The sequence below is a fragment of the Microbacterium sp. C23T genome, assembly GCF_053345975.1.
Window position 1 is genome coordinate 112,924 of the sequence record NZ_JBKFBD010000001.1, and the last position, 54,916, is coordinate 167,839.

Annotated in this window: 55 protein-coding genes and 1 pseudogene (2 of these 56 running past the window's edge); 27 read left to right on the plus strand and 29 right to left on the minus strand. The window is 69.4% G+C overall.

From position 1 onward, the window contains the following. On the minus strand, positions 1–540 hold the 5' portion of the coding sequence (locus ACLBXX_RS00520) for a hypothetical protein (RefSeq protein ID WP_447656368.1). 672 nt of this gene lie to the left of the window's left edge; 540 of the gene's 1,212 nt are visible here — the first part of the coding sequence; the start codon lies at positions 538–540; its stop codon lies beyond the left edge, outside the window. After that, positions 537–1,235 (minus strand): hypothetical protein, encoded by a 699-nt coding sequence (locus ACLBXX_RS00525; protein WP_447656369.1) that lies wholly within the window; start codon positions 1,233–1,235, stop codon positions 537–539. Before ACLBXX_RS00525 ends, ACLBXX_RS00520 begins: the two co-directional genes overlap by 4 nt. 636 nt (positions 1,236–1,871) lie before the next feature. Here ACLBXX_RS00525 and ACLBXX_RS00530 point away from each other — a divergent pair. Beyond that, positions 1,872–2,468 (plus strand): hypothetical protein, encoded by a 597-nt coding sequence (locus tag ACLBXX_RS00530; RefSeq protein WP_447656370.1) that lies wholly within the window; start codon positions 1,872–1,874, stop codon positions 2,466–2,468. Between the two features lie 77 nt (positions 2,469–2,545). Here ACLBXX_RS00530 and ACLBXX_RS00535 read toward each other — a convergent pair whose 3' ends face one another. Then, complete coding sequence (locus ACLBXX_RS00535) at positions 2,546–2,731, minus strand: hypothetical protein (protein WP_447656371.1); 186 nt, start codon at positions 2,729–2,731, stop codon at positions 2,546–2,548. 185 nt (positions 2,732–2,916) lie between these two features. Here ACLBXX_RS00535 and ACLBXX_RS00540 point away from each other — a divergent pair, with 185 nt between their 5' ends. The 5 genes from ACLBXX_RS00540 to ACLBXX_RS00560 all read left to right on the plus strand — a co-directional run bounded on the left by ACLBXX_RS00540 (position 2,917) and on the right by ACLBXX_RS00560 (position 7,814). After that, a complete protein-coding gene (locus tag ACLBXX_RS00540; RefSeq protein WP_447656372.1) occupies positions 2,917–3,186 on the plus strand; it encodes a hypothetical protein in 270 nt (89 codons plus the stop codon). A gap of 231 nt (positions 3,187–3,417) precedes the next feature. Further along, on the plus strand, positions 3,418–4,491 hold the full coding sequence (locus ACLBXX_RS00545; RefSeq protein WP_447656373.1) for a hypothetical protein: 1,074 nt from the start codon (positions 3,418–3,420) through the stop codon (positions 4,489–4,491). 253 nt (positions 4,492–4,744) lie between these two features. Next, on the plus strand, positions 4,745–6,118 hold the full coding sequence (locus ACLBXX_RS00550) for an AAA family ATPase (RefSeq protein WP_447656374.1): 1,374 nt from the start codon (positions 4,745–4,747) through the stop codon (positions 6,116–6,118). A gap of 23 nt (positions 6,119–6,141) precedes the next feature. Then, on the plus strand, positions 6,142–6,579 hold the full coding sequence (locus tag ACLBXX_RS00555) for a hypothetical protein (RefSeq protein ID WP_447656375.1): 438 nt from the start codon (positions 6,142–6,144) through the stop codon (positions 6,577–6,579). Positions 6,580–6,782: 203 nt separating this feature from the next. Then, positions 6,783–7,814 carry a hypothetical protein gene (locus tag ACLBXX_RS00560; RefSeq protein WP_447656376.1) on the plus strand — a complete coding sequence of 344 codons (1,032 nt, stop codon included), beginning with the start codon at positions 6,783–6,785 and terminating at the stop codon, positions 7,812–7,814. A 1,298-nt stretch (positions 7,815–9,112) separates the two neighbouring features. Here ACLBXX_RS00560 and ACLBXX_RS00565 read toward each other — a convergent pair. The 6 genes and pseudogenes from ACLBXX_RS00565 to ACLBXX_RS00590 form a co-directional block, all read right to left on the minus strand. After that, positions 9,113–12,271: pseudogene (locus tag ACLBXX_RS00565) on the minus strand (efflux RND transporter permease subunit); the annotation flags it as partial. A gap of 91 nt (positions 12,272–12,362) precedes the next feature. After that, positions 12,363–12,734, minus strand: coding sequence for a fluoride efflux transporter CrcB (crcB, locus tag ACLBXX_RS00570; RefSeq protein ID WP_447656377.1), 372 nt, complete (start codon positions 12,732–12,734; stop codon positions 12,363–12,365). Continuing rightward, a complete protein-coding gene (locus ACLBXX_RS00575) occupies positions 12,731–13,144 on the minus strand; it encodes a fluoride efflux transporter FluC (protein WP_447656378.1) in 414 nt (137 codons plus the stop codon). The genes crcB and ACLBXX_RS00575 overlap by 4 nt, the downstream gene beginning before the upstream one ends. A gap of 9 nt (positions 13,145–13,153) precedes the next feature. After that, the gene (locus ACLBXX_RS00580) at positions 13,154–14,170 is read right to left on the minus strand and encodes a DNA topoisomerase IB (RefSeq protein ID WP_447656379.1); all 1,017 of its coding nucleotides are present in this window, start codon (positions 14,168–14,170) and stop codon (positions 13,154–13,156) included. A gap of 72 nt (positions 14,171–14,242) precedes the next feature. Then, the gene (locus ACLBXX_RS00585) at positions 14,243–14,509 is read right to left on the minus strand and encodes a DUF7218 family protein (RefSeq protein WP_447656380.1); all 267 of its coding nucleotides are present in this window, start codon (positions 14,507–14,509) and stop codon (positions 14,243–14,245) included. 36 nt (positions 14,510–14,545) lie between these two features. After that, positions 14,546–15,430 (minus strand): SDR family oxidoreductase, encoded by an 885-nt coding sequence (locus ACLBXX_RS00590; RefSeq protein WP_447656381.1) that lies wholly within the window; start codon positions 15,428–15,430, stop codon positions 14,546–14,548. A 214-nt stretch (positions 15,431–15,644) separates the two neighbouring features. Here ACLBXX_RS00590 and ACLBXX_RS00595 point away from each other — a divergent pair, with 214 nt between their 5' ends. Continuing rightward, positions 15,645–15,809 carry a hypothetical protein gene (locus ACLBXX_RS00595; protein ID WP_181911764.1) on the plus strand — a complete coding sequence of 55 codons (165 nt, stop codon included), beginning with the start codon at positions 15,645–15,647 and terminating at the stop codon, positions 15,807–15,809. Positions 15,810–15,898: 89 nt separating this feature from the next. Here ACLBXX_RS00595 and ACLBXX_RS00600 read toward each other — a convergent pair whose 3' ends face one another. After that, positions 15,899–16,678: a MerR family transcriptional regulator gene (locus ACLBXX_RS00600; protein ID WP_447656382.1), complete on the minus strand. Its 780-nt coding sequence runs from the start codon at positions 16,676–16,678 to the stop codon at positions 15,899–15,901. Between the two features lie 148 nt (positions 16,679–16,826). Between ACLBXX_RS00600 and ACLBXX_RS00605 the strand changes: the two genes are divergently transcribed. Together ACLBXX_RS00605 and ACLBXX_RS00610 are read left to right on the plus strand one after the other, a co-directional pair. Beyond that, positions 16,827–17,783, plus strand: a complete 957-nt coding sequence (locus tag ACLBXX_RS00605) for a DUF4097 family beta strand repeat-containing protein (RefSeq protein WP_447656383.1) — start codon at positions 16,827–16,829, stop codon at positions 17,781–17,783. Positions 17,784–17,787: 4 nt separating this feature from the next. Beyond that, entirely contained in the window at positions 17,788–18,396 is a 609-nt protein-coding gene (locus tag ACLBXX_RS00610) for a PadR family transcriptional regulator (RefSeq protein ID WP_447656384.1), read from the plus strand. Between the two features lie 79 nt (positions 18,397–18,475). Here the strand turns inward: ACLBXX_RS00610 and ACLBXX_RS00615 are convergent, their stop codons facing one another. Next, the gene (locus tag ACLBXX_RS00615; protein ID WP_447656385.1) at positions 18,476–19,015 is read right to left on the minus strand and encodes a universal stress protein; all 540 of its coding nucleotides are present in this window, start codon (positions 19,013–19,015) and stop codon (positions 18,476–18,478) included. A gap of 168 nt (positions 19,016–19,183) precedes the next feature. On the opposite strand from ACLBXX_RS00615, the gene ACLBXX_RS00620 reads away from it, so the two are divergent. After that, entirely contained in the window at positions 19,184–19,381 is a 198-nt protein-coding gene (locus tag ACLBXX_RS00620) for a DUF3073 domain-containing protein (RefSeq protein ID WP_141895483.1), read from the plus strand. A 96-nt stretch (positions 19,382–19,477) separates the two neighbouring features. Here the strand turns inward: ACLBXX_RS00620 and ACLBXX_RS00625 are convergent, their stop codons facing one another. The 4 genes from ACLBXX_RS00625 to purM form a co-directional block, all read right to left on the minus strand. After that, the gene (locus ACLBXX_RS00625) at positions 19,478–20,716 is read right to left on the minus strand and encodes an MFS transporter (protein ID WP_447656386.1); all 1,239 of its coding nucleotides are present in this window, start codon (positions 20,714–20,716) and stop codon (positions 19,478–19,480) included. Positions 20,717–20,770: 54 nt separating this feature from the next. After that, positions 20,771–20,998, minus strand: a complete 228-nt coding sequence (locus ACLBXX_RS00630; RefSeq protein ID WP_447656387.1) for a hypothetical protein — start codon at positions 20,996–20,998, stop codon at positions 20,771–20,773. A gap of 175 nt (positions 20,999–21,173) precedes the next feature. Further along, positions 21,174–22,634: an amidophosphoribosyltransferase gene (gene purF, locus ACLBXX_RS00635; RefSeq protein ID WP_447656388.1), complete on the minus strand. Its 1,461-nt coding sequence runs from the start codon at positions 22,632–22,634 to the stop codon at positions 21,174–21,176. A 33-nt stretch (positions 22,635–22,667) separates the two neighbouring features. Continuing rightward, positions 22,668–23,819 (minus strand): phosphoribosylformylglycinamidine cyclo-ligase, encoded by a 1,152-nt coding sequence (gene purM, locus ACLBXX_RS00640; RefSeq protein ID WP_447656389.1) that lies wholly within the window; start codon positions 23,817–23,819, stop codon positions 22,668–22,670. Positions 23,820–23,980: 161 nt separating this feature from the next. On the opposite strand from purM, the gene ACLBXX_RS00645 reads away from it, so the two are divergent. Continuing rightward, positions 23,981–24,592 carry a zinc-binding alcohol dehydrogenase gene (locus ACLBXX_RS00645; RefSeq protein WP_447656390.1) on the plus strand — a complete coding sequence of 204 codons (612 nt, stop codon included), beginning with the start codon at positions 23,981–23,983 and terminating at the stop codon, positions 24,590–24,592. 9 nt (positions 24,593–24,601) lie between these two features. Here the strand turns inward: ACLBXX_RS00645 and ACLBXX_RS00650 are convergent, their stop codons facing one another. After that, complete coding sequence (locus ACLBXX_RS00650) at positions 24,602–24,955, minus strand: potassium transporter Trk (protein WP_447656391.1); 354 nt, start codon at positions 24,953–24,955, stop codon at positions 24,602–24,604. Positions 24,956–25,055: 100 nt separating this feature from the next. Continuing rightward, the gene (locus ACLBXX_RS00655) at positions 25,056–28,568 is read right to left on the minus strand and encodes an HtaA domain-containing protein (RefSeq protein ID WP_447656392.1); all 3,513 of its coding nucleotides are present in this window, start codon (positions 28,566–28,568) and stop codon (positions 25,056–25,058) included. Positions 28,569–28,712: 144 nt separating this feature from the next. On the opposite strand from ACLBXX_RS00655, the gene ACLBXX_RS00660 reads away from it, so the two are divergent. The 3 genes from ACLBXX_RS00660 to ACLBXX_RS00670 all read left to right on the plus strand — a co-directional run bounded on the left by ACLBXX_RS00660 (position 28,713) and on the right by ACLBXX_RS00670 (position 31,797). Continuing rightward, a complete protein-coding gene (locus tag ACLBXX_RS00660) occupies positions 28,713–29,864 on the plus strand; it encodes a heme/hemin ABC transporter substrate-binding protein (RefSeq protein WP_447656393.1) in 1,152 nt (383 codons plus the stop codon). 101 nt (positions 29,865–29,965) lie between these two features. Further along, complete coding sequence (locus ACLBXX_RS00665; protein WP_447656452.1) at positions 29,966–30,979, plus strand: FecCD family ABC transporter permease; 1,014 nt, start codon at positions 29,966–29,968, stop codon at positions 30,977–30,979. Beyond that, positions 30,976–31,797: a heme ABC transporter ATP-binding protein gene (locus tag ACLBXX_RS00670; protein WP_447656394.1), complete on the plus strand. Its 822-nt coding sequence runs from the start codon at positions 30,976–30,978 to the stop codon at positions 31,795–31,797. Before ACLBXX_RS00665 ends, ACLBXX_RS00670 begins: the two co-directional genes overlap by 4 nt. 6 nt (positions 31,798–31,803) lie before the next feature. On the opposite strand, the gene ACLBXX_RS00675 is transcribed toward ACLBXX_RS00670, so the two are convergent. Then, positions 31,804–32,172, minus strand: coding sequence for a sterol carrier family protein (locus tag ACLBXX_RS00675; RefSeq protein ID WP_447656395.1), 369 nt, complete (start codon positions 32,170–32,172; stop codon positions 31,804–31,806). Positions 32,173–32,335: 163 nt separating this feature from the next. Here ACLBXX_RS00675 and purD point away from each other — a divergent pair, with 163 nt between their 5' ends. From purD to ACLBXX_RS00700, 5 genes are all read left to right on the plus strand, one after another. Next, positions 32,336–33,610, plus strand: a complete 1,275-nt coding sequence (purD, locus tag ACLBXX_RS00680) for a phosphoribosylamine--glycine ligase (protein ID WP_447656396.1) — start codon at positions 32,336–32,338, stop codon at positions 33,608–33,610. 3 nt (positions 33,611–33,613) lie between these two features. Next, positions 33,614–34,000, plus strand: coding sequence for a hypothetical protein (locus ACLBXX_RS00685; protein WP_447656397.1), 387 nt, complete (start codon positions 33,614–33,616; stop codon positions 33,998–34,000). Positions 34,001–34,206: 206 nt separating this feature from the next. Beyond that, a complete protein-coding gene (locus ACLBXX_RS00690; protein ID WP_447656398.1) occupies positions 34,207–34,908 on the plus strand; it encodes a DUF2306 domain-containing protein in 702 nt (233 codons plus the stop codon). Between the two features lie 4 nt (positions 34,909–34,912). After that, on the plus strand, positions 34,913–36,100 hold the full coding sequence (locus ACLBXX_RS00695; RefSeq protein ID WP_447656399.1) for a sensor histidine kinase: 1,188 nt from the start codon (positions 34,913–34,915) through the stop codon (positions 36,098–36,100). Next, complete coding sequence (locus ACLBXX_RS00700; RefSeq protein WP_447656400.1) at positions 36,097–36,750, plus strand: response regulator; 654 nt, start codon at positions 36,097–36,099, stop codon at positions 36,748–36,750. Before ACLBXX_RS00695 ends, ACLBXX_RS00700 begins: the two co-directional genes overlap by 4 nt. Before the next feature lie 118 nt (positions 36,751–36,868). Here ACLBXX_RS00700 and ACLBXX_RS00705 read toward each other — a convergent pair whose 3' ends face one another. The 3 genes from ACLBXX_RS00705 to ACLBXX_RS00715 all read right to left on the minus strand — a co-directional run bounded on the left by ACLBXX_RS00705 (position 36,869) and on the right by ACLBXX_RS00715 (position 39,284). Then, positions 36,869–37,027: a hypothetical protein gene (locus ACLBXX_RS00705; protein WP_308866175.1), complete on the minus strand. Its 159-nt coding sequence runs from the start codon at positions 37,025–37,027 to the stop codon at positions 36,869–36,871. A gap of 62 nt (positions 37,028–37,089) precedes the next feature. Beyond that, on the minus strand, positions 37,090–38,592 hold the full coding sequence (locus tag ACLBXX_RS00710; protein ID WP_447656453.1) for a DHA2 family efflux MFS transporter permease subunit: 1,503 nt from the start codon (positions 38,590–38,592) through the stop codon (positions 37,090–37,092). 71 nt (positions 38,593–38,663) lie between these two features. Next, a complete protein-coding gene (locus ACLBXX_RS00715; protein WP_447656401.1) occupies positions 38,664–39,284 on the minus strand; it encodes a PadR family transcriptional regulator in 621 nt (206 codons plus the stop codon). Between the two features lie 99 nt (positions 39,285–39,383). Here ACLBXX_RS00715 and ACLBXX_RS00720 point away from each other — a divergent pair, with 99 nt between their 5' ends. Beyond that, complete coding sequence (locus ACLBXX_RS00720; RefSeq protein WP_447656402.1) at positions 39,384–39,737, plus strand: hypothetical protein; 354 nt, start codon at positions 39,384–39,386, stop codon at positions 39,735–39,737. 73 nt (positions 39,738–39,810) lie between these two features. Next, positions 39,811–40,773, plus strand: a complete 963-nt coding sequence (locus tag ACLBXX_RS00725) for a phosphoribosylaminoimidazolesuccinocarboxamide synthase (protein WP_447656454.1) — start codon at positions 39,811–39,813, stop codon at positions 40,771–40,773. Positions 40,774–40,795: 22 nt separating this feature from the next. Here the strand turns inward: ACLBXX_RS00725 and ACLBXX_RS00730 are convergent, their stop codons facing one another. Both ACLBXX_RS00730 and ACLBXX_RS00735 read right to left on the minus strand, forming a co-directional pair. Then, the gene (locus ACLBXX_RS00730; protein ID WP_447656403.1) at positions 40,796–42,373 is read right to left on the minus strand and encodes a hypothetical protein; all 1,578 of its coding nucleotides are present in this window, start codon (positions 42,371–42,373) and stop codon (positions 40,796–40,798) included. Then, a complete protein-coding gene (locus ACLBXX_RS00735; protein WP_447656404.1) occupies positions 42,355–43,155 on the minus strand; it encodes an ABC transporter ATP-binding protein in 801 nt (266 codons plus the stop codon). The genes ACLBXX_RS00730 and ACLBXX_RS00735 overlap by 19 nt, the downstream gene beginning before the upstream one ends. A 122-nt stretch (positions 43,156–43,277) precedes the next feature. Between ACLBXX_RS00735 and ACLBXX_RS00740 the strand changes: the two genes are divergently transcribed. Together ACLBXX_RS00740 and ACLBXX_RS00745 are read left to right on the plus strand one after the other, a co-directional pair. Further along, positions 43,278–44,624: a uracil-xanthine permease family protein gene (locus ACLBXX_RS00740; protein ID WP_447656405.1), complete on the plus strand. Its 1,347-nt coding sequence runs from the start codon at positions 43,278–43,280 to the stop codon at positions 44,622–44,624. A 197-nt stretch (positions 44,625–44,821) separates the two neighbouring features. Further along, entirely contained in the window at positions 44,822–45,661 is an 840-nt protein-coding gene (locus tag ACLBXX_RS00745) for a VOC family protein (protein ID WP_447656455.1), read from the plus strand. Positions 45,662–45,698: 37 nt separating this feature from the next. On the opposite strand, the gene ACLBXX_RS00750 is transcribed toward ACLBXX_RS00745, so the two are convergent. The 5 genes from ACLBXX_RS00750 to ACLBXX_RS00770 all read right to left on the minus strand — a co-directional run bounded on the left by ACLBXX_RS00750 (position 45,699) and on the right by ACLBXX_RS00770 (position 51,682). Then, the gene (locus tag ACLBXX_RS00750) at positions 45,699–46,739 is read right to left on the minus strand and encodes a LacI family DNA-binding transcriptional regulator (protein ID WP_447656406.1); all 1,041 of its coding nucleotides are present in this window, start codon (positions 46,737–46,739) and stop codon (positions 45,699–45,701) included. A 54-nt stretch (positions 46,740–46,793) separates the two neighbouring features. Next, positions 46,794–48,272: a glycoside hydrolase family 1 protein gene (locus tag ACLBXX_RS00755; RefSeq protein WP_447656407.1), complete on the minus strand. Its 1,479-nt coding sequence runs from the start codon at positions 48,270–48,272 to the stop codon at positions 46,794–46,796. A 67-nt stretch (positions 48,273–48,339) separates the two neighbouring features. Beyond that, positions 48,340–49,248 (minus strand): carbohydrate ABC transporter permease, encoded by a 909-nt coding sequence (locus ACLBXX_RS00760; protein WP_056365228.1) that lies wholly within the window; start codon positions 49,246–49,248, stop codon positions 48,340–48,342. Further along, positions 49,245–50,276 carry a carbohydrate ABC transporter permease gene (locus ACLBXX_RS00765; protein WP_310287091.1) on the minus strand — a complete coding sequence of 344 codons (1,032 nt, stop codon included), beginning with the start codon at positions 50,274–50,276 and terminating at the stop codon, positions 49,245–49,247. The genes ACLBXX_RS00760 and ACLBXX_RS00765 overlap by 4 nt, the downstream gene beginning before the upstream one ends. Positions 50,277–50,410: 134 nt before the next feature. Continuing rightward, positions 50,411–51,682 carry an ABC transporter substrate-binding protein gene (locus ACLBXX_RS00770; RefSeq protein ID WP_375870138.1) on the minus strand — a complete coding sequence of 424 codons (1,272 nt, stop codon included), beginning with the start codon at positions 51,680–51,682 and terminating at the stop codon, positions 50,411–50,413. Positions 51,683–51,956: 274 nt separating this feature from the next. On the opposite strand from ACLBXX_RS00770, the gene purS reads away from it, so the two are divergent. Both purS and purQ read left to right on the plus strand, forming a co-directional pair. Beyond that, entirely contained in the window at positions 51,957–52,205 is a 249-nt protein-coding gene (gene purS / locus ACLBXX_RS00775; protein ID WP_310287085.1) for a phosphoribosylformylglycinamidine synthase subunit PurS, read from the plus strand. After that, positions 52,202–52,909, plus strand: coding sequence for a phosphoribosylformylglycinamidine synthase subunit PurQ (purQ, locus tag ACLBXX_RS00780; RefSeq protein ID WP_310287083.1), 708 nt, complete (start codon positions 52,202–52,204; stop codon positions 52,907–52,909). The genes purS and purQ overlap by 4 nt, the downstream gene beginning before the upstream one ends. A 19-nt stretch (positions 52,910–52,928) precedes the next feature. Here purQ and ACLBXX_RS00785 read toward each other — a convergent pair whose 3' ends face one another. Continuing rightward, on the minus strand, positions 52,929–53,363 hold the full coding sequence (locus ACLBXX_RS00785) for a DUF1761 domain-containing protein (protein WP_447656408.1): 435 nt from the start codon (positions 53,361–53,363) through the stop codon (positions 52,929–52,931). A 108-nt stretch (positions 53,364–53,471) separates the two neighbouring features. On the opposite strand from ACLBXX_RS00785, the gene ACLBXX_RS00790 reads away from it, so the two are divergent. Both ACLBXX_RS00790 and ACLBXX_RS00795 read left to right on the plus strand, forming a co-directional pair. Beyond that, positions 53,472–54,404: a 2-hydroxyacid dehydrogenase gene (locus tag ACLBXX_RS00790; protein ID WP_447656409.1), complete on the plus strand. Its 933-nt coding sequence runs from the start codon at positions 53,472–53,474 to the stop codon at positions 54,402–54,404. 138 nt (positions 54,405–54,542) lie between these two features. Then, positions 54,543–54,916 carry the 5' portion of a pyridoxamine 5'-phosphate oxidase family protein gene (locus ACLBXX_RS00795; RefSeq protein ID WP_447656410.1) on the plus strand. The gene runs 226 nt beyond the window's last position, so 374 of the gene's 600 nt are visible here — the first part of the coding sequence; the start codon lies at positions 54,543–54,545; the stop codon falls past the right edge of the window.

The following is a 54,916-nucleotide window of genomic DNA, read 5'->3' on the forward strand; positions in this document are numbered from 1 at the left end:
ATCGAGTCCCACGGCGCTTCCGGGCGGGGGATCGATCGGTTGCCAGCTCAGGACGGCGGCCTTCGCCAGCTGGTAGTAGGAGGTCATCATCCCAGCCGCAACGGCGATGACAGCGTAGTTCTCGACTGCGCGAGTCCACGCGAGACTACGCGGTTCAGCGATGGTTCCTACCAGGATGCGCTCCAGTGCTTTCGCATCTTGACCCGTCTCGCGGAGGTGGCGATCGAGGAGCATCTCGATCGACGCAGCCTGACGAGCAAGTATCTCGAGGTAGTGGCCATCCTCAGCCCAGCCCGGAGAAACGCGCTCGATGACCGCTCGGGATCGCGCGAACCTCTCGCGTTCGGACTGGAGGTCGTATGTGAACGGTCCTGCACGCAGGCGATCTCCTTCGCGGACACACCCCTTCTCGCGATCAGTCGCCGCGGCCAACGCATCTACATAGCCGTCACGCGTCGGCGGCGCCTTCGCCCATTGTTCCTGCCTTTCACGCAGTAGGTCGCGCGCATAACTGAGGGCAGGCGGATGCTCAAGCGTCATTTCAATTCACCGAGCACAACGTTTCCGCCGCTCCAGGCCTGCTCGAGTTGACCGCCCCAGTCCGAATTGGCCTTGAAGATTCCTTGCACCACCCCAACGCTGTCATCTTTCGTCTCTGCGAGGACTGTCGCGATCGGGGCCAAGATGGCGCTCGCCGCGCCCAATGCCTCATCCGCCAGCGTTTTCCCCGGGTTTGTGATCAGCGCTGTCAACTTCGACATCACCGCGCCCTGATTGGCGGTGAGGTCCTCGTGCACCTTTCGCATGGTCGCGCCGACATGCTGGATACCCCGGTCGGCCTCGGAAACTAAAATGAAGACCGCCAAGCCCCCGATGATCGTTCGTGGATAGAACAACGGGGCGCCTTCGCCTAGCGTGAAGGAGATTGTGGATCCGGGTGCCACGTTGTGGATTAGTTGTTGCGGTAGTTCGGCGGGTGGCATCACAGTCGGGGGCTTACCACTCAGGTCGACAGCCGCGGTAATGAAGTAGATCTGGTGCCGTTTACGCAGCCAACCCCAGATCCCGTCCCAGTTCCCCGATACCGTGAGGGACTTCAAGGACAAACCGCGCGGATAGTACGACTTCGGAAACTCGATCTCTTCTCCCTCAAAACCCAACGAACGTTCGGAAACTTCGCCAGTGAAGCCAATCCGCTGCGCGCTGCCGAAACCGAACGAGTTCTCGACCGTCATGATGCCCCCAAGTTGCATTTCGATCCTCGCTGATGCGCGAGAAGCTACTCCCTCTCCGATTGTTTGGCTAGGTACGGGCCGAGAGCGGCGCACTCCTGGCCAGCGCCATCCGCGCTGCGGGCACCCCTGTCACTTCCGCAGCAATGACCGCAGGTGTGCATTGCTGGCGGGCAGAAGGCGGAGAGCGTGCGTGTCCTGTTGGCGTGCGGGCGGGATCGTCATGCACTGCCTCGAGTGCAGGTTGGGACAGGCGGTGCGCGAATAGATACGTCGCGTGCGACCCCGAGGACGTCCGCTAGGCCTCCCTATTCAGTGAATCGCGTCTGTGGTTGCTGGCCGGCGACGAGCGCGCCCTGGGCATCCTCAAGCGGGCGGTGAACGTAAGTGGGGCCGTCGGCGTGCTTGTGGGTGATTTCTGCATTCGATTCAGGCGCCGCCGATGGTTATGCCTCCCGGATGCGCGCACGCACAGAGCGCGGATACCCCTACCGTCCGCGCACCGCTGGTGCGTGTTGCCGACGCGAATGGGTCGGCAGCCTTCTGCCCGTGGTGTTGTTCCGCCACGATGGATTGACCATCGTGAGGAGGCAGATGCGATCCATCAACCCGATCCCAAACGACCCTTGGCCACAGGGCATGAGCATCACAATCGAAGATCGCGCTGACCCGCTCCTCGAACTGCTGTGGATACGCGAGGCGTACGGTCTGCCGGTCGAAGGTGACGATCTACCGCCCGTGCTCATGAGCCCTCCCACCGAGCAATTCACTCCGCCGTCGGCGGGCGACGGCGAAGCGTGGGCGTCCGCGTGGCCGTCGCTGTGGACGTCGACGGTTGAGCATGCCGGGAAGGAGTTCGATCCTGCGTTGCACGAACGGCTGAGTCACACGGCGAATGGCTCGCGCGAACGACTTGAACTGTTGCAGGAGATCGTCGGCCCCACCTGGCGAGACCGACTCGGCCCGGACGCACTCGATCGTGAGTCCTATCGGGAATGGAACGACGCAACCTTCCGGGCAAAGCTCGCCTCGCGGCCAGCTGGGATAGAAGGCAACGCCTTGCGACGTGATCTCGACGCCGTCGTCGCAGCGTGGCGAGCCGGGATGACCAAAATCATCACCATCCCCTGCCGAGGCGAATACAACCGCCGAGTCGGCGACAATGCGCTGCTCATCACCGAAGAAACCATGACCACCAGCGAGTCGTTCCGTCGCGCCCTTGCAGCGTTTACGTAGCCCCGCCCGGTGGAACACACCAGGCACCAGGCGACACCCCTAGTCAGACGACTGGCGTACCGCCGTCATGCGCGCTGCTACGTCCTCGCCCTCGGCACATTGGCCAGCACGTCGGCTGCTTGCGCCTCGGTCAGCTCCCAGCGCGAGTTCTTCTCGTGGTCGGGGTACGTCGCGCGCAGGTAGTTACGCACTACAAGACCGGGGCGCGCTTCTCGGTGATAGCCGAGGAGTCGGGCCAGTTCGACGGGCGTGTACGGCTCCATGGCGAGAGAATACGCCAGCCCACCGCGCCTCCCGGCGTCGGGTCACCAACGTCCAAGACTCGATCCCTATGCGCGCGGCGCCCGATGGCGGGCCGTGACGTGCGTCGTCAGTCCTCGAGCAAGTACCCGGCGACATCGGCAGGGCGTTCCGCCCCCGCCACGAAGTTGGACGCTAAAATCGGGCCATGCCGGACACCCTGCAACGCACGCAGCTGATCGGGACCAACGATTCTGGCGACTACGAATATCTAGAAACGTACGTCGAGTTCGATGGCGAGAATTATCACGAGTGGATCGTGGAGGAGTTGCCTGAGGCGCGATTCAGACTATGGCGAATTCATGGCTATCCCGAGCGTGGCATTGTGAGCTATCTCCCCGGCGATGAGTGTGGTTTGGCCGAACTCGTCCGGGCCGGCTTCGCGGACGTTCCACGAGTGAGCCGGAGCGTCGGGTAAGGACCCGAATGCTCCACCCTCGCTGAGCAGCATGGGGATGCCCTTGGTCATCCCCCTTCGGGCGGGATGGAGGCCGGACGGTAGAGTGCACTCTCTATGGTGCGTCCGAGCGCCGCCCGATTCGCACCAATTGTCGGCAGTGGGGCCGGTGATACCAACGTCGGTGCGGAGTGCCATGGGCAACTACGATGGCCTCGGCCTCGTGTCGGCGGCGCGCTCTAGTGTGAACTCGTGAACTCGTCTTCCCGTCTTCGCGAGTTGCTGACTCATGCACTCGATCAGTTTGACGCTCCGGGCACCTCTGTCGCAACGAGCGTCCGGCGCGCCAGCCGCGTCGCTTCCTTGCGTAAGGACTACGCGAACCAGCTTTGGCTGCAATGGGAGTTGACGGACCTGTCGGCAGGCAAAACGCAGAAATGGCAGGATCCAACGATCGCACGGATCAAGGCGGAGCTGGACTCACTGCTCGGCGCTGAAGTTGGGCGCGAGGAGGGTTTCCGGGCGTTCCTCCAATTTGAGCGCAACCGCACAATGGAGATCGACGGCGAGGCAAAGGTTTACGGCGCATCCATCGGTCAACTCGAGGAGCAACTGCGAACCATTCAGGCGGCGCACGACGACTACACAATTCCGGATGGACTCAACTCCGGCGACCTCTACTACGCGCAGCAATACGCGGACGGCGGCAAGGCCAAGCTCCTTCCCCATATCGGCATGCTGCAGAAGGTCCTGGATCGGGTGCGAATCTCCGTCCACGCATTCCTTGTCGCCACCGAGGCCGAGCTCGAGAAAGGCCAAGTACAAGCCGGCCTATTCGTTCGCGCACAGGACTACGTCAACGGTGCACTCGCGCAATATGCTCCCAAGGCTCTCGACCAGTTCGTGGCCGCGCAAGATCGGCTGTTCGACGGGCAGCGAGAAGATCTCGCTCACGCGCTGACGTCCTGTCGCCGGATGCTCAAGTCGCTCGCCGACGCGCTGTACCCTGCGACGGATGAAGTCGTCACTGGGCTCGACGGCAGCCAGCGCAAGATGTCCGACGACCAGTACCGCAACCGACTTCTAGAGTATGTGCGTCAGGTCCTCGGCAAGCACGGGCAGGGCGCCGTCATTCAAGGAACACTCGACGGGTTGGGCGGGCGCCTCAAGTCGTTGGACTCGTTGGCGAGCAAGGGAGTGCATGACGACGTATCGGCCGCAGAAGCGGAGACGTGCGTGATCTGGACCTACCTTCTCGCCGCCGATCTACTCCGACTCGCCGACGGGACCTCTGCCCTGCTGGCGAACGATGGACAGGCGGCATAGCACCCATCCTTAAGGCATGCATCAACACGACTAGGGGCGCTCGCTGCGAGTGCTGCGCACCGCCCCTGCCCCGTGCTCCTCGATTCATGAAGGACCAGATGCCGAAGGGACGGCGCCACGTGACCGCCCGCGCGGCCGAGCTGGGTGTAACCCGGGCGCATCTGGGGCGTCGCGCCTGCGCAGCACAGGGTTACGTAACCAAATAGAGTTTGCTCGACGAGGGAGCGGCGAGGCGATGACGAGTTTGACGAGAATGAGGCTGCGCAACTTTAAGAGTTGGCAGGACACCGGGGAAGTCCGGCTTGCGCCGATCACCGCCTTTTTTGGGTCCAACTCCTCTGGGAAAACGAGTCTGCTTCAAAGCCTCCTGTTGCTGCGGCAAACGACTGAGTCTCCTGATCGCAGCCGCGTACTCGACCTCGGCGGTCCATCCACACTTGTCGACCTCGGGACCGCCCAAGACATCCAGTACAGACACGACCAAGAGAACCGCGTTGGTATCGAAGTCGGGTGGATTGAAGACTCTGCGATCCAGGTCACAGACCCGGTGCTACGTGCCCGAAAACTCAGATCAACAATCATCGACAGCGACCGAATGGGCATCGGCACGTCGTTACACATTGACAGGAGTGGCATTCGCGTCGAGCGAACCGACTACTCGCTCGGCGACGCAACATTCACGATGGTACGCCGCGAAGGCGAAACGTCTTACGATCTGACATCCAATAAGTACACGTTCGTGCGCGCGCCCGGACGAGCATGGCCTCTTCCTCACCCCGCCCGGTTCTACGGGTTTCCGGATCAGGTTCGAGCCTACTTTCAGAACGCGAGCTTCCTCAGCGATCTCGAACTGAAGCTGGAACAGCGATTTGGGCGCATTAGGTATCTCGGGCCACTTCGAGATGACCCTAGACGCCAATACATCTTCGCTGGCGGTGTACCTGGTGACGTTGGTCGGCGAGGAGAACTATCGATCGATGCGTTGATCGCTTCACGGTTGGCTGGAACAAAGGTCTCGCGTGGCCGTACCTCGCGTAACTATCGATTGCCTGCGATAGCCACGGAGCAACTGGTTGCGGAGTGGTTGAAGGAACTGGGGCTGATTGATCGCTTCACTGTTGAGGCGCTCGATGACCGAGAGACAGTGTTCCGCGTGAGCGTCCAGCGACGATCAATGTCGACACCGGTCCTGCTGACCGATGTGGGATTCGGGGTGAGTCAGGTACTTCCGGTGTTGGTGCTCCTGGCGTATGCGCAGCCAGGCGACACTGTTGTGCTTGAGCAGCCGGAGATTCACTTGCATCCAGCGGTACAGGCGGGGTTGGCAGACATAATCATCGAGACTGCGCTCGCGCGTGGCGTACAGATCATCCTCGAGAGCCACAGTGAGCATCTGCTCGCACGATTGCAACGCCGGATTGCGGAGCGAACCCTAGATCGCGGACTCACTCTCGACGTTGCTGATGTAGCCCTCTACTTCTGCGAGGTGGCACAGGACTCCAGCCAGATTCGCGAGCTCGAACTGGACCTCTTCGGCAGTATCGCCAACTGGCCCAAGGACTTCTTCGGTGACCCGACGCAGGAGGCACTGGCCATGCTTGAAGCGCGGGCGGCGCGCCAAGAGTGAGAAACGTCGTAGATACCAACGTCTTGATCGCGGCCAACGGACGGCTTACGCATGCGGATGCACATCTGAGCGCGGCGGCAGCTCGCTACCTGGTGGAATTGATTGGCGGAACCGACGTCATTCTCGAGGACACGATCGGCAACGTGTTGAACGAGTACAAGAACTACATGCAGTTCAGCGGCCAACCTGGCGTCGGGGACTACTTCTTCCGCTGGTATTTGCAGAACAGATGGGACGGACGACGAGTGGGCCGAGTGGAACTCGACCCTGCTCAACCGCTCACGCAATATCTGCCCGCGTCACTCCACTCCTTCGATCCTTCGGACCACAAGTGGATAGCCGTGTATATCCAGGGGTCGGCGGATGTGATCGTCAACGCGACGGACAGCGACTGGGCTGAATCGCGTGAACTGCTGTTGGAACACTCAATCAAGGTGCGCGAACTTAGCGATGAGAACTAAGGGCTGTCATCTTCCGCGCGAACCGATCGGACGCGAGATGGACTGCGTCGAAGGCGGACCTGCATAACATGGTTACCGCGAGCTGGCCGGGCGGCACGCCGCCCCCCGGCCTGGTTGCACGCTTCATTCGTCGCTCGCTGAGAGCGCGAAAGCCGGTCCGTCAGAGCACGCTTCCGAGTCATCGTCCAAGCTACTCTCGCCCTGTGACCCGACTTGTCGCCACCTACCGATTGCCGGTGTCGTTGCTTCTTGACAGCGATTGCTTCGGACGCGAGTACTCCGTGCGAATCGCAGGAGTGGACCTTCGTCTCCACACGCCGGGGGTGGTCCCGGTTGGGGACCGATGGGACGTTCGGAAGCCCGATATCGCGGGAGTCCCGGAGCCGCCAGATGACGACTTCGCATGGGGCAACGTCACTGGATGGCGCACCGACCCGCCAACCGTTGAGGCGGCATGGGTAAGCGGAATCGCGCTCGACATGGATCTCCCAGATGACTCGCTCGAACGCGAGGTCATCAACCCCAACGGGGCTTGGCGGCCCGCTGGTGCGACGGTGGACAAGCTGTTCGCCGGCATCGGTGGATGGTCCGATGCGGTGTTCGCGTGGGTTGGCAGTCTGGTCAATCAGCACACATTTTCCGGGGATCGTCTGTTTGGTGCCGGGTGGGTAGGTGACGGGCTTACGGTCCGTGCAGTCGATGGTGACGGCGAATCACCACGCGACATGCGATCGAACAACATGGTGGTCACGATCCGGGTGTCGACATCCATCGAGCGACCAACTTTCGAGTGGGTGCTGAATGCGGTCGACCACAATCAGGAGCCTCCTCTGGCCCACATGTTCCTCCGGGAGGCCGCCGGTGAGTATCGGCGGGGTCAATTGCGCAGAGCGGTGATCGAGGCGGGCTCGGCCGCAGAACTAGCCTTGAGTAGATGGCATGCCGCCAATCCCAGCGGGTGGAAGAAGAAGTTGAACGGGGATGTGACGCTCGGCGCGGCGGTGAAGTTCACCAAGGCGCCGGTCCCTGCCGACGCTGCCACGGCGCTCGTGGGCGTTCGCAATGATGCGATTCATCGCGCACAGACTCCGAGCGGTGAGCAGGTGATTCGCGCGATCGAAATCGCAGCGGAGATCGTGGAGGCGTGCGAGCCATTGGGGGCGCCGCAATCGCCCATCGATGCGGCCCGCGACCTGAGACATCGAAGCCCGTGGGAGGCAAACAGACATACGTAGGCCGACACCGCCGATCCTGGTTGCTCATCACGACCACTGCCAGCGCACCCGATCGCGACGAAACCTATGGCGCCTCTTGGCGCTCGGCGCCGCGAGTGCTCGAAGTGAAGTCCGGTTGTTCCCACCCGCAACCCTGTCAGCCTGTCACCGACCCGACCTCCACGGGCGTTCATGCAGAAGTCGCTGCTCGCTTCAGGGTCCTCCAGCGCGCAGACCAGTCGAGGACTCGGGGCACGGACAGGAACTGCGCCGGGCAAGCTCGTATACCCGGCCCGGTGAAAATGCACGTGTGGCCGCGCTATTCGCGCGGCCACACGGGATGGTCGCAGCCGTAATCGTGTTGCGACGCGAGGGATGTCTCAGTGACCGTCGTGCGGACGATCCTCGCCATTCGCGGGCTCGCCAGAACCCTCGTCGTGGGAAACTGCTTCGTCTTCGGGCGCGCCGTTACCCTCGTCCGCCGCCGGCCCCGCCTCATCAGCCGCGCCCTCAGCGTGATCGGCCTCGGGCGACGCATCGCCGTCGTCCGCGGAATCGCCGGCGGGGGCCGGGAGATCCTCCGGCTGGTCAGCGGGCTCACCCGCATGCTCGGACTCACGGGGCGCGACTGCGTCCGCAAGGTCGCTCGCGACGTCGGTCTCGGATCCCCCTTCGACGTCGGACTCGCCAGCCTGGCCCGGCTCCGCGTCGGCGACCGGCTCTGAGTCCTCCGTGGTCTCCCCGTGCTCCCGGTCGTCGGTCGGGGCCGACATCGATTCGGGTTCCGCGGGCTCGGCCGCGGGCTCATTGTCGACTGCGGCATCCGCGTCAGTCTCCGGCACGCTGTCAACGGCGGCGTCCGCCTCAATCGATGCGACTTCGTCCGACACCTCGGCGTCCGACCCCGAACCAGCCTCGGCGTCCGACCCCGAACCAGCCTCGGGTTCGGACACCGCAGGCTCCGCACTCGTGAGCTCAGCGGCATCCGCCTCGGGCTCCCCCGCGTCCTCCGACACAGGTTCCGCCGCCTCGACTGAATCGTCCGCCGATTGCGTCAGGGCCTCAGCCTCGACGGGCGCCGGGGTCGAGTCCGACACCTCGACGTCGGGTCCTTCTTCGATCACAGGCACAGCGACCTCGGAGGTCTCGGCCGCTGCCGAACCTCCGGTCTCACGCTGCCGCCGCTGCCGGCGGGTCTCGAACGCCGCAGCGCCCGCAGCACCCGCGGCCCCGGCAGCACCCGAACCCGCAACGTCACCCGAAGCCACGGCACCAGCCGCTCCGGCCGCACCCGCACCAACGCCGGCGCCCACGAGCACGCCCGCGGCCGCAGCATCCGTCCCGCCATCCGGCCCATCGCCCTCAGGAGCCGGGCCACCGCCGTCACCCTCGTCGCGACGGCGTCGGCGCTCAGCGCGCCGCTCCTTCGCACCCTCGACGAGGTTGTACAGCGTCGGGAGCACGAGCAGCGTCAGCACGGTCGACGACACGAGGCCGCCGATCACGACGATCGCGAGGGGCTGCGAGATGAAGCCGCCCTGGCCGGTGATGCCGAGCGCCATGGGCGTGAGCGCGAAGATCGTCGCGAGCGCCGTCATGAGGATCGGGCGGAGGCGTCGCGAGCCACCTGCCACCGTCGCGTCGTGCGCGGTGAGACCCTTCTCGCGGTACTGGTTCACGAGGTCGACGAGCACGATCGCGTTCGTGACGACGATGCCGATGAGCATCAGCACACCGATGAGCGACGCGACGCCGAGCGGCACGCCCGTGATGATCTGCAACAGGATCGCACCGGTCGCCGCGAACGGAACCGATACGAGCAGCAGCAGCGGCTGGCGCAGCGACTTGAAGGTCGCGACCATCACGATGTAGACGATCAGGATCGCCGCGAGCAGGGCGAGGCCGAGCTGCGAGAACGCATCCTGCTGCTGGGTCACCACACCGCCGAGCGTGGCATCCGCCGACGACGGCAGGTCGGCGTCGGCGAGCGCCGTCGTCACCGAGGCCGTCGCGGTCTGCAGGTTGTCGGTCGACGGGGTCACCGTGACGGTCGACGTGCGCTGGCCGCCCTCGGTGGTGATCGAGGTCGGGCCTTCGCTCTCCTCGACGGTCGCCACCTCTTCGAGGGCGATCGGGCCGGTGGCGCTGGGCACCTGCAGCTGGCGCAGGTCGTCGAGCGACGCCGGCGTCTCGGACGCCGCGAGGTACACCGTGAGCGAGGTGTCGTCGATCTCGACCGTGCCGATCGACTGCGGCTGCATCGTGTTCGACACCAGCGCGCCGACCGCGACCTCCGAGAGGCCGAGCTCCGCGGCCTTGTCGCGGTCCACCGTCACGGCGATGTACGGCAGCGAGGCCGACAGGTTGCTCGAGACCTGGCCCACTCCGTCGGCGCCCTCGACGGCCGAGATGACAGCATCCGTCGCGTCCTGAAGGGTCGACGAGTCGGGAGCCGTGACGTCGATCGCGATGTCGGTCGAGCCGAAGCCGCCGCCACCCGCGGCGACCGTGATCTCGCCGGCGTCGTCGAGGTCGGCGACCGCGGCCTGCACCTCTTCGCGGAGCGCGACCTGGTCGACGCCCGGGTCGGTGGTGATCGAGTAGGTGATGCCGCTGCCGCCGCCCGAGAAGGCGTCGCGCAGGGCGGAGCCGCTCGAGCCGATCGACACCTGCACGGTCTCGATGCCGTCGATGTCGAGGAGCACCTCCTCGACCTGCTCCGCCGCGGCGCTCTCGGCCTCGAGCGAGGGGGCCGGGCCGATGTCCTGCGTCATCGTGAACGTGTTCTGGCCCGAGTCGCCGAGGAAGTTCGTCTTCATGAACGGCGCGGCGGCGATCGTGCCGACGAGCACCAGCACGGCGAGGGCGAGGGTGATCCACGAGTGCTTGAGCGTCCAGCGGAGGATCGGCAGATACGACTTCTGCAGGCGGCTCGGCGGCGCGGCCGGGTCTTCCGGGTCGACCGCGACACCCTGGGCGTCGAGGATCGGCTTGCCGGGCTTGAGGAACCAGTACGCGAGCACCGGCACGATCGTGAGCGCCACGAAGAGCGACGCGGTCATGGCGATCGTCACGGTCATCGCGAACGGACGGAACAGCTCGCCCGTGACATCGCCGACGAACGCGATCGGCAGGAACACCGCGACCGTCACGATCGTCGACGCCGTGATGGCCGAGGCGACTTCCCGCACGGCCCGGCGGATCGAATCGCCCTTGTCGGCATCGCCGACGTAATGCCTCTTGATGTTCTCGATGACGACGATGGAGTCGTCGACCACACGCCCGATCGCGATCGTGATCGCGCCGAGGGTCAGGATGTTGAGCGAATAGCCGAACGCCTGCAGGCCGATGAACGTGATGAGGATGCTCGTCGGGATCGAGATCGCCGCGACGAGCGTCGAGCGCACCGACAGCAGGAAGACGAAGATCACCAGCACCGCGAACAGGAGGCCGAGCAGGCCCTCCTTCGCGAGGGTGTCGATCGACTCCTGGATGTAGGGCGCCTGGTCGAACACGACAGTGAACTCGGCGCCATCGAGCGAGTCCTCGAGGTCGGGCAGCACCGCGAGCACGCCGCGCGACACATCGACCGTGTTGGCGGCGGGCAGCTTCGTCACGGCGATCGTGAGCGCCGGCTCGCCGTTGACGCGCGAGACGGTCGTGACGGGGTCGGCCTCTTCTGCCACGGTCGAGACGTCGCCGATGGTCTTCGGGCCCGCGACGAACTGATCGGCCGTCGACGGCACGAGCGGCAGCGCCGCGATCTCGTCGACCGACGAGATCTTCGAGCCGGTCTGCACCGTGAGCGTCTCGTCGCCCTCGGTGATCTCGCCGCCCGGGAACAGCACGCCGTTCTGGTCGAGCGCATCGCGGATCGCCTGCTGCGTGTAGCCCGCCGCCGAGAGCGCGGCCTGGTCTGGCGTTATCGTGACGCGCTGACCCACGCCGCCGACGATCTGCGCGGCGTTGACGCCCGCGACATCTTCGAGATCCGGGATGACGGATGCCTCGAGCTGAGCCTGGATCGTCGCCTCGTCGTCGTAGCCGGTCACGGCCAGCTGAATGACGGGGAAGTCGTCGATGCTCGCCGAGATGACGTTCGGCTCGACCCCGGTCGGCAGCTGCGACTTGATGCGGTTGATCGCCTGCGTCATCTTCTGCTCGGCGGTCGCGAGGTCGGTGCCGTAGGTGAACGACGCCTGCACGATCGAGGCGTTCGTGGTGCTCGTCGCACTCGTCGACTCGAGCCCCGGAACGCCCTGGATGGCGGTCTCGATGGGCACCGACACGTCGTTGCTCACGACCTCGGGCGACGCGCCCGGGTACGTCGAGACGACGATGAGCGCGGGGAACTCGATCGAGGGGATCAGTTCCTGCTTGAGGTTCGTGAGCGCGAGGCCGCCGAAGATGGCGGCGACGATCGTGATCAGCGCGATGAGCGCGCGGTTCTTGAGACTCAGAACGGCGAGGTTCGACACACGGAGGCCTTCGCTGGTGAGGTGATGCAGGGGGAGGGGCGGAGCCCGCACGATACGGAGATGTATCGCGTTTCAGTATTTCATGCGGCTCTCATGAAACCGCTCCCCCGAGGACGAGGCCGAGTCCTGCCGCGACCGCGGCGAGCGCGAGCGTGCCGAAGAGGTTGAGGGCCGCATGCCGCCAGCGCTTGCGCTGGGCGAGCAGCACGGTCTCTACCGAGACGGTGCTGAAAGTCGTGTAGCCGCCGAGCAGACCGAGACCGAGCACCAGCGACAGCTCGGGCGCGATGGCCGTGCCGAGCCCTGTGACCACGCCGAGCACGAAAGAACCCGAGACGTTCACAACGAGGATTCCGATCGGAAACCGCTCGCCGCCCGACGGCGTGAGCCACCGGTCGACGACGTACCGCAGCCCGGCGCCGACGCCGCCCGCGAGCGCGGCGACCAGCAGCCACGGGCTCACTCGGCGTCCTCCGGGTACTCGATCTCGCCCGGCCGGTCGGCGATCCGGCGTCCGGTGAACAGTCCGACGATCGCGCCGACGACACCTGCGATGACGGATGCTGCCGCCAGCCCCGCCGCCAGCCACGGCGTCGCGACCCACAGGGCCGTGGCCACCGCGAACGCGCTGTAGGTGGTGAAGCCGCCCATGATCCCCGTGCCGAGGAACGAGCGGAGCATCGGCCGCCGGTCGTCGAGCCAGCCGACGATGACCCCGAGCACGAGGGAGCCGACCACGTTGATCCCGAGCGTCACCCACGGCACCGCCGTCGGATCGGTCACCGGGTCGAGCACGAGCGCGCGGGCAAGGACGCCGATCGCCCCGCCGGCCACCGTCACCCCGAGGATCCGTGGATCGACGGGCTGCGGCATCCCTTCACGCTACTCCGCGAGCTCGGCGTCCTCCGTGATCTCGGGCTCGCCGCCGCGACGCGCGGGCTTCAGCAGAAGCGCGCGGATCGCGGACTCACCCGTCTTGGAGAGGTCGAGGAGGTGTCCGTCGCCGTAGCGGGCGAACACACGCGGATCGATGTACGAGCCGCGCGCGACCGACGGGGTGTTGCCGAGCGCTTCGGCCGTCGCGCGCACGGCCAGCACCTCGGCGCGCTTGCGGTCGGTCTTGGTGTCGACGGTGCCGATGCGTGCGAGCGCCTCGGCGGCGAGGATCGTGCCGCGGAGCGTCCGGAAGTCCTTGGCGGTGAACTTGCCGCCGGTCAGCGACCGCACGTACGCATTCACCTCGGCAGGAGTCAGCGGCACACGCCTGCTCCCGCGCTGCCATGCGAGCAGCGGCGAGCGCGGGCGCCCCGTCGCGAGCAGCTCGATCACCGCGGCGAGCTCGGCGTCATCGAGCTCCAGCAGCTGGTTCTTTCCACTCTTGCCGGGAAAGGCGAAGGTGATGACGGATGCCGCCACCGCGGCATCCCGTCGCTGCAGGGTCGTGAGGCCGCGGCTGCCGTGCGCGGCGAGGTAGCGCTCCGAGCCGATGCGCGGAGCGGCCTCGTCGAGGAGCCGGAACGCGACGGCGAGCACGCGTTCACGGTCGAGGGCATCGCGGCGCAGCGACGTCGTCACCCGCGCACGGGCGCGAGGCAGCGCCTCGGCGAGGGCCAGCGCCCGCGCGAACTTGCCGCGGTCCCGGCCGGCGGTCCAGTCGGGGTGGTACAGGTACTGCCTGCGGCCGGCCTCGTCGATGCCCACCGCCTGGATGTGCCCGTCCGGACGCGTGCTGATCCACACGTCCTGCCAGGCGGGCGGGATCACCAGCGCCTGGATGCGGGCGAGGTGGCGGGGACCGGGAGGTCGCCCCTTGGCGTCGACGTACCGGAACCCGGACCCGGCGCGCAGCCGACGGAAGCCGGGGTCCTCGTAGGGCCGGACGCGCGCGAGTTTCGGCATCCGTTCACGCTACCGAGGTCGTGGGGTCGGCCGACGGGCTCGGGTTACCCGCCGGCCGGGTCTCCCCCCGCGTCAGTGGTTGCGGATCATCGAGATGAGCTCGGACTTCTTCTTGCCCGCGTACCCCTTCAGGCCCAGCTCCTTCGCGCGCTTGCGCAACTCGGGCACCGTGCGGTCGTCGTAGTCCTCGGCGTTCCCGCCGCGCTTGCCGACCGTCTTGCGGCCCTGCGCCGCCGCGGCATTCGAGATGCGCGCGGCCTTCTCCTTCGAGGCGCCGTCCTTGCGGAGCTCCTCGTACATCTCGCGGTCTTTGAGACTCGATCCGCGCTGTCCTGGCATGGCTTCCTCCTTCGTCCACCGCCGCGGGGGCGGGTTTCACAGGCCCTTGCCTCCGGTCACGGGCAGGATCGCGCCCGACGTGAACGACGCGTCGTCGCTCGCGAGGTACACGTAGGCGCCGGCGAGCTCTGCGGGTTGACCCGCACGGCCGAGCGGCGTGTCCTGTCCGAACGTCGCGAGGCGCTCAGCATCCCATCCCGTCGCGGGAATGAGCGGGGTCCAGATGGGTCCCGGGGCGACGCCGTTCACGCGGATGCCCTTCGGGCCGAGCTCTTCGGCGAGCGCCTTGACGAACGCGACCTGGGCGGCCTTGGTCATGGCGTAGTCGATGAGCCCCGGCGACGGGTTGAACGCCTGGATCGAGGTCGTGACGATGATCGACGACCCGGGCTTCAGGTGCGGGATCGCGGCGCGCGCGGTGAACATCTGCGCGTACAGGTTGGTGCGGAAGACGCGGTCCAGCTCTTCGGTCTCGAGGTTCTCGAGGCCGTCGCGATCCTTCTGGTACGCGGCGTTGAGGACGAGCACGTCCAGGCCGCCGAACTCGGCGACGGCACGCTCGACGATCTCGGCGCAGAAGTCCTCGTCACGCAGGTCGCCCTCGAGCGGCAGCGCCCGCGCGCCGCTCTCGGTGATCCAGCGGGCGGCGTCTTCTGCGTCCTGCTGCTCTTCCGGCATGTGGGTCAGCGCGACATCCGCGCCTTCGCGCGCGAACGCGATGGCGACGGCCCGGCCGATGCCGGAGTCGCCGCCCGTGATGAGAGCCCGGCGCTCCGGGAGGCGCAGCGCGCCCTGATACGAGCGTTCGCCGTGATCGGGTTCGGGACGCGTGTCGTCGGTGAGGCCCGGCTGCTCCTGGTGCTGCGTCGGGAAGCCGTCCTCGTGGTGAGCGGTCGTCGGATCGGTCGCGGATGTGCTCATACCCGCGAAGCTACGGTCGGGCCACCGGGGTCGCACAGGGGTTGACTTCCCCGCGGTGCGGCCCTAGGCACAGGCGCCGTGGGCCCGGCGTATCACCGGAAAACCGGCGTCGTCAACCCCCTACGGACGGGGCCCCACCGGTGCCACTGTCGAGATGTGCCCACGAGGCACGCGATGCATCACATGCATCGACGACGAAGAAGGAGAAGCTCCTATGAACCTCGCCCTGATCATCATCATCGTCGTCGCGATCATCCTTGCGATCGTCGGCGGCCTCAACTCGGCGCTGAGCTGGCTGCTGTGGGTGGCCATCATCGTCGGCGTCATCGCCCTGATCGCCTTCCTGTTCCGGGTCATCAGCGGCGGACGAGGCACCTGACCCCTGCACCACAGGATCAGTTGACGGACGGATGCCGCGGCCACTGGTGGCCGCGGCATCCGTCTGTCTTCTCGGCTTCGAGTGCCGGACTACAGGTTCGCGGCCGCGTAGACGCGGAGCGCGTCGCGAACGAACTCGGCGCCGTGCGTGCCGCCCTGGCTCGTCGCGTAGTTCGCGCCGAACCGCGGGTCGGCGACGTACATCTCGCCGAGGCCGATCACGTAGGCCTTCGCGTCGCCGCCAGGCGCCGCCGCGGGCGTACCGGGAATGCCGGTCAGCCACTCGACGTGCCGCTTCGCGACCGCCTGAGCCTCGTCGCTGTCGGGAGCGATCCCGGATTCCGCGGCCGCGATCCAGTCACGGCCGAGGTCCGAGACCTGCTGCTGCCACGCGGACTTCTCGTCGGCGCTCATCGAGCGCCACCAGCGGTCGCTGTCGGCATACGCCTTCTTGCCCCAGCGCTGTTCGACCTCGTCCTTGTACTGCGTGTGGTCGAAGCCGTCGAACATGTTCTCTGCCATCAGTCGTTCACCTCCTCTCACTGCACTGATCGTGTTCTCGACCGACGCGATCTGCCGCGCCAGCCGGTCCTGCTCCTGCCGGAGCCATGCCAGGTGCGCCTCGAGGGCGGGCACCTCGCCGGTCTCTCGCTCCATCACCGCCGCGATCTGCGGCAGTCCGAGTCCGAGCTCGCGCAGGAGCAGGATGCGCTGCAGCCGCACGAGCGCGGCCTGGCCGTAGTACCGGTAGCCGTTGTGGCCGATGCTCGACGGCGCGAGCAGGCCGATGTCGTCGTAGTGACGCAGCGTCCGGCTGGTGGTGCCGGCGAGCTTCGCGATCTGCTGGATCGACCACTCCTGCTCTGTCATGTCTTCACGCTAAACGTTGACGCTGCGTCAAGGTCAAGCAAATTCGAGCAAGATTCTTGACAAAGACGCGATATATCGTGTTACGCTCGTCTCACGCGATATATCGCGATACGGATCACCCCCTAGAGATACCGCAGGAGAAGCAGTCATGACCCTGGAGAAGTGGATCATCCACCCGGGCGAGACGCGCGTCATCGACATCGAGGACGTGCGCACGCTCAAGATCGGCCTCGTCGGCGGGCAGGTCGACGTGATCGCCCACGACGAGCCCGGCATCCGCATCGAAGTGCACGAGGTCACCGTCAAGGACCTCCGCATCGAGGTCGCCGACGACCACGTCGAGATCGACCACCCGCAGCTGCGCTGGGACAACTTCCTCGAGGTGTTCCGCAACTTCGGCACCTCCGGCCCCAAGGCCGAGATCAGCGTCGCGGTCCCCCGCGAGATCGCCCTCACCCTCGGCGTCGTCAGCGCCAGCGCCCTCGTCTCGGGCCTGCAGAACAACGCCTCGCTCAACACCGTGTCGGGCGACATCATCGTCGACGGCCTCACCGGCGACCTGTCGGTCAACGCCGTATCGGGCGACGTGCAGGTGCGCGAGCTCGTCGGCTCGCTCAACGCCAACAGCGTCTCGGGCGACGTGGCCGCCACCGGAACCCTCCGCAAGGCCACCATCGACACGGTTTCGGGCTCGGTCCTCGTGGACTCGGCCGGCGACATCCTGTCGGTCGGCCTCAACACCGTCAGCGGCACCTCGACCGTGCGCCTCGACGAGGGCCACCCGGCCAACTACGTCATCCGCAGCGTCAGCGGCAAGGTCCAGGTCGACGGCGTCGTGCGCTCCGGCAACGGCACCGGCCCGACCACCAACTACGCCGGCTCCGTAGGCGAGCTCTCGGGCAGCTTCGCCGACGTGCGCGCCCACAGCGTCTCGGGCGACATCACCGTGCTGCGCCGCGCCGCTTCTCCGGTGACGGATGCCGCGCCCCACGCGTCCGTCGACGCACCCGCGTCGGCTCCGGCTTCGGCCGGCGGCGACCAGGCGCCCGGCGGTCAGCCGGCGGGTTCGCAGCCGGCTGCGGGCGTCGATGAAGAGGAGTGGTGAGACCATGGCCCCGGTCTTCTCGCACGGCGACCTGCGCCTGTATCTGCTGAACCTGCTCGATGAAGGGCCGCGCCACGGCTACGACATCATGCAGGCCCTGTCGGACCGCACCGGGGGCACCTACACCCCGAGCGCCGGCACCATCTATCCGCGTCTGGCGAAGCTCGAAGAGGAGGGCCTCGTGACCAAGACCGTCGACGGCCGCAAGACCGTCTACGCGATCACAGAGGCCGGCCACGCCGAGGTGCAGTCGCGCGCCGGCGAGCTCGAGGGCATCGAGGCCGGCCTCGCCGACTCGGTGCGGCTCATCGCCGACGAGGTGCGCGGGAGCGTCCGCGAGGCGATGAAGAGCCTCCGCGCCGACCTCGCCGCCGCGTCCCGCGACGAGCGCGAGTCCACGCCGCAGCCCTCCCGCGAGGACGACCCCCGCGTCCGCAGCCGCGAACAGGTGCAGCGCGTCGACGCCCTCGTGAACGAGTTCCGCGCCAACGTCCGCGGCGATGTCCGCGTCCACGTCGCCCGCGGCGGCGAGCTCGCCGCGTCGATCGTCGACCAGCTCGCGAGCGAGCTCGACCGCGTGGCCCGCGACGTGACACGCGCGCTGCGCGGCTGAGCCGCAGCATCCCTCAGTCGAACGCCCTGGGTTTCCTCGGAAGCCCAGGGCGTTTCGTCTTCGGGCGCTAGAGTCCCGGTCAGGCGGGCCAGATCTCCTCGTCGTCGGGGACGGGCTCGCCGAGCGGGACGATCAGGATCGGGCGGTGCTGGCGGTGCGCGAGGCGCGCGCCCACCGAGCCGGTGAAGAACTCGCGGACCGACTCGCCGAAGCCGCGCTTGCGGGTGCCGACGACGAGCAGGCGCGCGTCGATCTCGTCGGCGAAGTGCTTGATAGCCATCGCGGGGTCGCCGACGAGCTGGCGCACCGTCCATTCCGGCCCGGATTCGCCGAGAACGGATGCTGCGGCATCCTGCACCTTCGCGAGCTCACCCTCGCCGGCCGCGATGTTGATGTCGATGGGCGCTGAGTGGACGTACCCGTCGGGGTCCTCGTAGGTGACGAAGCGCGTGACGTCGACGTGCACGACCACGAGCGGCGCCTGGAAGAGCTTCGCGTAGCGCGCCGCCTCCTTCAGGACGCGCGGCGACTGGTCGGGGATCACACCCGCGATCACCGCCCCGTGCAGGCTCGCATCGGTCGTCGCAGCGCCTTCCGGCTCGGATGCCTCGTCGGTCATATGTCCGCACTCCTCGTCCACCGGTGGCGTCGGAACCGCCGGGGTACGGGGGCTCCGTGTTATCCTGAATGCTACTCTTACCGGTTCGAAGCCGGATTCGTGAATGCCCGGGTTTGCGAGGCCGAGAGCCTGCAAAATAGCCCGCGATCCTAAATGAGGGGGTCTCGCATGGGGCGTGGCCGTCAGAAGGCGAAGCACACCAAGATCGCCCGAGAGCTGAAGTACGACACGTACAGCGTGAACTACTCGGCGCTCGAGCGCGAGCTCGGTCACCACAGTGAAGACGAGTACGTCGACAAGTGGGCCGACCAGTACAACGACGAAGACGAGGACGAGACCTCGCCGCTCTCGTCGTCGCAGGCGTAACACCTCTCACGTCGGTCGCCTCCGCGGTGGCCTGACCGGTGATCGTCGACCCCGGAGACCGCCCGGCCCGCGCCGCCCTCGCGTCCCCGGGATGCCTCACCAGGCGCCGTGGCGCCTGGCCCAGTCGTCCTCGACGGTGTGGGGGCGGGCCGCGACGACCCCTGCGGGGATCGCTGCCGCGACGACGATCGCCAGCACGATGAGCGGACCCGTCCAGGAGTCCGTCGCCTCGTGGAGCAGGCCGATGCCGAAGGGGAACAGCGCCGCGATCGCGTAGCCGCCGCTCTGCGCGAACCCGCTCAGGGCGACCGAGCCCTCGTGCGTGCGCGTGCGCAGGCCGAGGAGCACGAGGATCATCGGGAACAGCAGGGGCGCGAGCCCAAGCAGCACCACCCAGAGCCACGGCGCGGCCGTCGGCACGAAGAGGAACCCGGCGATGCCGGCGAACCCGCACGCGACCGCGACCCCGAACAGCAGTCGGGTGGCGTTCCAGCGCGTGACCAGCAGCGGCACGACGAGGGATGCCGGCAGGCCCATGAATCCGAAGAGCGACAGCAGCGCACCGGCCGTCGCCGGAGTGACGCCCGAGATGTCGACCAGCAGCTGAGGCATCCACGCGAACGACGTGTAGGCGATGGTGCTCGAGACCGCGAACGAGACCAGTAGCGCCCACGCGAGCGGGATCCGCCACATGCGGCCGAACGCCTGCGGGCTCGGCTCCTCGAAGTCCTCGTCGTCCTTCTCGGCCTGCTCAGCGCGGTGGCGCACCGCGAGACCGATCCACGGGATCATCGCCACGAGGGCGAAGACGGCCCACAAACCCAGCGAAAGGTGCCAGTCCGCAGCATCCGCCATCGGAACGGCGATGAGGGGCGGCAGGAAGGTCGACACGGCCATCGTGGTCGAGAAGATCGTCGTCATCAGGCCGATGCGGTCGGGGAAGTATCGCTTCACGAGCGGCGGCAGCAGGATGTTACCCGTGCCGACCGCGGCGAACACCAGCGCGGTGCCGGCGAGCAGCAGGCCCCAGCTCGGCGCGAAGCTGCGGGCGACGAGCCCGAGCGTCACGACCGCCATCGCCGCGACCGCGAGGCGTTCGAGCCCGAACCGGCGCTCGAGCGCGGGCGTCAGCAACCCGAAGATCGCGAAGCACACCGGCGGCGCCGTGCCGATGAGCCCGATGACCGCCGGCGGGACGGCGAAGTCCGCGGCGATGTGATCGTAGAGGGGCGACAGCGAGGCGACCGCAGAGCGCAGCGAGAACGCGAACAGCACGATCCCGACGAGCGCGAGGGTCCTCCCCTGCCAGAGCGGGCGGGCAGGAGACGACTTCACTCCCCAAGCCTACGGGCGTGCACGGATGCCTCGGCCCGCACGCCTTCACACCCGTCAGGGTTCGTCGGGCATCACGTCAGTCGTGCGCTCCTGCGACCCAGGCCGGCGGGCGTGTATCGCGTCCGCCGTGCGCCGCACGAGGCGGGCGAGGCCGTGGTTGAACGCGGCGAGCCCCATGACGACGGCGAACCCGAGTCCGACCACCAGCCCGACGACCGCGCCGGCGATGACCGGCAGCATGAGGACCCACACGAGGAAGCCGACGGGGTCGTCACCCAACACGGCGCCAGCCTACGAGGCTCTTCGTCGCCGCGGCCAGCGCCTCGCGAAAGTCGGAGATGCCTCGAAACTCGGACGTTTCGGGGCGAAGCGTCCGATTCTCGGCGGATCTCCGAGTTACGCGCGCGGCGCTCGGAAGCGCGGAGGACGGATGCCTCGGCCCGGGGCGGGCGGGAGGTCAGGACTCCTGCGAGCCCTCGACCCAGGCGAGGTACTCGTCGGTGACGGTGCCCGTGATGTAGCGGCCGTCGAAGCAGCTCATGTCGAGATCCTCAACGTCGGAGCCCTCGAGGATCGCGGCCTTGAGGTCTTCGACCTCCTGGTAGACGACGAAGTCGGCGCCGAGCTCCTCCGCGATCTGCGGGATCGTCCGGCCGTGGGCCACCAGCTCGTGACGCGACGGCATGTTGATGCCGTAGACGTGCGGGTAACGCACGGGCGGCGCGGCCGAGGCGAACGTGACGCTCTTGGCCCCGGCATCCCGTGCCATCTGGATGATCTCCTTCGACGTCGTGCCGCGCACGATGGAGTCGTCGATGAGGAGCACGTTCTTGCCCTTGAACTCGCTCGACATGGCGTTGAGCTTCTGGCGCACGCTGCGCTTGCGCGCGGCCTGGCCCGGCATGATGAACGTGCGGCCGACGTAGCGGTTCTTGTAGAAGCCCTCGCGGTACTCGACGCCGAGCTTGCGGGCGACCTGCATGGCCGCCGGGCGCGACGAGTCGGGGATCGGCATGACGACGTCGATCGCTTCCTTCGGCGTGTACTTCGCGATGGTGTCGGCGAGCCGGTCGCCCATGCGAAGACGCGCCTCGTAGACCGAGATGCCGTTCATGACCGAGTCGGGGCGCGCGAGGTAGACGTACTCGAACGAGCACGGCACGAGCTGCGGGTCGGTCGCGCACTGCTGCGTGTGGAGGTTGCCCTCGAGGTCGATGAAGACGGCCTCGCCGGGGTCTACGTCGCGCACGACCTCGAACTCGCCGTTCTCGAGCACGAGCGACTCGCTCGTGACGACCCACTCGTAGTGGCCGTCCTCGTTCTTGCGCGTGCCGAGGATGAGCGGACGGATGCCGAACGGGTCGCGGAACGCCAGCAGACCGTAGCCCGCGATCAGCGCGATGGCCGCGTACGAGCCCTCGACGCGCTCGTGCACGCGGCTGACGGCGTGGAACACCTGCGCCGGGTCGAGCTCGAGGCCCGAGATAGAAGACTGCAGCTCGTTCGCAAGGACGTTGACCAGCAGCTCGGTGTCGGACGACGTGTTGAGGTGGCGGCGGTCCTTGTGGAACAGCTCCTCGGTGAGCTCACGCGTGTTCGTGAGGTTGCCGTTGTGCACCAGCACGATGCCGTACGGGGCGTTCACGTAGAAGGGCTGCGCCTCTTCCTCGTTCGACGCCGTGCCCTTGGTCGCGTAGCGGACGTGGCCGAGGCCGATCTCGCCGAGGAGCGCGCGCATGTCGCGCGTGCGGAACGACTCGCGCACCTGCCCCTTGACCTTGTGCATGTGCACGACACCGTTGCGCTCGGCGGTCGAGATGCCCGTGGAGTCCTGACCCCGGTGCTGGAGGAGGAGGAGGGAGTCGTAGATCTCCTGGTTGACGGACCCGCGGCCCACCATTCCGACGATTCCGCACATGGGTGTTGCTAGCTCCTGCTGTTCGTGCCCGGCTCAGCGAGCCGTGTGGTCTGCATATGCGCCGACGAGGCGCACTGCGCCGCCGTCGACGCCCTTGGCGCCCTGCTCCCAGTGGCCGTCGGCCGGGCGGTCGCCGGTGTGCACGACACCCACCTGCCACGTCGCGATGCCTTCGCGGGAGAGAACGGATGCTGCGGCCTCGGCCTGGTCGGCCGACACGACCGCGAGGAACCCGATGCCGAGATTCCAGGTGCCCTCGGTCGCCTCGAGCTCGAGGTTGCCGAGGTCGGCGAGGACGCGGAAGACCGGCGAGGGCGACCACGTCGAGCGGTCGACCTCGACCCACGTGCCCTGCGGGAGCACGCGCGCGAGGTTCGCGGCGATGCCGCCGCCGGTGACGTGACTGAGGGAGTGCACCGCGTTGCCGGTCGCCTCGATGAGGCGCAGCAGCGGCAGCGTGTAGAGGCGGGTCGGCTCGAGCAGGGCCTCACCCCACGTCGTGCCGAAGTCGGCGGCGTTGTCGCCGTACTGGATGCCGGAGCCCGCCACGATGTGGCGCACCAGCGAGTAGCCGTTGGAGTGCAGGCCGGAGCTCGCGAGCGCCAGGACCACGTCGCCCTCGCGCACCCGCTCGGCGCCCAGCACGCGGTCGGCCTCGACGACGCCGGTCGCGGCACCCGCGACGTCGTAGTCGTTGACGCCCAGAAGGCCGGGGTGCTCGGCGGTCTCGCCGCCGACCAGGGCCGTGCCGGTGGCCTCGCAGCCCTCGGCGATGCCGCGGACGATGTCGGCGATGCGCTGGGGGAAGACCTTGCCGCACGCGATGTAGTCGGTCATGAACAGCGGCTTCGCGCCGACCACGACGATGTCGTCGACGACCATGCCGACGAGGTCCTGCCCGATCGTGTCGTGCTTGTCGATGGCCTGCGCGATCGCGACCTTCGTGCCGACGCCGTCGGTGCTGGTGGCCAGCAGCGGCTTGTCATAGGCCTTGAAGGCGGCCGCGTCGAAGAGTCCGGCGAAGCCGCCGACGCCACCGAGCACCTCCGGGCCGTGGGTGCGCCGCACCGCCGACTTCATCAGCTCGACGGCGAGGTCGCCGGCGGCGGTGTCGACGCCGGCAGCCGCGTACGGGTTCACGGGCTCTTCGGGGCGGGAGGGGGCATCGCGTTCGGATGAGGCCACGGCTACCAGCCTACCGGCGACCCACCTGGACGGATGCCGGGGGCCGCCGCTGTTACGCCCGGGTCTCGCGGAGTCTCTCGCGCGGGCCGGGTCGCAGCATCCGTCTCCTCTTCTGTTCTTCGCCCCGCCTCGACGTCGACGCCCGGATCTACAATGGCGGCATGGGCGGCGCCGGTGCTCCGGAGTGGCTGATCCGCGAAGACGCCGGTCAGCCGGTTCTCCTCGCCCTCTACCTGCGCCAGGTACTCGGCATCCGGTCTCCGGAGGAGCTGCCGCACCTCCGCGGCATCCCTCCGCGTGCGAACGACCGGTCCGAAGAGGCCCAGGCGCTATTGGAACGGCAGTGGCGTGAGTTCTGGGCGATGACCGTCGAGCCGCAGGCGCATCCTTCGCCGGTCCCCCTCGATCTCGTCGACGGCTTCGACACCGCGCTCGCCCTTCCCACCGAGGGCTGCGACGAGCTGCGCGCGGCCTTCCAACCGCATGCGATCGAGGCGGTGGCGTTCGCGCAGTCGGCGAACGCGCGGTACCGGAAAGAGGCCTCGCACAGCACGGGCACGGCGTACCGCGCCTACGCGGGGGCGATCGCCGAGCACGAGCGCCAGGTCGGCCGGCGGGCGCACTCGTTCGAGCTCAACGTGCAGGTGCTGCCGCTGAATCAGCGCGGGGTGTGGTGGATCGGCTCGCTCACGATCGCCGTCACCGACGGACTGCGGGGCGATGTCGCGGCGTTCGATGCCGCCATCCACCCGATCATCGCCGAGCTGGCGTAGCGCTCGGGCTCAGCGGGCCGGGCCGTGGCCGTTGGTGCCCGGCTCCGGGTCGACGTGCACCTGCTCGTGGTCGACAGTGACCTGCTGCGTGTGACGCCGTGACCGGCGGTCGAGGATGAGCGCGAGGATGCCGCCCAGCGCGAGGCCGATCGGGGCGCAGATGAGCGCCAGGAAGCCGAACACCTGACCCTGCGAGTACACGACCCCCGTGTTCGGGCTCGCGTCGGCCGTGCCGTTGAACGCGAACGTGAGGATCGTTGCGACGAAGACCCCGACCAGTGCCCCCACGATCAGGAACACCGAGATCTTCGGTGCGCGTCGCACGCGCACGGTCTCGATGCGGTCCTGGCTGTGCTCGGGCATACCTCCATTGTCCCACCCGGCGGGCGGCTGCGCGCGCATGAGAAAGGCGGCGCCCCGCTCGGAAGCCGAGAGCGGGACGCCGCCGGGGTGACGGCTGGTTTCAGCCGGCCGTCTGGTCTCCGTTGCCGCCGGCCGTCGCACGGCGGCGGGAGACCACGATCCAGACCACGGCCCCGATCCCGAGGGCCAGGGCGATCCCCACGAGCGCCCACGGCCAAACCGGCGCCGTCGTCTGGTCGGCGGAGAGGACCTCGGCCTCGGCGGACTCGGCCACCGGCACCTCCTCGGCCTTCACCGGCGCTGCCGCGACCGCGCAGTCGCCCGCCACCGGGAGCACGGCCGACACCGGGTCGAGCTCGTCGCCCGCCGGGTACGTGCCGAAGGCGGCGGCCCCCGCGTCGGTCAGGGTCGCGGGAAGCGCGTCGAGCACGAGCCCGTCGTCGGTGACCTCGAGGTCGGGCAGGGCGAACTCGGCGAACCGGATGCCCGCGGCCGTCACCCGCTCACCCGCCTGCGTCGTGCCGCTGACGTCGAACACCAGGTAGCCGGTGTCGCCCGCCAGCTCCACGCGGGCGTTCGACAGCGTCGTGTCGAGCGCGCCCTGGTGACCGGTGAAACGGATGCTGCCGCCGTAGGTGACGAGACCGGTTCGGGTCGCAGCATCCACCGCTCCCGTGCCCGCCGTCCAGACGAACTCGGGGTACTCGTACGCGACGTCGGTCAGCTCCCAGCCGCCGGCGGCGATGCCCTCGATGTATGTGCGGAAAGTCTCCTTGAAGCCCCAGTTCAGGCTGGCGGCCTCGACGAAGCAGCCGGCGGCGATCGCGGCACGGGCGAGCGTGAAGCGGATGCCGCGGTCCACGGATCCCTGGAACGTCAGCGTGTGCTCGCCGTCCTCGAGCGTGGCGGGCAGCGCACCCGTCCACGTGGCGTTGCCCGAGGCATCCGCCGCCACCTCACCGAGGAGCGTCGGCGTCGAGTACACGACGACCTTGATGCCCTCCTCGTTCGGGGTGAAGCCCGACGCGGAGACCGTGACCGGCTCGCCCTTCTGCAGCGCGGCGAGGGTGTCGTCGTCGAGGTCGATGCCCGTCGAGGCGGGCGGAGCGGCGGGCAGCGACGTCGTGCGCGTGGTCGACGCGGGAGCCGCCGCGACGGTGCCCGTCGAACCCGCGGGCGCGGCCGCCGGGACGCCGATCGTGAACGCGAGCGGGTCGAGGGCGGTCGTGTAGCCCTGGAACACCTGGCTGCGCCCGGCCGCGGTCAGCGTGGCCGGCACGCGCGAGTACGAGACGGTGCCGTTGGCGGTGACGCGCACCGCGGCCGACAGATCGAGGTTCGCGAACGCGACCTGCGAGCCGCCGCTCGTGACGTAGAGCGTCGCCGCGTTCGCCGACGTGATGCGCACCTCGGGGTTCGCGATGGTGACATCGAGGACGCCGCCGTGGCCCGTGAAGCGGACCGAACCGTTGTACGAGACGGTGCCCGTGCCGGTCGCCGCGTCATACGTGCTGCCGGTCGCCTGGCCGAACTGGAACAGGCCGCCGGAGCGGGTGGCGCCGCCCGTCACGGCGATGCTCCCCTTCGCGGTGCTGCTCGTGATGTAGCTCGCGAAGCTCGACGAGATCGCCCACGAGAGCGAGCCGCCCTGCGCCGTCGCCGGTGGGGTCACCGGCGTGCCGGGATCGACCGGTGTCCCCGGATCGGTCGGCGGCGTCACCTCGGGGAAGAGCTTCGTCCAGTGATCGGCCGTGAACGGCACGTCGCCGCGGGCGTATATCGTGTCGGCACCCGGGTTGGAGTGCTGCTTCCACACGATGACCTCGTACTGCTTCGCGCGGTCGAGCTTCGCCGTCGGCGCGACGACGGTGAAGGTCGTCGACCCGGCAGTGACGGACGGGAACGGCAGCGCGAACGCCGCGTAGCCGCCGCCGGCGGTGACCTGCGATTCGGTCCCCTTCTCGATCACGGCCGCGTAGACCGCCGGGACGTCGGGAAGGTTCGATCCAGACACCTTGATGGTCGCACCGGTGGTGGCCGCAGCATCCTTCACCGTCACGTCGAGGGCAGGCGCGGGCTCGGGGTCGGCGAACGAGAGGGGAACGAAGCGCTCGTTCGCGGGCTGCACCCAATTGGAGTGCGAGCCGAGCGTGAACACGGCCAGCGTGCCACCCTCGAGCTTCTTCGCGTCGAGCTTCGCCTGGTCGATCGTCACCGTCCACGAGAACGAGCCCGAGCCGTCCTCGGCGACGGTGAACGCGGGTTGATTCGGGTATCCGGAGCCGACCAGCGCCGCGTATGCGTTCGTGCGGTTCGACGCGCGGGTCTCGGATGCCGAGATCGGCGTCCACGCTCCCTCGACGATCCATCCGATCTGCGCATAGATGCCGCCGGTGTTGACCTCGTAGCCCGTGCCGGTCACCGTGATGCTCTCGCCGGCGGGGTCGAGCCCCTCGGTCTTCGAGACCGACAGGGTTGCGACGGGCGTCGGGGCGGCGAAGCTCACCGAGACCTTGGCGTCCTGCGAGCGGTCGTTCATCGCGGTGTGGTTGGCGAGCGTGTACACCGCCGTCGAGCCGGCCTTCGGCGCGACCCGGAACTCGGTCGTGAACGACCCGTCCGCGTTGAACTTCACCTGCGTCGACGTCGTCGGGTTGCTCGTGACCTGCTTGGCGCCCACGGTGCAGCCCGCGGAGATGAAGGTGAACGACAGCTCCGACAGCGGGACATCCGTGCAGATCGCGACGTAGATCGGCTGGTTGGGGTTGTATCCCGAGCCCGTCACCGTGACGGTCTCACCGTCCCTGTCGAGGCCCGTGGTCTTCGAGAGCGTGAGCGTCGGCGTCCGGGGCTCCGGCTCGGCCGGGGGTGCGGTGATCTCGTACGAGACGACGGACGAGGTCGAGCCGGTGAACGCCGCAGCGTCAGCCGGCGTGAACACGGCCTTCAGCTGCGCGGTGCCCGCGGTGGCGATGCTCGCGGTGACCGTCGTGCCGACGGCGGCGGAGCCGAGCTGCGCCTCACCGTTGAAGTACGAGACGGTTCCGGATGCTGCGGGCTCGACGGTCGCGCCGAGGGTGAAGTCCGCGCCGGCCAGGCTCGAGGCGGCCGGGTCGACCGTCAGAGTCGTGCTCGTCGCGACGGCGGGGAGCGGCTCCCAGACGATGGCCGTCGTCGCGTTCTGGCTCGGATCGGTCATGCCGCCGCCGTGCGCCTTCGAGGTGTACACCGTGTATTGCGCGCCGTCGGTGTGGGCCGGAACGCTCACCTGGACGCTGAACGTGCCCTCCGGGGTCATCGGCGCGGTGCGGCCGCTGCCGATCGAGCCGTCGGCGTTGCCCGGCGACACCCAGACGACGTCGCCCATCGCGCCGCCGTAGAAGCCGCTGAGGCCGGCGGGCCCGACGCCGACGTAGACACCCGGCGCGACGCCAGAGAAGCCCGAGCCGGTGACGGTGATCGCCCCGCCGGCTCGAGGGGCCTGCGTGGCCGAGACGGATGGCCCGGCGGCGAAGGCCGGGACGGCGGTGAGGGCTCCTGCCACGACGAGCAGGAAGGCGAGGAGCGCGGCGATGCTCGCGCGGCTGCGATCCAGGAACGGCTGCGTATTCACGGGGTGTCTCCGGCGCCGCGCACGCCGAAGCGCACCGGCGCATCAGTGCGATTCGGGTGGTTGCTTAGGTTTGGCTAACCTAATATCGACTCGAACGTAGAGCACTCTCACAGCCGACGTCAAGCCTAAGGTAAGGCTCACCTAATGTTTCGCATTTCCTTCTCCCGTCGCTGTTCGGCACGCCTCGCCGGTGCGATCGCGCTGCTCGTGGCCGCGTTCGCCCTCGCCGGCTGTGCCACGCCGGCCGCCGATGCCGTCGACGCGGACTGCCCCGCAGCATCCGTTCCACTGGCATCCCTGGCTCTCGCTGAGAACCCGCGCACGGCGACCGGACCCTCCACGGCCTGCCTGGCGTCGCACGCGATCGAGCCCGTTGCGGCCGACGACGCTCCCGACCTGCCGGTGACGGTGACGGATGCCGAGGGCCGCGCGGTCGAGATCACCGATGTCAGCCGCATCCTGCCGGTCGACATCTCGGGCACGATCGCCGCGACCGTGTTCGGCCTGGGTCTCGGGGACGCGGTCGTCGGACGCGACTCGTCGACGTCGTTCGACGGCACCGAGGACCTTCCGGTCGTGACGAAGTCGGGGCACACGCTCAACGCCGAGGCCATCCTCGAGCTCGCGCCGACCGTGATGCTGACCGACACCTCGATCGGCCCGAAGGAGGTGCGCCAGCAGCTGCGCGACGCGGGCATCGCCGTCGTCGTGGTCTCGAGCGAGCGGCGCGCCGACACGGTCGCCGACCTCGTCTCGGAGATCGCCGGAGCCCTGGGCGTGCCCGGGCGAGGTGACGCGCTCGCAGAGCGGCTCGATGCCGACGTCGTGGCGGCGAGCGCCGAGGTGGCCGAGATCGCGCCGGCGGCGGCATCCGATCGTCCGCGCATGCTCTTCCTCTACGTGCGAGGCAGCGCGAACGTCTATTACATCTTCGGCCGCGACTCCGGGGCGGATTCGCTGATCGAGGCGGTCGGCGGCATCGACGTCGCGAGCGAGATCGGCTGGGAGGGCATGAAGCCCATGACCGCCGAGGCGCTCGTCGCGGCGCAGCCCGACGTCGTCGTGATGATGACCGACGGCCTCGCATCGGTCGGTGGGGTCGACGGGCTGCTCGAGCGCATCCCGGCACTGCGGCAGACACCCGCGGGCGAGCACCGCCGCGTGGTCGACATGGCCGATGCCGAGATCCTGAGCTTCGGACCGCGCACGGCGGAGGTCATCCGGGCGCTCGCGCGTGCGGTGTACGCGCCGGCGTCGAGTGCGACCCCGGCCGCTGCCGAGGAGCCGGCGTCGTGACGGGGACCATGACCGCTGCCGAGGTCGAGGCGGCGGAGGGCGCGACGGCCGAGGTCGTCACCGAGGTGCCGACGACGCACCGCCGTCGCCGGTTCGCGCTCATGACGGCGGGGCTGTCGGTCGCCATCGTCCTCGTGGTCGTGGTGTCGCTCGGTCTCGGGCAGTACTGGCTCACGCCGACGCAGGTGATCGGCGTGCTGCTGCAGTCGATCGGGATCGACACGTCGTGGGCTCCGGAGGCGCCGACCGCGGCCGGGGTGATCCTCGACATCCGGCTCCCCCGCATCGTGCTGGGCCTCCTCGTCGGCGCGGCCCTCGCCGTGTCGGGCGTGCTCATGCAGGCGATCTTCGGCAACCCCCTCGCCGACGCGGCCGTCGTCGGCGTCTCGTCGGGTGCGGCATTCGGCGCGGCCGCGAGCCTCACGTTCGGGCTCGCGGTGTTCGGCATGTGGACGACCCCCGCCTTCGCGTTCGCCGGCGGGCTCATCGCGGTGTTCTCGGTGTACCTCATCAGCCGCTCGGGCGGTCGCACCGAGGTCGTGACACTGCTGCTCACCGGCATCGCGATCAACGCCATCGCCGGTGCGGGTCTGGCGTTCCTCACGTTCCTCGGCACGACCTCGACCCGCGAGCAGATCGTGTTCTGGCAGCTCGGCAGCCTCAACGGCGCGCTCTGGCAGAACATCGCGATCGTCGCGCCGCTCGTGGCGATCGGCGTGGCCGCGGCGGTGTTCGTCGCGCACCGCCTCGACCTCTTCGCCCTCGGCGAGCGCACCGCTCGTCACCTCGGCGTGCGCGTGGAGCTGCTGCGGATCGTCGTCATCGTCATGGTCGCGCTGCTCGTGTGCGCGGCGGTCGCGTTCGCCGGGATCATCGGCTTCGTCGGACTCGTCGTCCCCCACCTCATGCGAATGACCATCGGGCCCGCGCATCTGCCGCTCATGGTCACGAGCGCGCTCGGCGGCGCGCTGCTCATCGCGGTGGCCGACCTCATCGCCCGCACCGCCGTGCCCCTCGCGGACCTGCCGATCGGCATGATCACGTCGCTCGTGGGCGGCCCGTTCTTCCTGTGGCTGCTGCTGCGCACACGCCGCAAGGCAGGGGGCTGGGGATGAGCGTGATCGATACTGCGGCCCCTGCGGTCCAGGCACCGCCGGGCGCCGTGCGGCTCAGCGCCCGAGGCGTGACCGTCACGCCGCACGGCGCCGCGCGGCCGGTGCTCGTGGACGCGGGGATCGACGTCCGCGCGTGCGAGCTCCACGCCCTCGTCGGCCCGAACGGCGCCGGCAAGTCGACGCTGTTCGGGGTGCTCGCGGGGGATGTCACCCCGGACTCCGGCGACGTGAGCCTCGACGGGACGCTGCTGGGCAGCATCCGTCCTCGCCTTCTCGCGCAGCAGCGCGCCGTGCTGCTGCAGCAGAACGCGGTGTCGTTCCCGTTCACGGTGGAGCAGGTCGTGCGCATGGGCCGCGCGCCGTGGGCGCGCACGCCTGCCGAGGACGATGACGATGCCGCGGTCGCGCGGGCGCTCGAGGCCACCGACCTCGTGCCGCTCGCCGGGCGTGGGATCACGTCGCTGTCGGGCGGCGAGCGCGCGCGGGCAGCGCTGGCGCGCGTGCTCGCACAGGGGTGCGACGTGCTGCTGCTCGACGAGCCGACCGCGGCGCTCGACCTCAAGCACCAGGAGGACGTGCTGCGCATCGCGCGGGCTCGTGCGCGCGATGGGGCGGCGGTGGCCGTGGTGCTGCACGACCTCAACGCAGCGCTCGGCGTCGCCGACCGTGTGACGCTGCTCTCGCGGGGTCGGGTCGTCGCCTCGGGTTCGCCGTCGGAGGTGCTGACGGCTGCGGCGATCGCGGAGGTCTACGGGCAGCGGGTCGACGTCTTCCCGCACCCGGTGTCGGGCACGCCGGTGGTCATGCCGCGGCGGTGACCCGGCTCAGGGCCGCAGGGGCAGGAGGTCAGAGATGTCGGCGCGCGTGCCCGAGGCGCTGATGCGGCCGGCGGTGGCGGCATCCATCCACTGCTCCGCACCGGTGGCGAGCGCGATCCAGGTGGTGGGGTCGGTCTCGACGACGTTGGGCGGGGTGCCGCGGGTGTGCCGCGGGCCCTCGACCACCTGCACCGCGCCGAACGGCGGCACGCGCACCTCGACCGAGTTGCCCGGTGCCTTCTCGGCCAGCAGCTGCAGCAGGTAACGCACGGCCGTCGCGTTGTCGTTGCGGGCGGGCGGGACGGATGCCTCCGCCGCCGCCGCGACCGCGCTCAGGGCGGCGCGGCCGTCGTCGGTCGAGATCTTGCGGGCCATGTCTCCCACGCTACGCCGACACCAACTCCTCAAGATCGCCTCTCTTCGTCCGAATCAGGTGGGAGACGCAGGGCAGTGAGCCGGTTGTCGAGGAGTTGCTGCTCGGACACCGCGCGTGCCTCGGCCCGAAACAGCGAGAAGGGCCGCCGGTAGGCTGGAACGCGTGAAGATCCTGGTTCTCGGCTCGGGCGCGCGGGAGCACGCCATCATCCTGGCGCTGCGGTCGGAGGAGGCCGAGCACGAGATCTTCGCGGCTCCCGGCAACGCCGGGATCGGGCAGGACGCGCAGCTGGTCGCCCTCGATCAGAACGACCCCGTGGCCGTCAGCCAGTTCGCGATCGACAACGACATCGCCCTCGTCATCATCGGCCCGGAGGCCCCCCTGGTCGCGGGCGTCGCCGATGCGGTGCGCACACGCGGCATCCCGGCGTTCGGGCCCGGCCAGGCGGCCGCGCAGCTCGAGGGATCGAAGACGTTCGCCAAGCGGATCATGGATGCCGCCGCGGTTCCGACGGGCCGCGCCGTGCGCGCGCACACGCGCGCCGAGGTCGAGGCCGCGTTCGACGATCTCGGCGCCCCGCACGTCGTCAAGGCCGACGGACTCGCGGCCGGCAAGGGCGTCATCGTGACGAGCGACCGCGAGGCCGCCCTCGCGCACGCCGACGAGTACCTGCCGTCGGGTGCGGTGCTCGTCGAGGAGTTCCTCTCCGGCCCCGAGGTGTCTCTCTTCTTCCTCAGCGACGGCGACCACGTGCTGCCGCTCAGCCCCGCCCAGGACTACAAGCGCCTGCTCGACGCCGACGAGGGCCCCAACACCGGCGGCATGGGCGCCTACTCCCCGCTCCCCTGGCTCGACGGCAAGTTCGGCAGCGAGCGCGAGTTCGTCGAGCTCGTCACGCGCGACATCGCCGAACCCGTGATCCGTCAATTGGATGCTGAGGGCACCCCTTTCATCGGACTCCTCTACGCCGGCCTCATCCTGACCGACGACGGTGTGAAGGTCATCGAGTTCAACGCGCGCTTCGGCGACCCCGAGACGCAGGTCGTGCTGCCCCGGCTCGTCGACCCGCTGTCGGAGCTGCTGCTGGCGGCGGCATCGGGTCACCTCGAAGACCTCCCCCTCCCCGCCTTCGCGAACGACGTCGCCGTGACGGTCGTGCTCGCGAGCGAGGGCTACCCGGCGTCGCCGATCACCGGCCGCGCGCTGACGAACCTGCGCGAGGCGGAGTCGGTCGACGGGGTGCACCTCGCCCACGCCGCCACCGCAGAGACCGACGGCGGACTCGTCGCCACCGGTGGACGCGTGCTCAACGTCGTCGGCGTCGGCACCACCTTCGTCGAGGCCCGCGACCGCGCCTACCGTGCGCTCGGCGCGATCGGGCTCGAGGGCGGCCAGCACCGCACCGACATCGCCGCGCGCGTCGCCGAAGGGCTCTGACGCATGCGTCGGCGCGCAGCATCGATCGCCCTGCTGCTCGTGCTCGCCGGCGGGGCGATGACCGCGTGCTCCGGCACCGTCGACATCGACGCTCCCGGCAAGGAGCTGATGGACCAGGCGCACCAGGTCGCGAACGAGGCCCTCGTGGCCGCGGCCACGACCGGGCTGCAGGCGCTGCAGGCGACCGGCGCGGTCACCGAGGATGCCGTGCGCAACGCCCTCGAGAAGGCCGGAGCCGCCGCGATCGAGACCCGCGTCGTGGGCGACAGCCTGCTGTTCGGCGCCGAGGTCTCGGGCGGGTGCGTGTACGGCTCGGTCGGCACCTCGGGCGCCGTCTCGATCGACCTCGGCGGCCTGAACGCCGACGGCGGGTGCCTCCGCGAGCCGTGATCCACCTCGTTGCCCGGTCGACGCGAAGCATCGTGCCGTAATGCGCGCGGCGGATGCGGGACCAGTCGTGGCCGAGATCGTGCTCGACCTGCGCGCCGACGCGCGCTAGCGAGGGCCGCACGCGCCGGCACCTCGTCCGATCGGACGAGGCGTTTCGAGCCGGGCGGCCGAAGCGGCGCAGCATCCGTCCTCGCGACCATGGCGGCATGACAACCGCCACCGCCCGCCCGCGGGCCACCCGACGCCGGCCCGAGTGGCTCGTGCCCACCGGGCTCATCGCTCTGAGCCTCGTGCCCATCGTGGCGGGATCCGCCCGCCTCACGCAGCTGACCACCGGCGCGACGGTCACGGCCGAGAACGCCCGGTTCTTCGACTCGCCCATCCCCGTCGTGGCGCACATCATCGGGTCGAGCGTGTTCCTCGTGCTCGGTGCGCTGCAATTCGCGCCATCGCTGCGGCGGCGGCGCTGGCACCGCATCGCCGGGCGCGTCGTCGCTCCCGCCGGACTCGTCTCGGCGCTGTCGGCGCTCTGGATGACGCTGTTCTACGACATGCCGGCAGCCGTGACCGGCCCAGGGCTGGTGGCCGTGCGAATCGTGCTCGGCACGGCCATGGCCGGCGCCATCGTCGTCGCGTTCGTCGCGATCCGGCGCGGCGACGTCGGTACGCACAGCGCATGGATGACGCGCGCCTACGCGATCGGCATGGGCGCGGGCACGCAGGTGCTCGTGTTCATGCCCTACACCCTCCTGGTCGGAACCCCCGCGCCCCTGACCCACACGCTGCTGATGACGGCCGGCTGGGTGATCAACCTGGTCATCGCGGAGGTCGTCATCCGGCGGCGCGCTCGGGTCGGACGCCGCCGCAGCGGCGCCCCGATGGCGGCGACCGGTGCCCGCCTATCATGAGGGCATGACGAGCCCGGTCCGCGCGCTCTGGGCCGCGCCCGCGGCGGTTCCGGCGCCGCCCCGTCGGGTCTGGCGCGACTGGGCGCTCGTCGGGATCGTCCCGGCGCTGGCGGTGGTCGAGGCATCCCTCCGCACCGACGTGCCGTGGCGCTGGCTGTGGGCCGTTGTGCTGGCCGCACTCGCACCCACGTTGCTGTGGCGCCGGTCACGCCCGTTCACGATGCTGGCGATCGCGTTCGCCGTCGGCACGACGGTGGGCGTGGCAACGGCCGGCGACCCGCAGGTGTACACGACGGCGTACTTCCTGATCCTTCTCTACGCGGTGTTCCGGTGGGGCTCTGGACGGGCGATGCTCGCAGGCGGCGCGCTGGTCGTCATCGGGATGCTGCTCACCTTCCTCGCGACGCCGCCTGAGGTCGCCGACGTCATCGGCGGCGTGGCCGTGGCGGTCACGACGGCCACGCTCGGCCTCGCGGTGCGGTGGCGACGACGCGCGCGCAGCCGCGAACTCGAGCAGGTGCGGCTGCTCGAGCGCGAGCAGCTCGCCCGCGACCTGCACGACACCGTCGCGCACCACGTGTCGGCGATCGCGATCCAGGCCCAGGCGGGCAGCGCCGTGGCGGCGACCGATCCCGGCGCGACGGTGCGGGTGCTGCAGGCGATCGAGGCCGAGGCGACGCGGACGCTCCGCGAGATGCGCGCGATGGTCGGCGTGCTGCGCGCGCCCGACGACGCGCTCGCGCCGACCCCCGGGCTGGCGGAGATCCGCTCGCTGGCGACGGATGCTGCGGCGCCGAGGGTCGTCGTGACGCTCGGCGGTGATCTCGACAGCGTGCCGCAGGCGGTCGCCGCCGCGGTGTTCCGCATCGCGCAAGAGGCGGTGACCAACGCCCGTCGCCATGCCCGCGGCGCCACTCGGATCGAGGTGGGTGTTGAGGTCGACGCCGAGGGCGTGCGACTCGAGGTGCGCGACGATGGTGGGGCCGCAGCTGGGCCCACGCGCCCGGAGGCTCCGCGCAGCGCGCCAGCGCTGCGTGGAGGGGGCGTGGGGACCACTCCCTCGTTCGGTTACGGGATCACCGGCATGCAGGAGCGCGCGGCGCTGCTCGGCGGGACGTGCGAGGCCGGCCCGGCGCCCGGCGGCGGCTGGGTCGTCGCCGCCGCCCTCCCGCGTGCAGGATGGACCGCATGACCGTGCGCGTGCTCGTCGCCGACGACCAGGAGCTCGTGCGGACGGGGCTGCGCATGATCCTGGACGCGCAGCCCGACATCGAGGTGGTCGGCGAGGCCGCCGACGGCGCCGAGGCGGTCGCGCTCGCGCGGAGCCTCGGGCCCGACGTGTGCCTGCTCGACATCCGCATGCCGGTGATGGACGGGCTCGCGGCGACCCGTGCCCTCGCCGGCCCGGACGTCTCCGACCCGATCCCCGTCGTCGTCATCACGACGTTCGACCTCGACGAGTACGTCTACGAGGCGCTCCGCTCGGGGGCGCGCGGATTCCTCCTCAAGGACGCCGGAGCGGTGCTGCTGGCGGAGGCGGTGCGTGCGGCGGCGCGCGGCGATGCGCTCATCGACCCGAACGTGACCGTGCGGCTCATCGAGGCCTTCGCGGGCGGTACTCCCGAACCGGCGCTACAGCCCTCGAGCCCTCTCACCGACCGGGAGGAGGCGGTGCTCGCCGGCGTCGCCCGCGGACTCGGCAACAGCGAGATCGGCGACGAGCTGCACGTCTCGCTCAGCACCGTGAAGACGCACCTCGCGAGCATCATGACCAAGCTCGGTGCCCGCAACCGGGTTGAGCTCGCCATCTGGGCCCACGAGCGCGACCGCGGCCGGCGCTGAGCCCGAGACAACACAGAAGGACGCCGGCGCCGCGTGCTGGGGGACATGCGGGCCGGCGTCCTGTCGGCATCCGGGATCGGGGGACCCTGCGGGCGCCGAGGAGACCTGAGCTGGGGAATCAGGTCTGACGACGAATGAAGCGCATCAGCCACGCGATCACGGCGATGATGATGATCACGAGGCCGATCCAGAGCAGGAACTTGGCCGCTTCGATGAACACGCCCAGCAGCAGCAGGACGATTCCGACGATGAGCAGGATCACTGCGAGTCCGGTCATGTGACCATGGTGGGCGGCTGGAGCGCCGCCCACCAACCTCTTGACAAGCTCCTCGAACGGGGTTAGTCGGATGCGGCAGCCGCGTTCGCGGCCTGCCAATCCTCGGTCGACGTCGCCTTCGGCCGACGCAGGAACAGCACCACGACGACGCCGACGAGCATGACCGCGGCCGGCAGCAGGATCGCCTGCGCCATGGCCTGCGAGAAGCCGTCGACGACGAAGGGCGGCAGCGTGCCTTCGCCGAACCCGCCCGATGCGTCAGACGCGCCGGGAAGGTTCGCCTCGAGACGGGCCTGCATGAAGGCCGCGATCGACGCCGAGCCGATCACCGAGCCGATCGTGCGGGTGGTGTTGTAGATGCCGGCGCCGGCACCGGCCTGTCGCGGAGGCAGGTTGCGGGTGGCGGTCGTCGCGAGCGGACCCCACATGCCGGCGTTGCCGATGCCCATGAGCGCCGACGGGAGCAGGAACATCCAGATCGGGGTGTCGACGTTCATCAGCGACGAGTACCAGAACAGCGAACCCGCGACCATGAGCAGGCCCGGCACCAGCAGGAACCGCGGGTCGGTGCGGTCGAGGAGGCGACCGGCGAACGGCGCGCCGACGCCCGAGAGCACGGCCATCGGGATGAGCAGCAGCGCCGATTCGGTCGGCGTGAGGCCGCGCACGAGCTGGATGAAGAACATCAGCGGCAGCGACATGCTCGTCACGGTGAATCCGACGATGGCGATGCCGAGGTTCGATACCGAGAAGTTGCGGTCGCGGAACAGCGGCAGCGGCACGAGCGGCTCGTTCTTGGTGCGCGCCTGCGTCCAGATGAAGAGCGCCATGACGGCGACGCCGCCCGCGATCATCGCCCACACCCAGGGTGCCCAGTCGTACTTCTCGCCCTCCTGGAGGCCGAAGACGATCAGGAACAGGCCGAGGGCGCTGAGCAGCACGCCGACGATGTCGAACCGGTGCGGGTGCGTCTCGAGCTTGGGCACGAGGATCCACGCGAGCACGAACGCGATGACGCCGACGGGGATGTTGATGAAGAAGATCCACTCCCAGCCGAAGCCGTCGACGAGCAGGCCCCCGGCCAACGGCCCGACGAGGGTCGCGACACCGGCCGTGGCGCCCCACAGGCCCATCGCCGCGCCGCGGCGGTTCGGCGGGAAGGTGCGCGTGATGACGGCCATCGTCTGCGGGGTCATCAGCGCGGCGCCGAGGCCCTGGACCGCACGGGCGATGATCAGCATCTCGAGCGTGCCCGACAGGCCGCACCACAGCGACGCGAGCGTGAAGACCGTCAGTCCGATCAGGTAGATGTTCTTCGGCCCGAAGCGGTCGCCGAGGCGGCCGGTGATCAGGAGCGGCACCGCATAGGCCAGCAGGTAGGCCGAGGTCACCCACACGACGTTGTCGAGGTTGTTGGTGTCGGGGTCGAGCGCCGCCTTGATGGCGGGGTTCGCGACCGAGACGATCGTCGTGTCGACGAGGATCATGAAGAAGCCGATGACCAGCGCCCAGAGGGCGGGCCAGGGGCTGCGGGGCTTGTGCCCGACGGCGTAGGCACCGGTGATCGGGCCGGCGACCCGATCGGTGGTGGATGCCGCGCCCGCCGTGCGGCGGGACTCCGGCGTTTCGGGGGTGGTCACTGTCGTGCTGCCTTTCTCTGGGCGAGATAGCGTTCCGAGGGGGTCGGGGCGGGACCCCAGGCGAAGTCGGGATCGGCGATGCGCGGGAGCACCGCGTCCATCCACACGAGCTCCGCGCGCAGGAGCGCCAGCTCGCGGTCGATCTCGATGAGGTACTGCGGGGGCACGCCCTTCTCCAGGGCATGACGCTGGCCGTCCTCGAGGGAGCCCAGCGACGCGGCGAGCGCCTCGCGACGCGCAGAGAGCAGCTCGATCGCCTCGTCGCGATCCAGTCCGTGCACCTCGGCGAGAGCGACGCGGAACTCCGCCGGATGGTCCACGCGCGGCAGCTCGCGGCGCACCCATTCGGGCACCGCGGCGGCGCCGGCATCCGTCTGCGTATAAGTGGTGCGCTCGGGACGATTGCCGTCGCGGTCGACGCCGACCTCGGCGATCAGTCCGGCCCGCTCGAGCCGCCCCACCGTGTGATAGACCGTGCCGTTCGTGATCGTGACGAGCCGGTCGTCACGGCGGAAGTGCATCAGCCGGATCATCTCGTACGGATGCATGTCGCCTTCGCTCAGCAGCGCGAGCACGGCCACCCCGAGCGGGGTCAGGCGGGCGACAGGGTCGGTCACGATCTACTCCAGTTCGATTAGTCCACGTGGACTATACGCTTCTTCGTCGCCCGATGCACCCCTCGCGCGCTGTCGGTGGGGCGACGTACAGTGAGGGTCATGGCAGACAAGGGCGCCGCACGCAGGGAGAAGTTGCCCGAGTCGTACGCGATCTTCGACCCGATCGTCGCTGAGTGGACCGCCCGGCCCGACGTCTCGCTGGGCGCGATGTTCGGGTCCGAGGGCCTGAACGTGCGTGGCAAGGTGTTCGCCTTCGTCACCTTCGAGGGCGCGCTGATGGTGAAGCTGCCCGAGAGTCGCGTCGGCGAACTGGCCGAGGCGGGCGAGGCCGCGCCCGCCGTCATGCGCGGACGGCCGATGCGCGAGTGGGCGACCGCGGGGACGGATGCTGCCGACCGCTGGCCCGCGCTCGTCGCCGAGGCGTTCGCACACGTCGACGAGATCACGCCGTGAACCCGCCCTCCCCCGATGCGGTCTCGCCCCGAAACCCGCCGGAGTCACCCGGGATAATGGACGGGTGACGGCTATCCCCACCCCCACGACCGAGCTCCCCGGCTGGCGCCACGCCTACTCCGGCAAGGTGCGCGACCTCTACGTTCCGGCGGACACGCCCGAGGGGGCGACGCCCGAGCGCATGCTGGTCGTCGCGAGCGACCGCGTCAGCGCGTTCGACCACGTGCTCTCGCCGGGCATCCCCGGCAAGGGCGAGCTGCTCACCACCCTGAGCCTCTGGTGGTTCGACCGGCTCGCGGGTGCGGACGGGGGGCGCAGCATCCCGAACCATCTCGCCGCTTCGCACCAGCTCACGCTCGGGGCCGACGGCGAAGCCAATACGGCCGACGACCTGAAGAGCCTGATCCCGGATGCCGTCACCGGACGCGCGATGGTCGTGCGGAGCCTCGACATGCTGCCGATCGAGTGCGTCGTGCGCGGCTACCTCACCGGCTCGGGCTGGGTGGAGTACCGCGAGAACGGCACGGTGTGCGGCATCGCGCTCCCCGAAGGGCTGTCGAACGGCGACCGGCTGCCCGAGCCGATCTACACCCCCGCCTACAAGGCACCGCTGGGCGAGCACGACGAGAACATCTCCTACGAGCGCACCGTCGAGCTCGTCGGCGCCGAGCGCGCGGCCGAGCTGCGCGACCTCTCGCTCGAGATCTACGCGCGCGCGGCCGCGACGGCCGAGGCGCATGGCGTGATCCTCGCCGACACGAAGTTCGAGTTCGGCCTCGACGGCAACGGCGTGCTGACGATCGCCGACGAGGTGCTCACGAGCGACTCGTCACGCTACTGGGATGCTGCGGCCTGGGAGTCCGGCACGACCCCCGACGAGCGCATGGCGAGCTTCGACAAGCAGATCGTGCGCGACTGGCTCGCCGCGAACTGGGCCGCGCCGCGCGAGGGGGAGCCGCCCGCACTCCCGGCGGACATCATCGACCGCACCACCGCCCGCTACCGCGAGCTGCTCGAGCGCCTCACCGCCGCCTGACGCCGCGGCGCGGCATCCGCGATCACGCGTTCTTCATCGCCTTCAAGCGAGCGAGCAGCACCGGTCCGGTGCGGTCGAGCATCGTGCCGCCGATGAGGATGCCGGCGACGATCACCGCGGTGCCGCCCACGATCCCGATGGCGAACGCGATCCAGCTCAGGGTCGGGTCCTGCGTGAAGTACCCGATGAGACCCACGATGATCGCGGGCGCCGAGAGCGCGAGCGCGACCAGCCAGATGCCGAAGAACGCCATGCCCTGCAGGAACGTCGTGCCCGGGACGCGCTTGAACGGGTTGTCGCCCGAGCCCGGCACCGGCACCACGAGCTGGGCCGACGTGACGGCGCAGACGCCGTAGCAGGTGAAGAGGATCCCGAGCGCCATGCCGAGGATGCCGGGGAACTGCGTCCAGTCGCCCGCGAACGCGAACGGCAGGATCGCCGCGAGCACCACGAGCGGCACTGCCACCGCGGCGGCGGCGAGGATGCGCCCCAGCCGGTCCGCGCGACCGCGCGCTCCCGTCGCGACCTCGTTGCCGAACGCTGTGCCGTCGTACGAGATGTCGGCGTACACCACGATGCCGATGATGAACGCGATGATCGGCGCCGAGAACGCCAGCGCCACGAACGGGTCGCCGCCGCGAGCGTAGAACCACAGCAGCACCGGCACGAGCGGCACGGCGATGAGCTGGCGGAGATACCGCGGGTCGCGCGTCCAGTACGTCAGCGCCCGCGCGAAGACCGCGCCCGCAGCACCGGTCGGCACCCGGCCGAACCACCCGATCGACCCGGCCCGCACGGCGGCGGCCGACGAGAGCCGGGGCCGCACGAGGGAGCGGGCGAGCGAGGCGCGCCACAGCAGCCACAGTGCCGCGAGGGTGGCGAGCGCGATGAGCAGCTTCGCCGCGGCCGCGGCCAGATCGCCGGCGGCCGCGTCGGCGGGCACGGCCCATGCGGCGCCGAGCGGCGTCCAGCCGAGCAGCGGCACGAGCTCGGCGATGGTGTCCGCGTTCACGGTGACGCCGTTGGCGAGCCCCGCGATGATGGGCCCCGCCAGGATGAGCGGGATGAAGATGAGGATGCCGGCGACCTCGCGGAAGCGCCGGCCTCCCCCGAAGCCGGAGGCGACCGTCGCGACGGCCCGTGAGGCGACCACCGCCGTGAGCACCGCCAGCGGCGTGCTCACCAGCCAGGCGACGAGCGCGGCCGGCCAGTGCGCCCACGTCGCGATCGTCGCGAGCGCGGCCGCCGACGTGATGATGCCCGGGATGCCGCAGACCGCGGCGAGGGTGAGCGCGACCATCATCCGCGAGGTCGTCATCGGGAACACGACCAGCCGGTCCGGGTCGAGCGTCGTGTCGACGCCGAACGCGACCAGAGGGATGAGGGCCCACCCCAGCGTCACCAGTGACCCGGCACCGACGATGACGATGCCGGCGAGCCGCACGTCGGTGAATCCCAGCACCACGAGACCGGCGACGATGCCCACGAGGAGCAGCGCACCGTAGAGGGCACCGAGGATGAACCCGACGAGCTGCCACGGGCTGCGCGCGAGCTGGTTGCCGAGGACCCGGAACCGCAGCCTCAGGAGCGTCGCAACCATTCCGGCCCTTCCGTGTGGCGGCGGCCTCCGACGAGCTCGACGAAGCGGTCCTGCAGGGACTCCCCCGCCCGCACGTCGTCGACGGTGCCCGCGACGAGCAGGCGGCCGGCCGCCACGATCGCGACGTGGTCGCACATGCGCTGGACGAGGTCCATCGAGTGGCTCGAGACGATGACGGTACCCCCGCCGGCCACGTACCCGACGAGGATGTCCTCGATGTTCGCCGCCGACACCGGATCGACCGACTCGAAGGGCTCGTCGAGCACGAGCAGCCGCGGGGCGTGGACCAGGGCGCACGCCAGTGCGATCTTCTTGGTCATGCCCGCCGAGTAGTCGACGACCATCGTGCCCGCGGCATCCGTCATGTCCATGAGGGAGAGCAGGTCGGCCGTGCGCTGGGCGATCTCATCGTGCGGGAGACCGAACAGCAGCCCGTTGTAGGTGACGAGCTGCTCGCCGGTGAGGCGGTCGAACAGCTTGACGCCGTCGGCGAGGTTGCCGACCATCGCCTTCGCCTTCACGGGCTCGCGCCACACGTCGACGCCGTGCACGAGCGCCTGACCCGCGTCCGGCATGAGGAGCCCGGTCGCCATCGACAGGGTCGTGGTCTTACCGGCGCCGTTCGGGCCGACCAGCCCGTAGAACGATCCCGCCGGCACACGCAGGCTGATGTCGGCCACGGCCACCTTCTCGCCGAAGCGCTTGTGGAGTCCTCGGAACTCGAGCGCGGGCGGTATCGGCAGGGTCGCTGGGTCGGTCACGTCTCTCCGTCGGTTCGGCATCGAAGGTCCGGGTGCGAGCCGGATTCCGTTCAGCCTCCCGGATGCCGCGTGGCCGAGGCAACTCGCGCGCACCCGCTCGCTAGGGTGATCCTCGCACCATCACCCGAGCGCAAGGAGCGCGCATGCCTTTGTGGACCATTCACGGCAACGGCCGGACCGTCGAACCCGGGAAGGTGGTGAAGCCCGACGAGCGGCTGAACTGGCCCGCGACGGTCGCGATCGGCGCGCAGCACGTCATCGCGATGTTCGGCGCGACGTTCCTGGTGCCGGTGCTGACGGGCTTCCCCGTCTCGACGACGCTCCTCTTCTCGGGCGTCGGCACCCTGCTGTTCCTCCTCATCACGAAGAACCGCCTCCCCAGCTACCTCGGCTCGTCGTTCGCGTTCATCGCGCCGGTCACCGCCGCCACGGCGTCGCAGGGCATGGGCTCCGCCCTCGCGGGCATCGTCGCCGTCGGTGTGCTGCTGGCCGCAGTCGGCTTCATCGTCCAGTTCGCGGGACTCGGCTGGATCGAGAAGCTCATGCCGCCGGTCGTCGCCGGCGCCATCGTCGCCCTCATCGGCTTCAACCTCGCGCCGGTCGCGTGGCAGAACTTCCAGCAGGCGCCGATCACGGCGACCATCACCCTCGCCGCCGTGATCCTCGGCAGCGTGCTGTTCCGCGGATTCCTCGGACGCATCTCGATCTTCCTCGGCGTGATCGTCGGCTACATCGTGGCGCTGCTGCGCGGCGAGGTCGACTTCACGCAGGTCAACGAGCTCGTCGCGAACGGGCAGTGGGTGGGCCTGCCGACCTTCCAGTTCCCGACGTTCGGCAACCCCGGAACCTGGAGCGTCATCGCGATGTTCCTCCCGGTCGTGCTCGTGCTCATCGCCGAGAACGTCGGACACGTGCGCGGCGTCGCGACCATGACCGAGTCGTCGGTCAACCAGTACACCGGCCGAGCGCTCATCGCCGACGGTGCCGCCACGGTGCTCGCGGGCACCTTCGGCGGTTCGGGAACGACGACGTACGGCGAGAACATCGGCGTGATGGCGGCGACCCGCGTCTACTCGACCGCCGCGTACTGGGTCGCGGGCGTCTTCGCGATCCTGCTGTCGCTGTCGCCGGTGGTCGGTGCGGTGTTCAACTCGATCCCCGCCGGCGTGCTCGGCGGCGTGACCACCGCCCTGTACGGTCTCATCGGCATCATCGGCATCAAGATCTGGGTCGACAACCGCGTGGACTTCTCGCGCCCCGTGAACCAGTACACCGCGGCCGTCTCGCTCGTGATCGCGATCGCCGGCTTCACCATGGTGTGGGGCGACTTCCAGCTCGGCGCGATCGTCATCGGCGCGGCGGCAGCGCTGCTGATCTACCACCTCGGCAACGCGATCGCCCGCTGGCGCAAGACCGGCGCCGACGACGGCGGCCCGCTCCCCGCCGTCGGCCAGCTCGGCGGCGACCCGCAGGACTCGCAGGTCAAGTAGGCGCCCGGGCCGCAGCATCCATGTCCCGCTTTCCGGCCCTGATGTCCCCCTTTCGCGTGCAAGTCAGCGGTCATGCGCGCGAAAGTGGGACACGGCCGGGAGGTGGGAGCGGCAGGGGAATGGATGCTGCAGGCAAATGGTTGTAGCTACATGTGAATGAGATCGTGCACCCCGACCGCCTCGACGCCGCCACCTCGATGGGCGCCGTCACGCTGCTCGTCGGCGACCTCGACGGCATGACCGCGTTCTACCGCGACGTCATCACCCTCCAGGTGCTGTCGGCCGAGGGCGACGAGGTCGTGCTCGGGCGCGCGGGCCGGCCGGTCGTCATCCTGAAGCACGAGCCCGCCCTGCGCCAAGCTGCACCGGGCGCCGCGGGACTCTTCCACACGGCGATCCTCTTCCAGACGCAGGAGGCCCTCGCGGCCGCGCTCTACAGCGTCGCGCGGCGCGCGCCGCAGACCTTCACCGGCTCGGCGGACCACCTCGTGAGCCAGGCCTTCTACCTCACCGATCCCGAGGGGAACGGCATCGAGCTGTACTGGGATCGGGCCCGGACCGAGTGGTCGTGGACCCACGGCAGCGTCGAGATGGCGACGCTGTACCTCGACCCCAACGGCTTCCTCCGCGAGCACCTGACGGAGCGGGCCGCGAGCGGCGGGACCGGGCAGGACGCAGCATCCGTCGGCCATGTGCACCTGTCGGTCGGCGACGTCACAAGCGCGCGTGCCTTCTACGTCGACGCGCTCGGCTTCGACCAGACCGCGGAGCTCGGCAACCAGGCGCTGTTCGTGAGCGCCGGCGGCTACCACCACCACATGGCGATGAACGTCTGGAACTCGCGCGGCGCAGGCCCGCGGATGCCGGCGCTCGGCCTCGGCCGCGTCGACCTGGCCCTCCCCGACGCCGACTCCCTCGGCGAGCTCGCCGAGCGCCTGCGCCACCACGGCCTCGAGGTGCGCGACGACGGCCGCACGGTGGCCTTCGACGACCCCTGGCGCAACCTGCTGCACGCGACGGTGCCCGGCCGCGGCTGACCGGCGCCCCCGCCCCTGGACCCCGTAGGGCGCGGCGTCAGACGGATTCGCGGATGACGAGTTCGGTCTCGAGGATCGTGACGTGACGCGGATGCCGCCCCGCGAGGAGGTCGACCAGCACCGTGGCCATGCGCTCGCCCTGCGCGAACGACGGCTGGCGCATCGTCGTCAGCTGCGGGATGACGGAGGTGGCCACCGGGGAGTCGTCGAAGCCGATGATCGCGACGTCCGCGGGCACGCGGAGTCCCGCGGCCGTCAGCACCGTCAGCACGCCGCGCGCCATGAGGTCGCTGGCGACGAACACCGCGTCGGGCTGGGCGCCGGTCGCGAGGATGCGGCGCATCGCGTCGGCGCCGCCGTCGGCGGTGAAGTTGCCGTCCTCGACCGCGATCTCGTCGAGATCCCACGCGGCGAGTGCGTCGCGGTACCCCTGCAGGCGGTCGACGCCGGCGGGCATATCGCGCGGGCCAGTGATCGTCGCGATGCGGCGGCGGCCGCTCTCGATCAGGTAGACCGTGGCGTCGTACGCCCCGCGGACGTTGTCGACGTCGACGTAGTAGTCACGGTCCCGCTCGCGCACCGGGCGGCCGCCGTAGACGACGGGGACGACGCTCGCGATGCGGTCGATGAAGGTGTCGCTGGTGTGGTGCGAGACCACGATCGCACCGTCCACCGCTCCGGAGCGCACGTAGCTCGTCGTCTTATCGCCGGGGTCGTCGCTCGCGATGAAGAGGTTGAGCACGTAGTCCGAGCGGCTGAGCCGCGAGTTGATGCCCGACACGATCGCCGCGAAGAACGGGTCGCCGAAGAACCGGGTGGTGTCCTCGGGGACGATCAGCGCGATCGCGTGCGTCTTCTGGCTCGCCAGTGACCGCGCAGCGCGGTTGGGGACGTAGTTGAGTTCGCTGATCGCGCGCGTCACCGACTCCAGGGCTTCGGGACTCACGGCGGTCGAGCCGTTCACGACGCGGGAGACCGTCGAGCGGGAGACCCCCGCCGCGGCGGCGACCTCTTCGATCGTCACGGCGTGTGCGCTGCCGGCTCCCCGCTGGGTATGCCGCATGGCGTCGGTGCTCATTCCTGTCCCCTCCTTCCCGGATGCTACTGCGCCGCGACGCCGCGCGGCGCAGTGCTACGACGCGACGGTGGCCGCGCGCGCGGACTCCAGGTCGATCGCCCGAGCGCCGATGATGCGGCTGTACTCGAGCGCGCTGTCCTTGGGCGTGCGCTCCTGGGTGTCGTAGTCCACCCGCACGATCCCGAACCGCTTCTCGTAGCCCCACGCCCACTCGAAGTTGTCGAGGAGCGACCAGTAGAAGTACCCGCGCACGTCGACGCCGGCCTCGGCCGCGTCGAGGATCGCACCCAGGTGCCCACGGAGGAACTCGACGCGGTCGGCGTCGTGCACGGCCTTCGTCTCACCCTCGACGACGAGCTCGTCGTCGTAGGCGGCGCCGTTCTCGGTGACGTAGAGCACGGTGCCCGCTTGCTGCGCATACTCGTCCCACACCCGCTCGAGGAGCGTGGTGAGCCCCTCGGGCTGCACCTCCCACTGCATGGGCGTCCGGGGCAGGCCGCGCTCGTGCCAGTAGATCCCCTCGTGCGAGGGGTACGGCGAGCGGGCGGGGCGGTCGGTCGGCGCGTCGCCGCCGATCGGCGGGTTCACCGGCTCGTGGCCGCCCACGTACTCGCCGTGGTAGTAGTTCACACCGAGCGTGTCGATGGGCGTCGCGATGGTCTCGAGGTCACCCGGGCGCACGGCGGTCTCCCACGCGGCGATGGCCGCAGCATCCACCTTCCGGATGTCTTCCACGATGTCGGCGGGGTACTGCGCGCGGAAGATCGGGTCGAGGAACCAGCGGTTGAACTGGCCGTCGATGCGGCGCGCCGCGTCGACGTCGGCGGGGTCGTTCTCGTCGACCGGCTCGGCGACCGTGAGGTTCAGCGTGATGCCGAGCTTGAGCGACTCGTCGCGAGAGCGCAGCTCGCGCACGGCCTGGCCGTGGCCGAGCAGCAGGTGGTGCGCGGCGAGCACGCCCTCCTCGACGCTGTAGTGGCCCGGCGCGTGGATGCCCGCGGTGTAACTGAGGAACGACGAGCACCACGGCTCGTTGAGCGTGGTCCACACGTTGACCCGGTCGCCCAGGGCGTCGTGCATCGTCAGTGCGTACTCGGTGAAGAGGTCCGCGGTGTCGCGGTTCGCCCAGCCGCCCTTCTCCTGCAGCGCCTGCGGCAGGTCCCAGTGGTAGAGCGTCAGCCACGGGAGGATGTCGACCCCGAGCAGCTCGTCGACCAGTCGCTTGTAGAAGTCGAGGCCCTTGAGGTTGACCGCCCCGCCGTCGGGCCGCACGCGCGACCACGACGTCGAGAAGCGGTACGTCTCGAGGCCCAGCTCCTTCATGAGCGCCACGTCATCGCCGTAGCGGTGGTAGTGGTCGCACGCCACGTCGCCGTTGTCGGCGTTGATGACGGCGCCCGGCACGCGGCAGAACGCATCCCAGATCGAGTCGCGGCGGCCGTCTTCATGGGCGGCGCCCTCGATCTGGAAGGCGGCGGTCGCGGCGCCGAACAGGAAGTCCTGGGGGAAGGCGCGAGGGATCGCGGTCGTCATGAGGTCAATGATCCTCTCGGGGAACGTCGGTGTCAGGATGCCGAAGGCTGTGGGGAGGGGAAAGGGTCTAGCCCTTGACGGCGCCGGCCATGATGCCGCTCACCAGCTGCCGGCCCGTGAAGGCGAAGACGATGAGGAGCGGGATGGTGGCGAGGAGCACGCCGGCGAGCACGACCGAGTAGTCGACGAAGTAGTTCGACTGCAGGAGCGAGAGCGCCACCGGGAGCGTGGGGCTCTGCCGGTCGAGCACGATGAAGGGCCAGAAGAACTGGTTCCACGCGCCGACGAAGGTGAAGAGGAACAGCATCGCGGCGGCGGGGCGCGCGGCGGGCACGCCGACCGTCCAGAACGTGCGGAGCATGTTGGCCCCGTCCACGCGCGCCGCCTCGATCAGCTCGTCCGGCACGGTCTGCGACAGGTACTGCGTCATCCAGAACACCCCGAACGCGCTGGTGAGCGCGGGGATGATGATGGCGCCGATCTGCCCGGTCCAGCCCAGGTCGGAGAAGAGCAGGTAGAGGGGCACGACGCCGAGCTGCATCGGCACCGCCATGGTCGCGACGACGAAGGCCAGCAGCCACTTGCCGCCCGGGAAGCGGAGCTTCGCGAACGCCCAGCCGGCGAGGGTCGAGAACAGGACGACGGATGCCGCGATCACGGTGGAGCTGAAGATCGAGTTCCACAGCGCCTGCCAGAAGTTCACGGCAGGGTCGTTGATGACCTTCAGGGCGTTGTCGATGAAGTTGCCGCCCGGCAGCCACGACATGTTCGGGTTGTTGATGGTCGAGGCGTCGCCCGAGCCGATCAGGAACGACCAGTAGTAGGGGAAGAGCGCCGAGACGACGACGACTCCGAGACCGACGTAGACCCAGACCCCGGCGCGCACGCCGCGGATCTTCGTGGTCCGCCGGCTCCGGCGGGCGTTGGGCAGGTTCTCCTCGACGACCGCGAGGGGCGGGGTGCTGATGGCGCTCACTGCTGGGCTCCCTTCCGGCCGCGGCGGCGGCGCTGGATGACCCCGCGTCCGCCCTCGTCGCGTACGAGGGCACGGGTGATGGCGAGGTTGATGAGGCCGATCGCCAGGATGATGATGAAGAGGATCCACGCCAGGGCGGCGGCGCGGCCGAAGTTGAACTCGCCCCAGCCGATGTTGTACAGGTACAGCGTGATCGTGAGCCACTGGCCGGCGGCACCGCCGCGGCCGGTCTGGTCGAACATGCGCGGCTCGTCGAAGATCTGCAGGCCGCCGATCGTCGACGTGATGATGACGAAGATCAGGGTGGGCTTGAGCGACGGAAGCGTGATGCTCCAGAACTGGCGGAAGGCGTTGGCGCCGTCGACGGTCGCCGCCTCGTAGTACTCGCGCGGCACGGCCTGCATGGCGGCGAGGAGGATGAGGGCGTTGTAGCCGGTCCAGCGGAAGTTGACCATCGTGGCGATGGCGATGTGGCTCCAGAACGGGTCCTTGTGCCACGCGATCGGGTTGAGGCCGAGGTTCGTGAGCACGTTGTTCACGAGTCCGTGGTTGTCGCCGAACAGGTTGCTGAAGATCAGCGCGACGGCGACCGGGGCCATGACGTACGGGAGCAGGACGCTCATCCGCCAGAAGGTCTTGGACCGGATGTTCTTGTCGAGCATCGCCGCGATGAACAGCGCCAGGATGAGCTGCGGCACCGACGAGAGCAGGAAGATGCTGAAGGTGTTCCGCAGGGCGATCCAGAAGTCGGCCTGCGACAGGATCCAGACGTACTGGTCCAGTCCGACGAAGGTGCCGGAGTTGCGGACGAGGTCCCACTCCTGGAACGAGATCACCGCCGTGTAGACGATCGGGAAGAGGCCCACGATCGCGAACAGGATGAAGAACGGCGAGATGTAGAGGTACGGGGAGAGCTTCAGGTCCCAGCGGCTGAGGCGGTGGGAGAAGGAGAGGACGCGCGGCTGGCGCTCCGGATCGGGCCGATCGGCCGGCCCGGATGCCGTCGTACGGGTGGCGGTCGTGGTCACCGGTGGCTCCGATTCGGGTGTCGAGGGGTGGGCGTGGAGGCGGAGTGCGCGCGGGCCGGGGGGACCCGCACGCACTCCGCTTCTGCTGTCAGACCTGGTCCGCGGGAGCGGACCGGATCGTCAGTGTCGGCCTATCAGAAGGCCTCGACCTCGGCGACGTACGCGTCCCACGACGCCTGGGCGTCCTGGGTGCCGTCGAAGACGCGGGTGATGGCGTCCTGGAGAGCGGTGTTGTACTTGAAGTAGTCCGCGCTCTTGTACGGGGTGACCGTGATCGCCGCGGAGCGGTCCGCGAAGATCGTGCCGGTCGGCGCGTCGGCGAAGTACTCGTTCTTCGAGTCGGTGATCGACGAAGCGCTCTGCGCGTCGAGCGCGCTCGGGTAGGCGCCGACGTTGACGAACGTCTTCTCCTGCTGCTCCGGAGCGGTCAGCCAGTCGGCGAGCTTGAGAGCCTCGTCGACGTTCTTGCCGTTGGCCGGAACGGTCAGGTACGAGCCGCCCCAGTTGCCGCCGCCGTTCGGGAACGCGTTCGCGATCTCCCAGCCGGTGACCTCGGGCGCGTTGCCCGAGATGATGCCGAGCATCCACGGCGGGCACAGCATCGCGGCGAACTCACCGTTGGCCATCGACGCGTTCCAGTCGTCCGACCACTGGCCCGAGTAGGCCGAGTTCGGGATGCCGCGCTCGACGACGAGGTTGTACGCAGCCTCGAGGTCGGGGTTGTCGGTCGCGACGACGGTGCCGTCGGGCTCGTCATACGGGAACTCGATCTGGTTGACGATGCCCTGGAACGCGGAGTTCGCGGAGTCGAGCATCGGCTTGCCGGTCGCAGCCTTGTACTGGTCGGCCAGGTCGAAGAACGTGTCCCAGTCGCCGTCGATCGCCGAGGCGACCTCGTCGGGCGTCGAGGGCAGGCCCGCGGCCGAGAACAGGTCGGCGCGGTAGCAGACGGCCTGCGGGCCGATGTCCGTGCCGAAGCCGACGAGACGGCCGTCCGCGTCGGTCGCGGCCTCTTCCTTCCACTCGACCCAGCGGCCCTTGGCGCTGTCGGGCACCTCGGCGAGCAGGTCGGAGTACTGCATGGCCTCGGCGAACCAGTCGACCTCGACCGCCTCGATGTCGGCGAGGCCCTCCTTGCCGAGCTTCGCGAAGAAGTTCGTGCGGGCGTCGTCGGTGATGGCGGCCTTGTTGTGGACGATCTTGATGTTCGGGTTCTCGTCCATGTACTCCTGGAGGAGTTCGTCGTCGTACCCGAAGTCGTTGAACGTGGCCAGGGTCAGCGTGATCTCGCCGTCTTCGCCACCGGCCTCGTCTCCGCTGCCACCGGCGCAGCCGGCGAGGACGATGGCCGAAGCCGAGAATGCGGCGATTGCCACGGCGCTTCTGCGGAAGGCGCGTGCGTTCACTGTCACTCCTTTGTGTTGTCAGGGTCGTGTGTGTTGCAGGATCGGCGCGGAGGGAACCGTGCCGTGGTGGTCGTGGGAGCGTTCCCATCGATCGAGACGCAACGCTATGGGATCGCTCCCACGAAGTCAAGGGAGCGCTCCCATGGATTGATCACGGTTGTGTCACGGGGTTCTCATGGCGCTTCGGGCGGGGCTCTTGGACGGCCGGAGAAACGCCACGTGCACGGCCCGTAGACTGGAGGGGACCCCTGCCCGCGACATCCGGAGCTGTCACATGCCCACCATCGTCGTCGACGTCATGCCCAAGGCCGAGCTTCTGGACCCGCAGGGGAAGGCCGTCTCGGGCGCCTTCGCCCGTCTCGGCGTCTCCGACTTCAGCGCGGTGCGCATCGGCAAGCGGTTCGAGCTCACCGTCGACGGCGAGGTCACCGACGAGGTGCTCGCCGAGGCCCAGCGCATCGCTGACGAGATCCTCTCCAACTCCGTGATCGAGGATGTCGTCGGCATCGAGGTCGTCGAATGACCGCACGCATCGGCGTCATCACCTTCCCCGGCTCGCTCGACGACCGCGACGCGCAGCGCGCGATCGAGATCGCCGGCGGCGAGGCCGTCGCGCTGTGGCACGGCTCGCACGACCTCGACGGCGTCGACGCGCTGGTCCTGCCCGGCGGCTTCAGCTACGGCGACTACCTGCGCGCCGGAGCCATCGCGGCGCTCGCGCCGATCATGGCGGAGGTGAAGGATGCCGCGGCCAAGGGCATGCCGATCCTCGGCATCTGCAACGGCTTCCAGATGCTCGTCGAGGCGCACCTGCTGCCGGGCGGCCTGATCCGCAACGCGCACCAGCAGTTCGTCCGTCGCGACCAGAAGCTGCGCGTCGAGAACAACGACACCGCGTGGACCAGCGATTTCGCCTCCGGCCAGGAGATCGTGATCCCGCTCAAGAACGCCGACGGCGGCTACATCGCCTCGGAGTCCGAACTCGACCGCCTCGAGGGCGAGGGCCTCGTCGCCTTCCGCTACCTCGGTGTGAACCCGAACGGGTCGCTGCGTGACATCGCCGGCATCACCAACGAGCGCGGCAACGTGGTCGGCCTCATGCCGCACCCCGAGCACGCCGTCGAGCCGGGCTTCGGTCCGGACACGGCCGCCGCGATGCGGTCGGGCGTCGACGGCCTGTCGTTCTTCACCTCGGCCATCGCCGCCGTGGTGGGCGCCGCGGCCTGAGCCGCAGCATCCGATACCGCTACGAGACCGTGCCGGCCGGCGGCCACACGCCGATGATGAGCGCCATCACGACGATGGTCACGAGCTCGTGCGAGATGTTGAGCACGGTCAGCGACGACGGTCGCCCCTCGAAGGCGTCGTGGGTGATGAAGCGCGCCGCGGTGAAGCCCGCCCAGAGGATCACGCCGGTGAGCAGCGCCGCCCAGAGGTAGCTGCCGCCGAAGAAGTGCCATGCGATCGACGAGGCGCCGGCGAGCACCCACGCGGTCACGAAGCTGACGAACACCGTGACCACGATCGGCACCACGGCACTCGCGCCCGGCCGGTTCATGTCGACGTTCGCGAGCTTCGCCCACCGCGTGCCGAACACCTTCGGCGTGTACCAGATCGAGCCGACGACCATGCTCGACGCCGTCGCGATCAGCACCGCCCAGTAGTTGATCTCGGGAACCATGTCCGCCTCCTCCGCCCAGGCGCCGCAACGGGTCGCGGTCGCCGCTCGACGCGAGCGTAGCGCCGCCCGGCAACGCCGGACCCGCACCGCGCCGGTAGCGTGGAGCGGGTGAGCACAGACACCCGGAATCTCGTCGTCAGCGTCCCCACCGAGCAGCTCGCCGCAGATCTTGGCGCCCTGCCCGACGGCGTCGAGCTGGTGGTGTGGCCGATGGATGCTGCCGCCCCGCGTGACCGGTTCGACATCGTCGTGCCGCCGTACATGTCGATGGCGCGTGTGCTCGAGCGTCTCGAGGGCGTCGAGGTGGGTCTCGTGCAGGGCCAGTCGATCGGCTACGACGGCGTCGCCGCCATCCTGCCCGAGGGCCTCGTCTTCGCGAACGCGGCGTCGGTGCACGAGACCTCGACCGCGGAGCTCGCGGTGGGTCTCGCGATCGCGGCGCAGCGCCACATCGACGCGTTCGCCGTCGACACCGCGGCCGGCCGCTGGGCCCCGGTCTTCGCGCAGAGCCTCGCCGACCGTCGTGTGCTGCTGCTCGGCTACGGCGGCGTTGGCAAGGCCGTCGCCGCGCGGCTCGAGCCCTTCGAGGTCGAGCTCATCCCCGTCGCGTCGCGCGCCCGCGACGAGGACGGCGTCGCGGTGCACGGCATCGACGAGCTGCCGGAGCTGCTCCCCCAGGCCGAGATCGTGATCCTCACCCTGCCCGGCGGCGAAGCTACCCGGGGGCTCGTCGACGACGCGTTCCTGTCGGCGCTTCCCGACGGCGCGCTCATCGTCAACGTCGGCCGCGGCACCCTCGTCGACACCGACGCGCTCGTCGACCACGTGCGTCGCGGGCGCATCCGCGCCGCCCTCGACGTCACCGACCCCGAGCCCCTCCCCGAGGGCCACGCGCTCTGGGGCCTGCCCGGTGTGCTGATCGCCCCGCACGTCGGCGGCGCGTCGAGCGCGATGCGCCCTCGGGTCGCGAAGCTCGTGCGCACCCAGATCGAGCGCCTCGCCGCCGGCGAGCCGCCGATCAACGTCGTGCTCGGGCGCTGACGCCCACTGCTGCTGCACTCTCCTGCAACTGCTGGGTCGCGCGACGCAGCAGTTGCAGGAATCTGCAGCGCTCGCGCAGGCGCCCTCTTCAGTTCTCCCCCGCTCTGAGGTAGACCGGAGGACGGACAGTGGTGCGCGATGAACGGTTCCCCGAGCGATCCCCCGAGTGCAGACCAGCCGCCGAAGGTGGAGCGGCTTGCCGCTTCGGCGTGCTGGGAGTACCTGCAGACCGCCGAACTCGGCCGGCTCGCGGTCGACAACGCCGACGGCGCGCCCGACATCTTCCCGGTCAACTACGTCGCCCACGAGGGCGCCCTGTACATCCGCACGGCGCGCGACGCGAAGCTCCTCCACATCGCGCAGCACCCGATGGTCGCCTTCGAGGTCGACGGCGCGACCGACGACGACCACTACTGGAGCGTCGTGATCCGCGGCAAAGCGCAGCGCGTCACCCGCGACGACGAGATCCGTGACAGCGGGGTCCGCCAGCTCGCGTCGTGGAGCCCGACCGC

Excerpts from the sequence above, each read along its gene's own strand:
- ACLBXX_RS00525 (WP_447656369.1), bottom strand. The coding sequence starts at position 1,235 with ATGACGGTCGAGAACTCGTTCGGTTTCGGCAGCGCGCAGCGGATTGGC.
- ACLBXX_RS00530 (WP_447656370.1), top strand. The coding sequence starts at position 1,872 with ATGAGCATCACAATCGAAGATCGCGCTGACCCGCTCCTCGAACTGCTG.
- ACLBXX_RS00535 (WP_447656371.1), bottom strand. The coding sequence starts at position 2,731 with ATGGAGCCGTACACGCCCGTCGAACTGGCCCGACTCCTCGGCTATCAC.
- ACLBXX_RS00540 (WP_447656372.1), top strand. The coding sequence starts at position 2,917 with ATGCCGGACACCCTGCAACGCACGCAGCTGATCGGGACCAACGATTCT.
- ACLBXX_RS00550 (WP_447656374.1), top strand. The coding sequence starts at position 4,745 with ATGAGGCTGCGCAACTTTAAGAGTTGGCAGGACACCGGGGAAGTCCGG.
- ACLBXX_RS00575 (WP_447656378.1), bottom strand. The coding sequence starts at position 13,144 with ATGCCGCAGCCCGTCGATCCACGGATCCTCGGGGTGACGGTGGCCGGC.
- ACLBXX_RS00580 (WP_447656379.1), bottom strand. The coding sequence starts at position 14,170 with ATGCCGAAACTCGCGCGCGTCCGGCCCTACGAGGACCCCGGCTTCCGT.
- ACLBXX_RS00585 (WP_447656380.1), bottom strand. The coding sequence starts at position 14,509 with ATGCCAGGACAGCGCGGATCGAGTCTCAAAGACCGCGAGATGTACGAG.
- ACLBXX_RS00590 (WP_447656381.1), bottom strand. The coding sequence starts at position 15,430 with ATGAGCACATCCGCGACCGATCCGACGACCGCTCACCACGAGGACGGC.
- ACLBXX_RS00595 (WP_181911764.1), top strand. The coding sequence starts at position 15,645 with ATGAACCTCGCCCTGATCATCATCATCGTCGTCGCGATCATCCTTGCG.
- ACLBXX_RS00600 (WP_447656382.1), bottom strand. The coding sequence starts at position 16,678 with ATGACAGAGCAGGAGTGGTCGATCCAGCAGATCGCGAAGCTCGCCGGC.
- ACLBXX_RS00605 (WP_447656383.1), top strand. The coding sequence starts at position 16,827 with ATGACCCTGGAGAAGTGGATCATCCACCCGGGCGAGACGCGCGTCATC.
- ACLBXX_RS00610 (WP_447656384.1), top strand. The coding sequence starts at position 17,788 with ATGGCCCCGGTCTTCTCGCACGGCGACCTGCGCCTGTATCTGCTGAAC.
- ACLBXX_RS00615 (WP_447656385.1), bottom strand. The coding sequence starts at position 19,015 with ATGACCGACGAGGCATCCGAGCCGGAAGGCGCTGCGACGACCGATGCG.
- ACLBXX_RS00620 (WP_141895483.1), top strand. The coding sequence starts at position 19,184 with ATGGGGCGTGGCCGTCAGAAGGCGAAGCACACCAAGATCGCCCGAGAG.
- purF (WP_447656388.1), bottom strand. The coding sequence starts at position 22,634 with ATGTGCGGAATCGTCGGAATGGTGGGCCGCGGGTCCGTCAACCAGGAG.
- ACLBXX_RS00645 (WP_447656390.1), top strand. The coding sequence starts at position 23,981 with ATGGGCGGCGCCGGTGCTCCGGAGTGGCTGATCCGCGAAGACGCCGGT.
- ACLBXX_RS00650 (WP_447656391.1), bottom strand. The coding sequence starts at position 24,955 with ATGCCCGAGCACAGCCAGGACCGCATCGAGACCGTGCGCGTGCGACGC.
- ACLBXX_RS00660 (WP_447656393.1), top strand. The coding sequence starts at position 28,713 with ATGTTTCGCATTTCCTTCTCCCGTCGCTGTTCGGCACGCCTCGCCGGT.
- ACLBXX_RS00665 (WP_447656452.1), top strand. The coding sequence starts at position 29,966 with ATGACGGCGGGGCTGTCGGTCGCCATCGTCCTCGTGGTCGTGGTGTCG.
- ACLBXX_RS00670 (WP_447656394.1), top strand. The coding sequence starts at position 30,976 with ATGAGCGTGATCGATACTGCGGCCCCTGCGGTCCAGGCACCGCCGGGC.
- ACLBXX_RS00675 (WP_447656395.1), bottom strand. The coding sequence starts at position 32,172 with ATGGCCCGCAAGATCTCGACCGACGACGGCCGCGCCGCCCTGAGCGCG.
- ACLBXX_RS00685 (WP_447656397.1), top strand. The coding sequence starts at position 33,614 with ATGCGTCGGCGCGCAGCATCGATCGCCCTGCTGCTCGTGCTCGCCGGC.
- ACLBXX_RS00690 (WP_447656398.1), top strand. The coding sequence starts at position 34,207 with ATGACAACCGCCACCGCCCGCCCGCGGGCCACCCGACGCCGGCCCGAG.
- ACLBXX_RS00695 (WP_447656399.1), top strand. The coding sequence starts at position 34,913 with ATGACGAGCCCGGTCCGCGCGCTCTGGGCCGCGCCCGCGGCGGTTCCG.
- ACLBXX_RS00700 (WP_447656400.1), top strand. The coding sequence starts at position 36,097 with ATGACCGTGCGCGTGCTCGTCGCCGACGACCAGGAGCTCGTGCGGACG.
- ACLBXX_RS00705 (WP_308866175.1), bottom strand. The coding sequence starts at position 37,027 with ATGACCGGACTCGCAGTGATCCTGCTCATCGTCGGAATCGTCCTGCTG.
- ACLBXX_RS00720 (WP_447656402.1), top strand. The coding sequence starts at position 39,384 with ATGGCAGACAAGGGCGCCGCACGCAGGGAGAAGTTGCCCGAGTCGTAC.
- ACLBXX_RS00730 (WP_447656403.1), bottom strand. The coding sequence starts at position 42,373 with ATGGTTGCGACGCTCCTGAGGCTGCGGTTCCGGGTCCTCGGCAACCAG.
- ACLBXX_RS00735 (WP_447656404.1), bottom strand. The coding sequence starts at position 43,155 with ATGCCGAACCGACGGAGAGACGTGACCGACCCAGCGACCCTGCCGATA.
- ACLBXX_RS00740 (WP_447656405.1), top strand. The coding sequence starts at position 43,278 with ATGCCTTTGTGGACCATTCACGGCAACGGCCGGACCGTCGAACCCGGG.
- ACLBXX_RS00745 (WP_447656455.1), top strand. The coding sequence starts at position 44,822 with ATGGGCGCCGTCACGCTGCTCGTCGGCGACCTCGACGGCATGACCGCG.
- ACLBXX_RS00750 (WP_447656406.1), bottom strand. The coding sequence starts at position 46,739 with ATGAGCACCGACGCCATGCGGCATACCCAGCGGGGAGCCGGCAGCGCA.
- ACLBXX_RS00755 (WP_447656407.1), bottom strand. The coding sequence starts at position 48,272 with ATGACGACCGCGATCCCTCGCGCCTTCCCCCAGGACTTCCTGTTCGGC.
- purS (WP_310287085.1), top strand. The coding sequence starts at position 51,957 with ATGCCCACCATCGTCGTCGACGTCATGCCCAAGGCCGAGCTTCTGGAC.
- purQ (WP_310287083.1), top strand. The coding sequence starts at position 52,202 with ATGACCGCACGCATCGGCGTCATCACCTTCCCCGGCTCGCTCGACGAC.
- ACLBXX_RS00785 (WP_447656408.1), bottom strand. The coding sequence starts at position 53,363 with ATGGTTCCCGAGATCAACTACTGGGCGGTGCTGATCGCGACGGCGTCG.